This window comes from Moorena sp. SIO3A2 (assembly GCF_010672265.1).
GTDB lineage: Bacteria > Cyanobacteriota > Cyanobacteriia > Cyanobacteriales > Coleofasciculaceae > Moorena > Moorena producens.
The window spans coordinates 1-57,428 of sequence record NZ_JAAHHC010000025.1; the positions used below are offsets into that span (position 1 = coordinate 1).

Consider the following 57,428-nt stretch of genomic DNA (forward strand, 5'->3'; position numbering starts at 1 on the left):
TTTAAGTTTGCACTATCAGGTAACGGTCTGTGTCTTCTCAGCTTAATCAAACCAATTTTAGGAACTTGAACAAACAACCATTTTCCGTTAACAGTACAGAACTTTAACCAAGAATTATCAGCATTTGTAAAGTTTAACGTCCGATATCTGGCAACATTCTTAAATCGAGGCTTGCCACTGCGTTTACCATTTTTGTCATCTGCTATAAACCTGTTAAAAGCGTTTTTTACTCTTGTACAGACATCTTGCAAAACAGTTGAATAAACCTCAGTAAAGTCTATCAACTCTCCAGACCATCCAATCTTAACCAAGTCTTTCTTGATAACTGGAAGTTGCTTTTTCTGGCTGTAGAAATTGGGCTGATCTTTAAGCTCCGGAAGGTAACAGATTAATGGACAGGCATTGACCGGACATCTATTTTTCTGCCACCAATCAAAACGCTCACCCAACATCCGGTTATACCAATATCGACCAACTCGCAGCCACTGGTTCAGTGTGAGTGTTTGTTGAGTCTCTGGATATAGTCGATATTGATACGTGTATTTCATTGGTGTTAACTTTTAAGCTACACTGATTATAGCAGACAACAGCAGGATTGTTATGAAGAATGACTTTTTATCCAAGGGTCGGTCTGTCTGTGACCTTAAAGCTCATCTCGTCTTGACGACCAAGTATCGTCGCAAAGTCTTTACTGGTGAGATGATTAGCCGTTTACATGAAATTTTTGAAAACTTACTTCAACAACAAGAATGTCAGCTTGTTAGCCTTGATGGGGAAAAAGACCATGTTAACCTGCTGTTCCAGTATCACCCTGACATTCACCTGAGTAAACTGGTTAACTCATTAGACATCTCCAGACACTCGGTTTTGACCCAGGCAGTGCAAGGGTTTGAGGTTAATTTTTGGAGATGTCTATTGAAGAGTGTCTCAAGCCGAAAAATAAGAGTAGAATTTGGTGAACAACTAGCCATAATTTACTACAAAAAACCTGCACAAGTGGAATAGTTCTTACTTTATTGCTAGTTGTGGTGGCGTTACTATTTCTACTCTTAAAAAGTACATTGAAAACCAAGACACTCCTGAGATGAGCAACAAAAACCCTGCACAAAATTCATCCCGGAGATGAAACCTTAGAATAGTGGAGCCTTACTACAAAAAGATTTAACCCTTAACTCACAGACTGCCAACTATAAAGGCTCCACTATTCTTGCGGTAACTTCTGACCACGCTCACGCTACGCTTTGAGACGTGGGATGAATTTTGTCAGAAGCTAAATCCCAGGTAGTGTTCTGCTCAAGTTCAGCATGGGGGATACTTTTACCACAACCCCGTTGGTCAAACATGACAATTCGCCATTTCCGTGGGTCAAAGTATTGGCGATAAACCGGTTGGCTACCACCTCCTGGTCCTCCGTGTAACACCACTACTGGCTGACCTTGTGGGTTACCGGACTCTTCAAAATAAATGGTGTGGAGGTTAGAAACTGTTAGGGTTTGCTGGTTGTAAGCTTCGATGGGGGGATAGAGTTCTCGCATAGTTTTGGCTTGGGGTTACAGTTACGATTACATAAAGTACATACAAAAATAATTATCTCCAAACCTCTATGGTGAACGTAATATCCTAGTAATCCGGCTTAGCTGAGTGTCACCTGCTCACACTCAACCGTCAACCGTCAACTGTAAACTATCAAATGATCAAAGAGTTTCTCAAGCGGAACAAATCCCTTCATCGCAGGGTTAAGCTCTATAAGCGCAGACAGCGCATTATTCGAGATCAGCCCAGGTGGGATTTGGTCTTGAAAGGGTCTCTAAACCAATGGCAAAATGCCCTAAAGGCTGCCCAAACTGGCTCTAAGATTCTGGTAGCTACTAGTGTGGGTGGGGAAATCCATTCCATCACTTTAGAAAGTCTACTAGCAGTGGGCTTAACCCTCAGGGGTGCTCAAGTTCACATTTTGCTCTGTGATGGTATTTTACCGGCTTGTTTTTGGTGTGATGTTAGTTTTTATCCCAAACAGGACTTGTTTGTAAATCATGGTCCTAAACGTGACTTATGTAACGACTGCTTTCCCCTAGCCGATCGGATCTATAAGCCTCTAGGATTGACTATCCATCGCTACAGTGAATTTCTCACAGATACAGATTACCAACAGGCCAAGGAGATAGCTAGCAGTCTCACTATTGCTGAAATTGAAAAGTACACCCTAAATGGGGTAGCTGTAGGAGAACACGCTTTAGCGGGAGCTCTGCGATTTTATGCTCGTGCTTCCCTGGAAGGGGAACCCAATGCTGAGCCGATTCTCAAGCGTTACTTCCAAGCCGCAATCCTGACCACTTGGGCAACCCGTCGGCTGCTGCAAACGGTTAAGGTTGAGTGTGCTGTATTTAACCACGGCATTTATGTTCCTCAGGGGTTGACTGGTGAAGTAGCCCGTCAGCAAGGGGTGCGAGTGGTGAACTGGAATCCTGCTTATCGCAAACAATGCTTTATCTTTAGTCACCATCAAACCTATCATCACCAGCTGATGTGGGAGCCAGTAAGTAATTGGGAAACTATACCGTGGACTTCCCAGATGGAACAGCAGTTGATGGACTATTTGAAAAGTCGCTGGCAAGGAACTCAGGATTGGATTTGGTTCCATGAAAGTCCTCAGTTTGACCTGACCAAGATTACTGATGCGGTAGGAGTAGACTTTTCTCGTCCTTGTATTGGGTTACTGACTAATGTGATGTGGGATGCTCAACTCCATTACCCAGTTAATGCTTTTCCTAATATGCTGGAATGGGTATTGACAACTATTCGGTATTTTGCTAAAAGACCAGAGTTACAGTTGTTAATTCGGATTCACCCAGCCGAGATTCGAGGGACTTTGCGATCGCGTCAACCCTTGTTTGAAGAAATTCGTCAGGTTTTCCCCACTCTGCCTCCAAATGTGTTTGTGATTCCTCCAGAAAGTACCGTTAGCACCTATGCTGCTATCCTCCAATGTAATGCGGCTCTGATCTACGGCACTAAAATGGGCGTAGAATTAACTAGCATGGGTATACCTGTAATCGTTGCAGGAGAAGCGTGGATTCGTAATAAAGGCATAACTATGGATGCCAGTTCTGTAGAGGAGTATGTTCAGTATTTAGATCAGTTACCCCTAGGGGATGGCTTACCTGAGGCAATCATAAAACGAGCAAGAAAGTATGCCTATCACTTTTTCTTCCGCCGCATGATTCCCCTAGAGATGACCACCGAAGCTAGTAATCCATCGGAATTTAAACTTCAGGTATGTGATCTCAATGAATTCATTCCTGGTAAAAGTAAAGGATTAGATGTTATTTGTGATGGCATCTTGACCGGAACAGAGTTTATCTATAGTAATTAGTTAATTATCAAGTAGCAATTATAATTTTACTTGGTAATTAAGTAAGGAAAATATGATAAAAATTGCTGTTGATGCTACACCAATTCGCCATAAGTTAAGTGGCATTGGAATGTATGCCTTAAATTTAATTCAGGCACTCCATAAGCTACAAAGTCAGGAAGACTTTCAGTTAAGTGTCGCCTATCAACCAAGTGTAAGAAAATGGTTATCTCGTGATTGGTCATTTCTTGAAGTGCTAACTAGGCATTTAGAGATTAAAAATCTAGAGATTAAAACTATACCGTTACCGGTTACTATCTCTAGTTTACTAGCCACTGTACCTAATCCCATTTTACCTTATTGTGAGCAATACTTAGGCAATCATGATATCGTCCATGGTACTGATCATGTGGTTTATCCCTGTCGAAAAAGCTTGCGGGTTATGACGATTCATGACCTAACTTTTATTAAATATCCTCAGTATGTTAACTCAATTGTTAAAAGCTATACTGCTCGGGTAAAACAATGTTTACGGTGGACTGATTTAGTGATTACTGTTTCCCAGTCTACTAAACAGGATATCGTCAATTACCTAGGAGTAAATCCTGACAACATCCAAGTTATTCCTCAAGCTAGCCGTTACTCTACTTTAGATTTACCCAATACACTAGATTTACCGAATAACACGGTTCAGTCTTTGGTGACATCAGTTAATTACGACTTCGCCCAACCCTATATTTTATTTGTGAGTACTCTTGAGCCTAGGAAAAATATTAATACTCTGATTGCAGCATTTAATTATTTAAAACAACGGCATCAAATTGAGCATCAGTTAGTACTGATTGGACAAAAAGGATGGTCCTATGAATCTATTTTTTCTGCTATTGCTAGTTCCCCGTGGAAACACCATATTCATCATTTGGGCTACTTATCCGATCAACTAGTAGCCTGGTTTTACTCAAATGCGGATGTTTTTGTCTATCCTTCCTACTATGAAGGGTTTGGTCTGCCCGTCTTGGAAGCGATGACTTTGGGTGCTCCTGTGATTACCTCTAATACTTCATCCCTGCCTGAAGTAGCGGGAGATGCGGCAATTTTAATTGACCCTAATCAGCCAATTGAATTAGCAGATGCTATGGTCAAGGTGATCAGTAATTCTCCATTGCGGGAGGAATTGATTAGAAAGGGTAAGGAAAGAGCGATGCTATTCTCTTGGGAGAGAACGGCAAGGGAAACTCTAGCAGCCTATAGATTTTTAGTAGGAAAGGTTTAGTAGGAAAGGGAAGAGGGGGAAAAGTACTTTAGGGATCGAGCTTTGTAGATCATTAGTTAGATCATTAATTAGAACATTAATCAGAATGCGATTGACCAAAGGTCACGCTTCGCGAACGCATTTCTGTTGAACCTGATTATTCCAGAAGCTCCGGGTCAATTCCCATCACCCTTAACCGCTCTGCTAGCCGCTGTGACCGTTGCCGTTCTTGCTCTAATAGCAACCTTGCCTGTTGTGCTTGTTGAGCCTCTGTTTCGGTCCAGGTCGGAATCCAATAGAATGTGAAGTCTCAACTCTGAACTGTGAAGGTTTGGTTGTTTATTTGTTCACCTTTGGCCTCCCTAATCTTTCACAAACATGAAACAGCCCTACAGGCTTCAGCCGGGAGAGGATGTCAAATACCCATGCTCTAGCAGAAATTCCGGCGAAATTTCATCAATCCCTTCAGGCGTTGGCACTCGGTTACCCAGCAACTTATCGACATATTTCCCTAAAATGTCACTTTCGATATTCACCCAATTGCCAGTCCGTAAGTGGCTAAGATTCGTATAGCTGTAACTATGGGGAATCACCGCTACTTTGAACCAACTGCCGTTGGGGTCACACTCAGCAATCGTTAGGCTGACCCCATTGACGGCAATGCTACCCTTGGGAACAAGATAACGAGCTATCTTATGCTGCCACACATCCATCAAGGAAGCTGGTGCTGTAAAGCACATTTCCCAGGAGTTTGGTGTTTGTAAAGATTCCGTTAAGCAGCCAATACCGTCAATGTGACCTGTTACAAAGTGACCCCCTAGTTTGCTACCCACACGCAAAGACGTTTCCAAATTAACGTAAGAAGTTGTCTGTAGCCTTTGTCCAAGGGTGGTGCGCCCCTGAGTTTCATCAGAAGCAGTGGTCGAGAAGCCTGTGGGCAAAACTTTCTCTACCGTTAGGCAAATTCCATCCACTGCTACACTATCACCAGGTTCTAAATCCTGTAAGATAACATCCATAGCATCAGAGGTACCGGAAACAATAAAGCGATCGCTTCCGATTGGTCCGATTGTGCCGAGAGCTTGAATTAATCCTGTAAACACTGTTGTTTATACTGTTCTTCTGTAAGCGGATGAACTGGTGCAACTAGACTGTTAGTAGGAAAAGAGCTGGCATAAGTTTGTGTTTTTTTAGTGAAGTGGCCAAACAAATTTCCTGAGACTAAGGCATACTTGGAGAATACAATCTTGTTGATCTCACCGAATTGGATTCTCAAGGGCTAATCTTACCGTTGACCGGTAACGTGAAAAGAACAGATCTGGCAAGGGCAAGTTTCGGTGCCCGTCTGTACAGTACTAGTTTACCGCTTCGCTTTGATGCCCCTGATGCTGACCGTATTCTAGAGGCTAAGCTGATGATTGAAATGAGAGTTGCTGGCATTGCAGTAGATACTGTAACACGTAGCCCCATCGTGTTACTCAAAGATGTCTTAGATCGGCGTGCTCTGCCAATCTATATTGGGCAAGATCAAGCAAAGGCAATTATCAGTGCTTTGGAAAGACAAACGCCACCGCGTCCCCTGACCCATGACCTAATGGTCAATTTCCTGGAGGAGTGGAACATAACACTGGATCGTGTTATAATACACTCTCTCCAGGATAACACGTTCTATGCCAGCCTCTGTGTTAGTCAGGGTGAGACAAAGAAAGAAATTGATGCTCGACCAAGTGATGCCATCTCCATCGCCCTGCGTACTGGCAGTCCGATTTGGGTGATGGAAGAAGTTATTGCTGATGCTTCGATACCTGTAGACCAAGATAAGGATGAAGAGGAGCGTCGAGCTTTTCGGGAATTTGTATCTAATATCCGCCCAGAAGATTTTCTTCACCGTGGAGGATATAGTCGTGGTAGCTAAAGCCAAAATATTGGGATTAAACGGGATTTAACAGCAACAATATATTAATTGCTCTGTCAAAAAATTATAGAGATGTTTCTGAAAGCCTTACCATTTAGCCATTGGTGAGAGTTTTCCAGATGCTCTAACCCTGATGCCATACCGCAAGTGACCCTTGGGCTCAAGAGATATATCCCAAACTATGCTCGAAGCTATGACCCAAGCTATACCCCAAGACAATCGATGGCCATCAACTGAATTTTTGGCGCAACTGTTTTTTGGGCAACGTTTTAACCAAAGATAAGATTATTCCAGCAGTTGGGCAACATGCGTTATCGGCGGTTTGGAAAAACTAATCTCCAGCTTTCAGTGTTTTCTTGTGGCACCATGCGTTGCTTAGGGTCTGAGTCAAATGCTCAGAAGACAGTGCAACAGGTAATCGCTCAAGGAATTAACCACTTGGAAACTGCCAGGGGTTACGGCAAGAGTGAAGAATACCTTGGTAACATCCTGAAAGCTGGATTGTCAGTACCACGAGACCAGCTATATATAACCACCAAGATTCCACCAACCCCTGATGCTGATTTGATGAGTCAGTGGATTAATGATTCCTTAGAACGTCTACAGCTCGATTATGTCGATTGTTTAGCAATTCATGGGATTAACACTGAAGAGCATCTGTCCTGGGTAAAGTCTGACAGTGGCTGTATGGCAGCTGTCCAAAAAGCCGTAGCCCAGGGACGTATAAGGCACGTTGGTTTCTCAACCCATGGTTCAATACAAGTGATTCTAGGGGCAATTCAAACAGATTTTTTTGAATTCATCAACCTGCATTACTATTACTTCTTTCAACGCAATGCTGCGGCGATTGAATTGGCTGATCAGAAGGATATGGGCATCTTCATCATATCTCCTGCTGATAAAGCAGGCAAACTCTACACCCCACCACCAACGTTAGAGAAACTGTGCCATCCCTTCTCGCCACTAGAACTGAACTATCGATTTTTATTAAGCGATCGTCGCATTACCACCCTTAGTATTGGACCGGCTAACCCAGATGAGGTGACCCTGCCTTTAAGTGTCGCTAACCGAGACGAGTCTTTGAGCCCAATGGAAGTGGCAGCATTCTCTCGTTTGGAAACCCACTTGAACAATGCTCTAGGAACTGACCGCTGTAGTCAATGCTACGCTTGTCTACCTTGCCCAGAAACCATTAACATTCCAGAAGTCTTGCGGCTGCGCAATCTTGCTTTGGCTTACGACATGAGCGAGTTTGGTCAATATCGCTATCAAATGTTTGAAAATGCTGGTCATTGGTTTAGGGGGGTCAAGGGAAACCGTTGTACCCAGTGTGGTGAGTGTCTTCCCCGTTGCCCCGAACAACTGGATATTCCTTCCTTACTCTCTGATACCCACCAGCGTCTTAATGGTTCTCCTAGGCGTCGTCTGTGGGGATAAGGTAGTTGGTTGAAGGTTGGTTGGTTGAAGGTTGAAGGTTGGTTGGTTGAAGGTTGGTTGGTTGGTTGAAGGTTGAAGGTTAGTTGGTTGAAGGTTGAAGGTTAGTTGGTTGAAGGTTGAAGGTTAGTTGGTTGAAGGGTTGAAGGTTGAAGGTTAATGGGTATCACTATTGATTTGACTGATGCTTTAGTGCATTCCTATGGATAAAAGAAACACCGTTAGTAAAATACATCCCTTGTCTGTTGTGCCTTGTGTATTCTGCCTTGTGTTTCTAGAGAGCTGTTTTCTGGTTGGCTGGAAGCCTGAACCAGTTTTAGCTCAAAAGACTGTAGGAGTGCAGCCGGACACAGAAGCTGTGAATTTAAATTTCCTGCAGCCAGATAATCTTCCTAATGATGGGTCTGTGATTACTGCTGATACTATCTCTCAAACTAAGCTCACTACTCCAAGTTTCTGGTGGGCTGATGAACAGTTTGGCGGTAAGCTACTGGATAATTGGTTAGCTTATCCGAGTAAACGTCGGGTAGATTTGGTAGTGAATCGCCAACTCTGGAGTCTGCTTAACTATCTGGGTAGGTATGCTTTTATTAACAAAATGGGCAACGTTGCCAGAGATTATAACTATAATACCAGAGTATTTAACCAGCGAGGAAAGCCTTTAGGAGCTTATACCTGTGATGGTAATTCCATGTGCCAGGTGGAGGTATGTATTCCTGGTCAAGTCCCTTTAGCTGGCAAAGTCTCGGCCTTTTGCCAGTTATCACAAAACTAGAACAGGCAATTTTCACGTATTTCGCATTTCTTTCCACAAGGATTCATACTGCTTTTGTGTAGACTCTGGTAAGGGATGGAGGAATTCGCACTTGTTGAGAATTTCTGCTTCTGGCAGCAGTAGAGGTAAGGTTTGGATATCTTGTGGTAGCTTATTTCTTGGGATCTTAAGCAGAATCGGGGAAGCAGCATTAGTCAGTAGAGAAATTTGCTTGGCTGATTTGCTATCCCAGCAAAATTCAATCCACTTTTTGCTTAAATCCGACTCAGAGTTACTTTCTGAGGAGTCAGAAGCAGAGCTAACTGATACCGGTTTTACCCATACATCTGACCACAGGGCTGTTCCTGACTGAGGCACCACTGCCTCAATTTGGCGATCGCGTGTTCTTAGTGCCAGGATATCCGTAGACCAACCGACTGCTACCCAGGTATCCCCCAAAACTAGAGGTTTTAGGTAGTGATCCGAACTGTAAAATTTAACCTGTTTAGCCAGTTGTCGAAGTGCTGGTTTCAAGTCTTTGACTTGATTTAAATCCTGTTGATTATAGGATAAGCCTAGGTTTTTCAAGGTTAAACCAATCACTTCTCGGGGGTGGTTCAACACAGAAATGCGATCGCGTAAAGACTCACGCCACAAGTCACTCCAATCAGTGGGAGTCCAGCCTAAGGCTTTGAACTTGTCACGGCGATAGGCAATGACAGTAGCACCCCAGCGATAAGGAGCACCCCAAACTTTTCCTGAGTTGTCTAGCTGACCAGTTTGGTCACGTTTAACAAGTTTCTGGTACTCTGGCGGCAGTTGTTTCCATCCTGGCAACGTTTCTATGTTCAAAGGTTGGATCAATTCCTGCTCAATGGCTGACTTGAGCCAATAATCTCCTAAGGTAACTAAATCAGGACTTATCGGTGTCCTAGACCTAATCCGGATCAAATCTAAAAAGGAGCGATCTTGATTATTATTGGGTTTGCCTTGCTCTTTCAAGGTTGTCAGGAGTTTGAATAAAGCAGATAGTTGTTTCTCCGGGTCAAAATTTAGCTTAGCCCGTAGTGTTAAGGTCTTACGAAATTCACCCAACAGCTGAACTGGTATTGAATTTTGCAACAGCCTTACCTTTAAAGAGGCTTGTTGTCCGATATTACAACCAGATGCTAACTGACTAAGGGCTATGGTACTAGCACCTAGTATCAAGGAGCGTCGCTTCATAAGTATTTCTGAATTTCCTTTGGTTACCAACTCTTTGACCTTAATTTACATTGGCTCAATAGCAATTACTATAGCTATGAGCAATGAACTGACTTTTGTGACCTCTTAGACCAACAGCCATCTGCTAGATGTGGTAAGTCTAATAAATTAAAAACTACTTATAGTCTGGTTAACAAAACTAATCTAAGTCAAGGGCTAAGGCATCTGAATCTACTTTGACATCACTTTGACATCATTTGACCTCAATAATAGTTTGACTATTATTAATTGAATTTTATTAAGAGTAAGCACGATCAAAAGAACGAAAACACCAGCTATGTCTCCCTTTTCCTCCCCCTCCTCGCCCTCAACACACAGTCTTGTTTTAGACCTAACTATAAGAAATCTAAATCTGTAAGATAAAGTGATGGGGGGATAGAAATATCTCGATCAAGAAGTTAATTCACTTATTGGTTATCTTGTCAACTGCTATTAGTTGACCATCTCTCTAGGAGTTTTAGAAGGTAATGACATGGGGAAAATCATCCGTACGTTATGTATTAAAAATCACTAATGCCAAGGAATTAATTCCGAAAAAACCGATTGTGCTAATTGTGGTGCGAAACTTGGGAGAAAAGACAAGTATTAATTAATGCTGAATTAATCAGGGTAAATATCAAGATATACAGCGGCTATCTGGCATTTTTGAAAAAAATTACTCTGGGAAACAGACTCTAAGGAGTTTAGAGCTGATTTTTGACAGATTTTTGACAATAGTTAAATAAATCAGCAATTCATCGGATTTTCTTCCTTAAGTGACTAGGATAAAAATAGAACTAAGTTATGGCAGTTTTAAATCCTATGGATGAATATCAAAATCAAATCATGGCTCTAAGTCATAGAGTAGATACTCTGTGCGAATCCATCGAAAAACTCAGTTTGAAGGTTTCAGAAGGCCTTTCTGAACTCAAAAATAGTTCAAGGCAGGAAACTGAGGAATCTCAACCAACTGGCCAACCGATACCCCGGACCCACGAAAGTCAAAGTGCCATTAACCTACTGACCCAACATAAAGATGTGCTGATTGATAGTAACTCTGGGCTAGGTAGTTTCTCTAAAAATAGCAATAATAATATCTCTGCTGATATTCAAGTTCAACGCTTAACTGCCCAACTCACAGCAGCCTACAATCGGATTGCTGCCTTAGAAGAACAACTCCTAGCACAGCGAATTCATTCCTAATTGGCAGTTTTATCCAGATTAGTCTAAGGGTTGAAGGTTAATAGGGAAAACAAATCAGCACCTCTGTGATTTTCGTGCCTAACTTGGTCAGACTGTAAAGTGTTTTTTCACTGGCTCCAACAACAATCACCTCAGAGAAAGACGATATTGCTCGACCAAGTTTTCAATGGCTTGAAGTAATTCAGCCGAGTTCCAGCCCTTATAAAGGTGGGCTGCGATCGCACATCCTCCAGCACCCACACCTTCCTTGACATATCCTTGCTCATATGCCTGTAGCTGAGGATAACGAGACTGGGTAAAACTTAATTGTGTTGCCAAAAGGGGTACACTCCCAATATCTTGTGCTAATCCAACCGTGTCACCAGTCGAGTCTTCTGCCACCCAGCGAGTTGTTCCCACAACTACTTGTGCTGGTTGCCATGCTAGGGAATTACCCTCAGTAATACTGGGGTAGGGTAAAACCGACTCTGCCAATGCCTGTGCTAAGGTATAAACCGCTAGCATTTGGGTACCACCAGCGAGTAAAACGCCACAGCGACGACTAGCTGCCATTGCCATACCTGCTGCGGCAATTTGCATCGGATCTCCCACCGCTGCCACTAGCTTTAAGTGATCAAGTGGTGAGGGGGTGAGGGGGTGAGAGGATGAGGAGGTGACGGAGTATAAAGGTGCGGGGTGGTAGGGGTGAGACGGTGAATTTTTCTTCCTAGGTTCGCTTTTGGGAAGCTCCCCGGCTCCCCTACCCGCTAACCCAGCTCGTTGTAACCCCAGCTCCACCACCTCCCACTTTTGAGCATGATTGCACTGGGGATGGCTACTGTTAACCTTGCCAGCTGCATCAATCCCCAAGCCAGTGAGCAGGCTAAGTGCGGTGGTAGTTCCCCCAACCACACACTCACTAATAATCAGATAGCTATCACCAACCACACTTGCTAGCTTTTCTCCCCACTGTAAACCTTGCTCAAATAGCCGTTTCACTGTTTCGAGGGGCAAGGCATTGCCAGAAGTTAGGCACTTAGCAGGAATACCACCTAAGTCAATGGCTGGTACTGTCGGAGGGTGAGGTAAACCAGCATTGAACAGATAGATGGGTAGGTTAAATGCCTCCACTAAAGCACGGGAAATCAAGACAGGGGATACTCCCACAGTTAGAGGAGGAAGGGGATATTGAGGTTGGGGAGTAACTCCATTGACCAAAAACTCAGCATCAGCGATCGCAGTATACTGACGATCATCTGGGGTAGCGCCAGCAGCAGAAATACCTGGAATCAGGCCAGTAGCAGTGAATCCTAAAATACAAGCAAATACCGGTGAGCATCCCTGATACTGCTGTAACCACCGTTTTCCCTTTACCTGCTCGGTATAAACTCGGATCATTAGTCCTTAATTCTTAGTCCTTAGTTCTGATCTGAAATATAAAAATAAATAGAAACAAACACTACACTATAGATTAATTGTGGTGAAAGGGAACAGTAAACTTTGGATAAGGTAACAGAATCGTTTTGTAAAAGTAGCAAATCAAGTATTAACTAGTTAACTAGTTAATATTACTATTTTTTTACACACATTTTCACACACAATAGTTAGCCATATAATTCCATAAATTTCCATAAAATAAAAGAACGATTGCCATACTTACCACGGGCATAAACTGAGCTAAAGGTAATCAATCAAGCTTAAGCTCTAAGCTCCAAGGGCTCAGAGCTGATAACTGTTTGCGGAAAGCGTAGCCCTCAAGTAGCGTGTAAGCTGACCTTTGAAAGTATAACAAACAGTCTCTTCGCCATCACAAGTGACCAATGACTAATAGCTCAATCGTAATCCAGCAAAACTTTTACCCAGTTTGGTGGTCTAGGAATCGGGTTTCCTAATCGGTCGAGCATGAGTAAGGCTACAATATGCACCACGAATAAATAAATGGCATTATTGATAATAATCATTACTACAGCCAGGGTTTGAACTAGAAATAGACTGGGCTGAAATAGCAACCCCAGCTTGAGAAACCACCAATCCAATAATCCTGTCACCTGGGTCATCACGTAAACCCAGAGGTCTTCCCCCAATAGAATTGAGAACAACCAAAACCGAAAAAAGAAGCCTATTGTACCAATTAGCGTACCCATGCTAATAGAAAGCAGCCAGCTAGCTCGACGTTTCCACAAAGCTCCCAGTTGCACCCCCATCAGACCATAAGGGACCAAAAAGATAATACTGCGAGTTACTCCCATCAGCACTGATAGTAACAACCCCGAAACCAGTGCTGCCATCCAGGATGCCCTACTGCCCCTCCTTAGGTAGACTAAAGCAATCGGCACTGGGAAAAACATTTTGAGTATTGGTCCTAGAGGAAAGTAATAATTAATCAGCCAAATCAAGCTGGCGGTACTGGCCAGAAACGCTGTTTCTACCATGGTTATAGGTGTCTGAGGTCTAGGGTTTAGACCATTATTCAGGCTAGGGGAGTTAGCAGAAGTGGATTGTTTGTAGACTGCCCTAGGTTCCCTCTTTTCTAGTGGGTGATTTTGCTCCCCAGTTAATTGATGCCCGATCTCAGTTACATCAGCATTGCTCTTAGGGAATTCCGTTGTTGATTTTGTGGGTTTGTTTTTAGATTGGGCAAAGAGATCTTGTGAAGCCGCTTGACCATCATCAAAAGAATCACTCATGCAAATTTAGTAACCTCTTGAGGAAAGGGACAGATGATAACAGAAGAGATACTGTTAAAGTACCCTTGCATCTTAGCCCATCTCAAATTTCTCCTCATTTGCAGATACCTTATATATCAAGACTAGATAATCATCTTTTCGAGAGCAGGCAGATCACAGATAAAAAGGGTATCGTGATCCCGCATGATCAAGCCTTTCTTCTCCAGCTTTGTCAGGACTCGTGTGACCGTCTCCCGCGCCAATCCACTGAGGCTACTTATCTCTCGATGAGGTAAGTTAGGAATCTCAGTTCCTCTTTGTTTCAATTTGCCTTGTCCTTCAGCTAGAAACAACAAGGTGTCTGCCACTCGTGAGGTACTATCTGACTCCCGCAAGCGTAGGCGTCGGTTAACCTGACGCAGACGCTTTGCCATCAACTGAGCTAAGTGGACACCAGCCAAAGGTTCCGTATGAATTAACTGGGTAAAATCCTGAGCGGGTATACTACCAATGGTTGTAGGGGTTAAGGTAATCACATCTGTTGAACGAGGTACTTCTTCTAAGGCTGCCATTTCACCAAAGATTTCTCCTTTCCCAAGAATATTGAGGGTCACCTCCTTCCCATCCAGGTTATAGGTGCGAATCTTTGCCCAACCATCTAAGATGAAATAGACAGACCCCCCCCAGTCATTCTCAAGTAAAATCACTCGATTTGCAGGATGGCTACGGCTAACCATATTAATAATGGCTTTTTTGACACTAGAATCTGGTAAGCCAGCAAAAAAAGGAGTGCTAGCCATCGAATCATGAACATTAGAGTTAACTTCAGATGAATTGTATCGGTCTTCCATGGGATCATGAGCGCTTCGTAAACACCTTGAATAGATAGATGATCCGCTGTCAAATCAAGTGAGTCAGGGAGTTTGCCTGTGTCAACTAAAAGAAGCCAATGAAACAGATCTGCTTAACCTCACCACCTTTGGTAGACCAACGAAAATGACTGATGTGAGTGAAATTGCCTTGACAAACAAAGATTCTACTGGAGCTAAACTACTTGCAGTGAGCTGAGGTAGGCTCATTCTGGTAGAGGGCTTGGCAATAATCACATCGGGTAAGTACAGTTATTATGCTCCATGATGAACAATTTGTAATAGTTTGGTGACTCTGGCAATTTAACATTAGACACAGGGGGTTGACTCTCACTCCTGTATGACTCAATTTGTTCTCGTCAAGGGTTTCAAAGTGACTGCTCAAACCGACATTCAATCTCTGATTGCTGATATTGACCACATCCTCCATAAGCCTGACTTTCCTCTACCATGGTTCAAGTCTGGTGACCTAGCGGCTGCACACCAGGTTTTGCGGAAAGTTCGTAGCTACCTAGTTTCCCAACAGCAAAAACTAGGGGTAGAATCGGACAATACAAGTACTACAGTAACCCCATCTCAGACGGGAGTACCCACATCTGTTCAGGAGGAAGTGCAGCAAATCCTGCAAGCGGTTAATCAAGAAATGAACCATCTACGTACCGATTTGACGAAACCATGGCAGGTAGAGTTGGAGGCTCTACAGCAACAGCGGGAGTCTCTGGTACGAGAAATTCAGCGTTTGGAGAGTACCAAGCAGCAGCTGGATTACTATACCAAACAACAAACTGCAAATGTGCAGATTGCTTCAGAGTTCTCACAAGGGCTAATCAACCGCCTTGTCGAAAGCTTGACGCAAAAGCTATCTCAAATTTTAGCGAATTGGGAAGCTCACTTAAAACAGAATCCCACTAGTGATGACTCAATCAACCGATTGCCTTCAAATCAGGACGAGATTGTTGCTGTAGTCCAAAGACAAAAGGTGATTGAGCAACTACAGCAGCTTCAAAAACAATCTGATCAACTCATACAGAATATAGATGTTAACCAGCGGTTGATTTTTGAGACCCTACACAGAGATCTTCAAGGTTACCAGGAGTCTTTATCTCAGGAACTTGAAAAAATGCACAGCTTAGGCATGCAGGGAGAAATGTTTTTTGCTGCCTTTGTGAATCGTCTAGCTCAGCAGTTAGGACGAGAATCTTCAAGCCTATGGTCTTCCTCACAACAACCACCGGATGTACAGGTTCAACTTGAGGATAAGGATAGCTTTCAATTACATCCGGAAACCTTATTGCACAAAAACTCTCTGACTATGACTGAGGTGGTGTCTGACCGTTCGCGTAGCGTGGCCAAAGGCCAATCAGATTTGACTCAGGAACCAGCAATGGATTGGTCAACAGGAGAGTTGCCTCAATCCTGGGGCATAGGATTGTCTGAAGAAAAGACACCATTGCGATCGCGTAGCGTGGCCTACGGCCAATCGCACTTAGCCGATGCTACGCCAGAGTCCCAGAAGACATCTCGGACCAATGACTCCGTTGACCATTCAGAAGTCATTGCTACTATTAATGCCTTGACAGATTTGTGTGAACAGATGGGTGTGAATTACCTCAAGGGGTGACAAGTAGCTTTAACGTTTGAGAGGGTGTGGGGTTTTTGGGGTATGGAGTGGGGCGGGGGCACGGGATGGATCGGAATATTCAAAAGCTTTGAGCAAAATAGTGGCTTTTGACGATGCAAGTTTCTTTCATTACAGAACAGATGTGTTCGCGCAGCGGGGCGTCAGCCCTTCGCAATCCGTGGGACGCTCTTAAGAGACTCGGATGAAGCGCTTCTGTTCTGTTTTCGGTAAATTCTTGAAAATTACTGCCAAGCTGGCAACATGGCTAAGCTATAGCCGTGTTTACTTATCTGTGATCTTAAATCCGCTTTTATAGCCCCCTTTTAGCCCAGTCGAGAGGGAAGTTGCGGCTAGATAAGCTTGCGTTTACCTGCCTTTGACCCAAGGCTTCGCCCCGTGACTTAATTATAAAGGAGGTTTTTAACTTGGATTTGGGATCAGAAGTAGTCTTGAGGGATGTATACCTAGCATTTTAACATCATTTTAACATCAATTGCATTATTTTAACTTCTAATCATTTCGAGTCATTTTTTGATTAGTAATAGTTAACTATTATTACCAAAATTCAGACTGGAAGTCAATTAATTCAACCCCAATTCACAATCCCTTCACGAATTCGCCGATACAATGTGAAAGTTCAGTGAAATGATACAAAATATACTACTCCTTTTTTGACAAACCAAAATACTATGAGCAGAGGCTTCGATTAAAAATTATTAATAAGGCGGTCAATAAAAATGACTAGGTCATCTACCTATATATCAGTTACTTTTATAAAAAAATATCTACTTTAGCGGGAACTTTTAAAGTTTTCAGCGGTCTGGTTAATAGACTATTTAGTTGACAACAAAGACTTTAGGGTTAGTGGGTGCCTACCAAATATTTTAAAAAATGGCAGGAGACTATTCCGTAAAGTTTGGGCAAAAACTACCTAAGCAAGTTAGCTCCCTTGAGCATAACTGTTCTATCAGCCTTGGTATTTCAAGCAATTATTTCGTCGTTTAATCAACTTTAGATAACTAATAAAAAGCCGTGATTATCTCCAAGTCTTCTGCTTATACCTCGGTTGATTCACCAATTTGGGATAACAGAATACCCAGTTGTTTATTTCAGCAAGAGGTTCATCATTCAGCTAACAATAATATCAAGCGATTAATTGATATTATTGGAGCTTTGGTTGGATTATTAATTACCGTGAGCATCGCAATTCCCATTGCGTTCGCTATGTCGATAGTCGATCCCGGTCCATTATTTTATAGTCAGATCCGTTGTGGTCTGAATGGCAAACCCTTCCAAATCAGGAAATTCCGCTCAATGATCGTGGGTGCAGACAAACTCAAGCACTTAGTAGAAAACCAAGCTAAAGGTCATATATTCAAAAATGAAAATGATCCCCGTATCAGTCGGATCGGAGGCTTTCTACGTCGTACCAGTCTTGATGAATTTCCCCAATTCTGGAATGTCTTGATCGGAGATATGAGCCTAGTCGGAACTCGTCCTCCTACCTTTGATGAAGTAATGGGCTACAAGCGCCATCACTATAAGCGTTTAAGAGTTAAACCTGGAATCACCGGTGAATGGCAAGCCAATGGTCGTTCAAAGGTGACTGACTTTGAAGATGTGGTTCTTATGGACTTGGATTACCAACGTAAGTGGTCTATCGGCTACGACCTGAAGCTGATTCTGAAAACTATCATGGTAATCTTTAATAGGCATGGTGCTTATTAAGATCACGTTATAAGCTCTTAACCCGATAGTACTAAATCCAGGTTGAACAGAATGCTTAAGCTAACCCTATCTACAATGTTTGATTGAGAATGTTTGATTGAGGTGGGGTTAGCTTAAGCTAATAAACACGCATCGATAACAGATTGATTAATTAGTGACAGGATAGTCACTCCTATTATTTTTATCAGTAAAATTAATCCTATTTTTCCAAGACTTACCGAACCTTTTTGAGAACTGCTATCAACAGATTAATCAATAGAGAAGTGGAAGTATTGATTGGTGATTACAGTTAACTATAATCACGGAATAACAACTTCCATGGTTCCTAAGACAATAAAAATTAACACTGATAAAATTAACGATGATTTTCTGGATTTATTCAGGGTATCAATTCAGGAAATCAATCTGAATTGGTGATATTTATGGTCATATTTATTTTTTAATGGAGCCTACGGGAATTGAACCCGTGTCCGCCCTGGTTATTTACTTATCGCTCATTCACAGGCTTAGCCCCTTTAACCCTCGGAGCGGGGATCATCCCTTATCCCGGATGACAGGATGCTTTGGTGAAGTCTTAGCTAGCAAACCGACCAAAGACAGCTTACTAGAGCATCCGTTGGGGTTAAGTCTATAGTCCTTAACGGAGTCAAACTACAGACGCTCGAACCTGTTTATAGGTGTTTAGGCAACAGCAGGTGCAGCCTTACGAGCAAAAGGAACGATGTTGTTCGCAGTTACAATTTTTTTGAGTCCGGTATTTGCGAGAGAAGACTCACTCTCGACCTGAATCACGGGTCAGCTTTCACCAACACGTCGAAACCATTAAGGCCCCTTGCAGTTATTTCCTTTTTCCATTATAGTCAATATTTCAAAGTAGCAACTACCAAATACGCGTGATCCTCTTGTGTGATCTTGAATTGGAAAATTTCTTTAACGCTGTTTAGCTGGGTAAATCCCCGCCTTCTATCAGGACGGGGATTTACGTGAACCTTTTAACTCTTGCTGCTCAGGATTTCCTCGATCGCTTGTCGTTCTGCTGGTTCAGTCACAGGCAAACTCTGGCGGGTATCAGTAATCAGCCAATCTAGAGCTGCCGCCTGAACATCAATAGCCGCACCAGTCTTATCAACACAATAGCGTCCAAACACTAACTTATCCACTAGACGTACTCCGGCTCCAAGGCGAGAATATTCAAAAATTACGCTATTCTCAACGGTTGCTCCGCTACAAATCCAGCAATTGGGACCAATCATAGTTGGTCCGATAATCTTTGCCCCATCTTCGATGTGGGTCATAGCACCAATGTAAACCGGACCTTTGATATCCACTTTGTCCCAATTTACGGCCACATTTAAACCAGTATAGATTCCGGGAGCGACTTCTTTGCCAGGAATCGGTACATTCTTGATTTCTCCGAGCAGGACACCTCGAACAGCTCGCCAGTAATCTGGCACTTTACCAATATCAACCCACTGGAAATCCATTGGCACCGCATAGAAAGGAGCCCCCATTTCCACAAGTTTGGGAAACAGTTCGCCCCCAATATCATATTCCTGACCAGAGGGGATATATTTAAATATTTCTGGCTCAAAAATGTAAATTCCTGTGTTGATATTGGTACTGCGGGCTTCCTCAACTGAGGGTTTTTCTTGGAAAGCTTTGATTCGACCAGTTTCATCTGTAACTACGACACCGTAGCTAGAAACCTGTTCTCGTGGTACAGGTTTTGCCACTAGGGTAGCAATTGCTCCCTTTTCTTTATGGAATTTAACTGCTGCTGTCAAGTCCAGGTCAATTAGGGCATCACCACAGAGCACCACAAATGTATCATCAAAGAAGGGATAAAAGTCCTGGATCTTGCGCATGCCACCAGCTGAGCCGAGGGCTTCCCCAACCAGTTGACCATCGACAATGCGACCTTCAAAGGAATAAGCAATTTCAACGCCAAAGCGTTGCCCATCTCGAAAATAGCTTTCAATTTCGTTAGCCAAGTGAGAGACGTTGACCACAACTTGGTCGAAGCCATGTTGTCGTAATAGTTCTAGTAAAAACTCCATTACTGGTTTTTGCAGGATGGGAATCAATGGCTTGGGAATAGTGTAAGTGATAGGGCGAACGCGAGTTCCCTTGCCAGCTGCCAGAATCATGGCTTTCATGTATCTTTTCTCCTTAAACTAAATCCATAGAGGTTGATGTGGGCAATTGAGTACGATTCTAACTAGTCCTTGAGCTCTCACCCACGATTAGCACAAGGGACTAAAGTCCCTAACTCGTTTTCATCCCCGCTACTATTACACAGGGGCAAACAAGCTGGAATTTTCTGTAACCTATGCTTTGAGTGATGCTTTGAGTGACTCCAGCTGAGAATTCCTGGTTTCCTGACAAGGCTAGTTGATGTTACAAGCCCCTGCTTTTAAGCGTGGGGTTCATGACTCCAATTTACGGATTTTTAGATCTTGGTAGAATTCCTCTTGGCATAACTCAACCTTAGACTGAGCAGATAACAATAGCAGTCCCCAGAAAACACTAACTCTGTCCCCTATTGGTGATTCAATAGGAGTGATTGCTGTTTCTGTGTCAGCTTTTGCCGACATCTTGGCTGTTCCCAGTTTGTCCTCCTGGTAAGAAGAACCAACGGAAGTTGATGCAACTGATGATGGGGATAACGTCCACCACTCTAACAACTGATTTAAATTCAGCCAATCTTTGTCTGCCGCTAGGTCATACCAGTAGCGGCATAGAAATTCCTCCAGCCGTGTGGCAATCTCGGTCAGGTTTTCATCGTGAGCTAGATGGGCAATACGAGCTGCCTGACTACGGGCACTAGAGCGAGTCCCTTTTTTAGGGGAAGGTAAGGGCTTTTCACCCAGTTGGACTGCCATCTCTTGCAACTGTTGAATTAGCTCTGGCAGGGTTACTGGGCGTCTTTTAGGGGGTCGGGCAGCAGAGCGACGGCGTATATGACGTTCTAGATGGCGAGGCAAACCTCTATCTCCCCTGCCATCAATTTCCTCGGACCCATCCAGTTCTTCGGATTCCTCCAACTCCTCGGGTTCTTCTAAACGTTCCAAGGTATCGGCTTTCAGTAGAACTAGCATGGATGCCCATAGAAAAGCTTGCCCAGACTGAGACAAGTCCGTGTCACGGTATCCAAGTTCTGGATCACTGTCTAATGCCAGTGTACTTAGATAGCGGTCAATGACATCAATTACCTGAACATCCCATGGGTCAATTTCTCCCCGCTGTGCCACATCAATGAGAATAGCGATCGCTTCGGTAGCAGGTGTTGTAGTCATCTATAGGATCAAGTCTATTGACTAATATATAGCCATGTCTTGTTCGATACTGTTGGTCAATTAACTGACGGCAGGACTTACACAAAACTAGGCACCAAACCCTATAAGCTATAACTAGTAGGGTGACCCTACAGGTAGAGTTACTGCGGAAGTTCTTTTTGGGGTCACATCAAGTCTGGTAGCATCGGTATTGTATAATTTGGAGGGAGGACAAATAGGACAACAAAAATAAATAAGCGTAAATTTTACCTCTTAAATTTTCACTCTTGTAGAGACATTGAATACCACCTCTGAAACAAACAGGATTGATCTGAATAGAAACCATAAATTGGCGATTTTTCCTGGTGCAATGGTAGCCTTTATATTCCTCTATCGGCAGTAAATTTCACTCCTCAAATAGAACAACTTACTGGCGCTTTTAGTCTTGTATGTACTTCTTAATAACTTCGATAGACCCACCGCCAGCGGGACAAACGCCCATAGCTTTTAGTCCAAAGCGTAGGCAGTCTAGAGCGAAGTTGCGGCAATTATTTTCTGAGATATTATAGAAGACATCCCTTTAATGTTTGACTGCTTTATAAACTCCAAACTTAGAGTTAAGTTCGATCCCAAGATGTAAATGGTCTGGCATTACTTCCATCGCTATAATTTCTTAGTCCATGTTTGGGCAAGCTTCTCTAGTTAACTCTTTGAGCGTGCTCTCAAGGTTGCCTGTCAGAACTTTTTGTCTGTACTTAGGGCAAACTACAACAGGGTACTTACAAGAGTAAACAACATTGTTGTTAGACTTATATTGCTCAGGCATTGAATCCTATAGCGTATAGGGGAGATTCAGTTCCTTCACATTTTACCAATCCCCAATGGTAATCCTAGAATTATGGTAATCCTAGAATTAGTCTAATAGTGGATTATCTCCCATTGGGTCAGATGCCGATAAGAGAAACTGTTTCTGTTCAATCTCAATTTTGTATTGTTGAATGTCGTCTTCTAATTGTCTAATCTGTTCATCCTTCGAGCGTATCTGCCCAACCATCTTACGAGTTCCTATAAAATTGATAAATCGCGTCCACAAGTTGAATAACCAGGCTATTACTGCTCCAAGCCACATGGCTAGAATCAGTGCAATCGCCAAGGGAGCCTTAACCTGGATACCATCAATAATCCTAATGGAAACAGATTGGGTATTTTCCAAGCCAAATAAGACTAGTGCCAGACATAGAGAGAAAATCAGCAAAAAATTAATCTGTCGCATCAGCTTAATCCAAAACCGTTGCAGTTGCTTACTACTTCTACAACAGATAACACGAAAAATCGGCTTTTTTAACTTGCCGATTACTGGAACGTGCACAGGTGTCCCAACGCCCACAGGTCAAGGACATCTACTTGGCACGGTCATCAACTGAACTTTTTATCTCTTCTCCCCCCGCTATTTTGGGGGGCTGGGGGGAGCTTGGATTAGCTCAGGTTATGACTGTGTGCAGTATAGCAGCAGTTGGATTTTCCTTCAAGCCTACACCTGCTTGGTAGGGAGGTATAAAAAATGCCACCAAAACTGGTCAATTATAAGGCAAGACACATGAATACTAGAATAGCTGATTTACGTAAGGAATACACATTGAAGGGTTTGAGTGAAATCGATGTCCACCCCAATCCTTTTGAGCAATTCAAAATTTGGTTTGACCAGGCAGTGGCTGCCCAATTGCCAGAACCGAATGCCATGACTATAGCGACAGCAACACCCGATGGTAAACCTTCTGCCCGGATGGTACTGCTGAAAGGCTACGATCAGCGGGGATTTGTCTTTTACACTAATTATGACAGTAACAAGGGGCAGCAGTTAATCGAGAATCCTTGGGCTGCCATCACGTTTTGGTGGGCTGAGTTAGAACGACAGGTACGGATTGAGGGGCGAGTGGAGAAGCTAACAGCCGCTGAGTCTGATGATTATTTTAACAGCCGCCCCAAGGGTTCTCAGCTGGGGGCTTGGGTGTCAGATCAAAGCCAAGTCATCCCTAGTCGTGAGGTGTTAGAGCAACGGCTACAGCAACTGAAGCAGGACTATGAAAATAAAGAGGTACTTCGTCCACTCCACTGGGGAGGGTTCCGGGTGATTCCATCAGAAATTGAGTTTTGGCAGGGACGTCCCAGTCGGCTCCACGATCGGTTGCTCTACAATCGTGGTGAAGATCGGGATTGGGTGATTAAACGATTGTCCCCTTAGTAAGCTGGTCTTCATTTGAATTTGATGGTTCTGACAGCAAGAGAGCAGAGAGCTCCGGAGCAGGGGAATAGGGTTTGACGTTTTTTTTCTAACTGAATAATCTCTAATTTAGAGGTATAACGGCTGATCAAGGATGAAAGATTAAGGTTCAAGTATTGGTAGTGCTAAAGATATGGTGATTTGCTTACGGTCTGGTCAAGGTAACAGGAGCTAAAATCACTACTTTTGTAGCACTCCCAAACTTTCGCTATCTCGAATCCCCTAACGTTTACGCCGAGCTTTTGAGTGCTTTGACTTTGGAGTTTGGATAATAGGAACAGTAAAGTAAAACTGAGAACCTTGGTCTTTGCCAGCTGAATTTGCCCAAATTTTTCCACCCCAGCCTTTGACAATTTGGCGACAAATTGCTAAACCTAGCCCTGTTCCCCCAGTAGTTCGCCGCAGAGCACCTTCTTCTTGATAGAAGCGGTCAAACACAGCTTCCAGCCGATTGGGTTCAATACCACGTCCAGAATCTTCGATAATAACTACTATCATGGAATTGTCCAGTGTTTGGATACTTATTTTTACTTCTCCTTGTGGGCTGGTAAATTTGCAGGCATTATCGAGAAGTCTAGCTAGAGTTTCAACTAGCCACTCTCCGTCGGCTTTGACTAATGGAAGGTTATCTGGAACTTGAGCCGATAAACTAGGTCGTTCATCTTCAGAACGGCGAGCGCAAACATTACTCAGGGCAAGGTCGATGCACTCTCTTAGGGACAGGGATTCTGGGTGCCATTCAACACGACCACTTTCTAAGCGGGAAAGAGTCAGGAAGTCCTGAATCAGTTTCCGCATTCGTTCAGCGTCAGCGAGGGCAGTATTGAGCATCACCTGACGCAATTCTAGGGACATATCTGGCTCACTAGCTAGACTCTCAAGACATACTTGAATTGTGGATAGGGGAGTCCGCAGTTCATGACCTGTAATCGCGACTAAATTGCTACGGGTGCGGTCAAGAGCTTCTAGCTGCTGATTCAAATCTTCTAGGTTGGCGTAGGCTTCGGCTTGAATTAGAGCTACACCGACTTGAGTTGCGATCGCATCCACTAAGGCTAACTCATCTTTTTCCCATTGATAAGGTTCGGAGCCACAATGATGTAGATCTAACATGCCCAATAACTGACCCTGATACAGCACCGGTACCTTCAGCCAAGAGCGAATGGCAAACTCTTGGACTAGATTGTGCAAGGTTTTTGATCCTGGATTACCAGTTTTATTTTTGGAATTAGTACCGTTAATCCGAGGATCTGTCTGGGTGTCTTCTACATAAATCGGTTCTCCACTCTGGACAACCTCTTGGAATAGACAATTGTCTTGCAATGGCCATATTTTTCCTAGTGTGGGCACTAATGGTTGATCCCCCTTACTAAGGGGCTTTAAAAACTCATGATTGATGATAGTAGTGGTATCTGTTCCTTTACAGCGATAAATCAGACACCGTGATGCTTCAAGGGCTTTACCCAACTCTTGCACAGCGACTTCAAGAATGGCATTGGGGTCAAGGGATCGCCTAATGGCATTGGAAATAGAGTTGATCAGAGATTCTTTCTTTCCCTGAGCAGCAATGGAGCGATAGGCTTTGAGCAATTTATACTGACCTGCCTGTAGGTAAGTCACCAAGCGCTGGACAAAAGGGTCAGAATTTTCGGAACTTTGAGCTTGGTCGAGAGGGGATAGATTACTGGTAGAGTTTCGGGTTAATTGAGCACTAACTACTAATGAATTCTCTAAATACTGATCTAAATACTGAGATTTAGCCTGTTCAATCTTAGCTGCCAGTTCAGGTCGGTAAATTTGAATGCGATTGAGTAATATCTCAGCTGCTTTTTGACTCACCCTCCGGTCAAATGTCCAGATGCCTTCAAAACGTCGGGATGAGTCCATTTCCCCATTGGTCACCTCTAGTATTGGTGTGGGTCGTTCTTGACAAATCAAACAGTTTGTGTAACTTTGCCCAATAACTACCAAATGCCATTCTTGAGAGAGGGTATCGTTGGGTTCAAATGCCACCGTTTCGTGATACTCTGAACTACTCTTAAATTCTGTTTCCGGTGCTGCTAGTACATAGACTTGGGGGGTCTGTTGAGCAATGCGTCGATATCGATGAGCTTCCTGACGGTAGAAACGCTCTCGCTGGAAGCTAGCAATGACCAACGGCTGCTCTGAGCCAGCTAATACCTGATCTTCCATGGCATGGGAAAGTGCGGTCAAAGAAGACTTGAAGTACACCTGTGACCGCAGTATAGGTATAGCTTGCAGTAAGCTTTGCAGCACGGAAGTGGTAATAATCATGTGACAGCTCCTACACTGAATCGAAAGATTCAGTGTAGGCTTCGCAACCAATCCGGCTATTGCTTAGGAGGCGTTGCGCTTTAAGAACGGACTGCCCTACCGCTCTGTTTTTTTGACTTTTTTTTAATAATGTTCCACCGACAAACCAGCATTTATGGCCTTTGGCCACGCTACGCGAACGGCTTTGAAAGTCAGTATATAAAAAATAACACATCGCTTGGTCTTTCGTGAAATACTCTGTGCAAAATTCATCCCACACTCAAGCGCGTTCCCTTAGCGTGGCCAAAGGCCAAGCGTCGCAGATGTGGGGCTTCTTTTGCCGGAAGCTAAAACTTCACGGGAGCGTGGAAACCACACCTATGGGCGACGGGGGAGGAAAAACCAGCTGGGGTCTTTACTCCCAGTCAGGGTATGGGGTGTTGACAGCCTATAGACTTTTTATATGTACCTTTCTCAATTTATCTTATACAAAGGGGATTGAACACATTGAACACAGCGAATGTTGAAGCCCCAGCCTGTTTCAGATGTATCGCGTTAATTCAACTCGATATCGTTGTTTTTTAGTAATAGAGACATCCCCAACCTCCAAGCGTCCTTTACCACGAATGGCAATCAAATCTCCAGATTTGACTGTATAGCTAGATTGTTTGACCTCTTTCCAGTTAACCCGCACATCCCCAGTGGTAATGAAATCCACCATCTTGCTGCGGGACATACCAAACCCAGCCGATGCGATCGCATCTAGACGCATGGAAGCTTCTGTTGTTGTTCTGAGTTTCTTTTTCGGTTCCTTAACTTTGAGTTCACTCAAATCAATCCGTTGAGTTTTGACAGGTACCGAACGAACCTGATTTAAATTCAGCTCCAGAAACTCTACCAATTCTGGTACGACAATCACCTGAGCACCTCGCTCTCCCAAGACAATAATGTCCCCAATCTTCTCTCGCACCAATCCAGTTCCCAGAATTGCGCCCAAGAAATCCCGGTGAGTTGCCGTATCAAACAAAAAATTCCCAGCAATATCCAAACCGACCACCTCTACCTGAGATTGATCCAGAGGCAATTCCTCACGGGCAATCCCTAACCGTTGTCGTTCCGCTTGAGGATATCCCCCCCAAGCCAGTAATTGCACCTCTGTCAACCGTTGAAACTGCTGAGCAACCTCTACCAAAACTGGCGGTGATAGAAAATCAGTCAATACCACCTCCCAAGTCTTAATTGCTTGATCAGCTTGGTCAATCACACGAGCCACATCCTCTCGATTCTCTACACTTTTTAAAAGTTCTTCTCTAGGTAGCATTTCTAACAACTTGTTAAAGACGTTTGATTCCAAATTCTAAATAATTATTTCCTCAAATTGTAATTAGGATTTAGCGTAAGCTATCAGCTATCAGCGTGTCGCGTATCAGCTATCAGCTTATGTGCTACGCACACGCTACTTGAGGTGCTATCAGCTAATGCGCTAAGTCACAGGCTAGAAGCCTGTTCCACCCACGCTACACTGAACAGCTTTTGAATAAAATAAGCTGACGGCTGACCGCTGACAGCTGAATGCTTACGATTTAGCAATAGGTAATTAGTTTCCTATACCATCTATTACCCATTACTAAATATAAAAGTTATCTTTCTTAAATTTTATTGATTTTTATTTACATTTATGGTTAGTTACTTACCACTCTTTGCGCCTTTGGGATTTTTACCACAAAAATAATTGCGCAACCCTTAATTACTCTCCAGGAACTCATACCTTTGAATAGTCTCCGGCTGAAACTGACCCAGAATTTTAGTCCCTAGCTCCGTCAAACTCTCGGATCCCTGAACCACAATTAAGTATTTCCCCTGATTCAGACGGTTCCGATAAGGCAGTGCATCACCACTACCAACACTCAACCCAACCCCACCTCCAACGAAAACGCTACCCATTGCTGCTGCGATCGCACCAAATACCCCTCCCAGGAGATGGTTACCAATTTCACTAGAGAAGCCAAACAGTTTTATTTCAGTTAGCACATTGAACAGATAACCCGCCGCAAATCCAAAGGGAATCAACCAATATGCCATGCGTCGGGCTCCCTTGATTCCCTGTTGTTTGGGGTCAATGAATCCAAACTCATCAGCACTCTTATATCCTCTACCCAAGATACTTACTCGATCCATAGGTAACTCTTCTTTTTCCAAAGCAGTATAAGCTTCTTCTGCCTTAATGCGGTTGGGGAATACAGCAATCACATATTTCATCGCCAGTTGTGCTGATTATCTAGATATGAACTTGACTTGAACTCTTCCTTGAGCTCGTTTTGATCCCCCGCCTCAAGCACAGGGGTTTTCAACAGTGAGAGTTTTGAGAAATTTTCCATCAAAGATGGGGGAAACTTAAAATCTTTTAGATCACTAGCTATCCAGGGATACCTTTGCAGTTAAGATAGCATACTGCGGTCAGAGCTACTGAATGTGAACAAATCGACCTGTTCAACTACATTTCCTTGTAGTTAAGTGCTATTGGATGATGATTCATCTCTAGTACTCTTGGGGTTGATCTTAGTTTCTCATCGAATAGCTCCAGCACCGTGTGTATAGCCCATTAACCTATCTCCTGGTCATGTCTAAGGTTCTTGTTTCTGACTCAATTGATCAAGCTGGGATTGATATCCTTTCCCAAGTTGCTGAGGTTAATTTCAATCCGAATGTATCACCGGAAGAACTATTGACAATTATCCCAGACTATGATGCTCTGATGATTCGCTCTGGCACCCGCGTTACCCAAGAGGTAATTGAGGCGGGCAAGCAACTCAAGATCATTGGTCGTGCTGGTGTTGGGGTTGACAATGTCGATATTCCAGCAGCAACTCGTCATGGGATTGTAGTGGTTAACTCTCCGGAAGGAAATACTATAGCCGCAGCCGAACATGCCCTGGCCATGATGCTAGCTCTATCTCGCCATATCTCCGATGCTAATCAGTCAGTTAAAAGCAATAAGTGGCAGCGTAAGCTTTTTATTGGCACAGAAGTTTACAAAAAAAACCTTGGTGTAGTTGGCTTGGGTAAAATTGGCTCCCATGTGGCAACCGTAGCCCGAGCAATGGGAATGAAGTTGCTGGCCTATGATCCCTTCATTTCCGTGGAACGGGCGGAACAGCTAGGCTGTCGTTTAGTCGAGATGGATTTGCTGTTGCGGGAGTCTGATTACATCACACTGCATATCCCCAAAACTCCAGACACCACTCATCTAATTAATGACGAAGCCATTGCTAAGATGAAGCCGACTGCCCGAATTATCAACTGTTCCAGAGGAGGCATTATTGATGAAGAAGCCCTGGCTAAGGCACTAAAAGAGGGTCAGATTGCTGGTGCAGCATTGGATGTTTATGAATCAGAACCACTAGGAGAATCTCCCTTGCGTGAATTGGGGAAAGAAATAGTTTTGACCCCCCACCTAGGGGCATCTACCGCAGAAGCCCAAGTTAATGTTGCTGTTGATGTAGCCGAACAAATTCGGGATGTCCTCTTAGGCTTACCGGCCCGTTCAGCAGTTAATATTCCTGGATTGTCACCCAATGTGATTGAAAAACTCAGACCATACATGGAGTTGGCAGAAACTCTGGGTAACCTAGTTGCTCAACTGGCGGGGGGACGCATTGAATTACTTGATGTCCGATTACAGGGAGAGTTAGCTACCAACGAAAGCCAGCCCTTAGTGGTTGCTGCCCTGAAAGGCTTACTTTCCCAGGCACTGCGAGAGCGGGTAAACTATGTCAATGCATCCATTGAGGCAAAAGAGCGGGGTATTCGGGTAATTGAAACCAGGGATGCTTCGATGCGAGACTATTCTGGATCCCTACATCTATCAGCTACCGGGTCCATGGGAAAACATTCTGTAACGGGTGCTCTGTTGAATGATGGGGAAATCCACATTACCAGTATCGACGAATTCCCGATTAATGTTCCTCCCACTCACTATATGCTGTTTACCGTACACCGGGATATGCCGGGAATTATTGGTAAAATTGGCTCTCTGCTGGGTAGTTTTAATGTCAATATTGCCAGTATGCAGGTGGGTCGCAAAATTGTGCGGGGTGACGCAGTTATGGTTCTTAGTCTAGATGACCCCTTACCGGAGGGAGTTTTAACAGAGATTATGAAGGTGCCAGGGATTAGGGATGCTCACACGGTAACTTTATAAGTTAAGTACTGAATACGTTCAGTACTGAATACGTTCACTATTGAGTGCTGAGTGCTGGGTGCTGAATATGGGGAAAAGGTTATAGGTACAAACAATCTTGATCCTTAAGTTTAGACCAGGTAACTCCCTCTGCTGACTCCCCACTCTTAAACTCAGCACTCTCGACCTCGGAACTAAGATATGGCAAATAGCTGGTGGGAAATTCAAATTTTGTGCGACTCTGCCTTAGAGGATTTAATCTTCTGGCGACTAGAAAAGTTTGGTTGTCGAGGAATGTCCAGCCAGCTTAAGGGACATTCTCAACTAGTGCTTGCTCACTTACCCCAAATACAAGCACAGCTGTTGGATTTGGCCGCCCTTGCCCTTTGGGTAAATCAGGACGCCCTTACTGTAGGGCTGCCAGTACCCATAACTCGGTGGCACCTGATTGATGAGGAAGATTGGGCAAGTAGTTGGAAACAATACTGGGAACCCCAAGAAGTTGGCGATCGCTTTTTGATATATCCCGCTTGGCTACCTTTACCAGACCCTTCCGAACGGATCTTGTTACGCCTTGATCCCGGAGCAGCATTTGGCACAGGTACCCATCCCACCACCCAGTTATGCCTGGAAGCACTAGAGATGCGTCTAGGCTTCAGCAGTGATCAGGACAATGTGGTAGTGGATATTGGCTGTGGTTCGGGCATTCTCTCCATTGCCTCGGTGTTGTTAGGGGCTACAAAGGTCTATGGCGTCGATACTGACCCCTTAGCAGTGGGTGCTGCCCGCAACAACCGCTCTCTTAACAACATGTCTGACCAGGATCTGGTGATAGAACAGGGTAGTCTAGAAACCTTGTCTAAGCTTACTAATGGTGAACCAGTAGATGGAATCCTCTGCAACATTCTGGCAGAGGTAATTATTGATTTAATTCCACTAATGAGTGCTATAGCGAAACCCACTAGCTGGGGAGTTATCAGTGGTGTGTTATTAGATCAGGTCAAACCAATTGCTGATACCCTAGAACAAAATAACTGGATTGTCGCCACCCTCTGGAAGCATCAGGATTGGTGTTGTTTTAATATTCGGCGTTCTTAATTAGTTATTCTTCATGCAAGTTGTTGGATAGCCTGTTGGATACGGGTGCGCACTGTTAAATCGGTTTCAGTCTTAAACATTTGCGCTAAATGAGTTTTGATACTCTCAGCCAGATCCGGATAGGTAACCGCTACCGCAGTAGCTAGACCTTGCAATCCTACTACGGAAGAATAACGAACTACCCATTCTGAGTCTTGGCAGGTTAGCAGTAGTGTTTTGAAAGCTTGCTCTTGGGCAACAGGAATTTTATCTTTAGGCATATCCTCCCAGTCCAGGCTGCCCAGACCTTTTGTAGCAGCTCGACGGACGCTCATAGCAAAGTCAGTTTCAGCAGCTTCGATTAAGGTATCGAAGGCTCTAGGATCGCCAATTCCTGATAGTGCGCGGATTGCCCAGGCTCTACCTCCGTAGTTATAGTCATCAATTAGGTTTAGCAATTGCGCTACTGCTGTTTTCCCGAATCGCACTATCCCACCGGCAGCTAATTCTGCTGCACCTGGGTTATTGTAGCTAAAAACTGCAATTAAAGTGGGGATCGCAGCTTCTAAATGGGCATTAGCCAGGATTCTCACTGCTTTTACTAAGCTATAGGCAGAATCTGCCTCTCTCACAGCTCGAATTAATTCTTGGTCTCGGGTTGTGTTGGTCATGCAGGGGTCTAATATCAAGTCTGGTTGAATACCAATAATCTTAGGGGAGTGTGGGGAGATGGGGAGATGGGGAGATGGGGAGATTTTTATTAAGGGTAATTATCCTGATATGATATAAGTTGAAAAGTTATTTGCCCTAAGGGTATAGTGGTAGGTTTAAAGCAAAAAGTGAAATTATTAAAACCTACCAGTTTTGACGCAATGCTTCGATAAATGGTTTATATAAAATTACTATATTAGTATAAATGGTTAGAGAAAATCGTTAGATAAAATTTTAGATAAAATTATTCCATACTTGTTTCTTCATCTTTGATACTTTATCCTTCACACTTCAAAGAAGACCATCGATCAAGTTCATAATTCTAATTGTCGTCTCCGATAGGTGACAACCATCAGTGGGATGTTTTTCTAAGTAATGCTCTAGAATTCCTTTGAGCGCGATTACCCTGAGACTATTTTCTGCCCAGGTCTTAGCGATCGCATCTGCTGCTGGTAAATAACCAATTGCCCCGAGATCGGAAAGAGCTGCCCGCCTCAGTTGCACTTGATTAGCACTCAAAGCTTTGATTAAAGGTTCAACATAAGTAGGGTTTTGAGTTAGCTGGTACATCGCCCGCGCAGCGGCATACTGTTCCAACTCGTTAGGATGCTCTAAGAATATTTCAATCAGGTCAATAGCTTCAGTTACACCAAGATCCCCCAAGGCTTCGATGACAGCATTGTAGGGTTGGGCGAGGTGGGGACTTCCGGATATAGGCTGGGCTGCTTCTAAACCTCCGTCTAGCAATTTGATCAGCTTGGGAATACAGGTACGATCTTCTAACATCCCTAAAGATTGTACCGCTGCTTCCCTAACATAAAAATCCGGGCAGTCTAAACAATCAATCAGCGCAGGCACAGCTCGATGGTCTCCTAGTTTGCCTAGTGCCCTAGCGGCATTCCGGCGCAGAGGATATCCTCCTAATTCTGTCTGGTTCTGCTGATCTTGTAGCGCAGCAATTAGGGCATCAATTGCCAGTGGTTCCCGGACTCGGAACTTTCCTAGCCACCATGCTGCATAATAGCGAAGCCCCTGGTCGTTTCCTTTTAGATTTGCGATCGCTTGCTCTACAGTTAAAGACTCAGAGTTATCAGTCTCAACATCATTCTTAAGACTAGGCTGCAACATTGAAACTTGTTAATTTAAACTTGTTAATTTTAATTTTACGCACGCTCCTGTCTCCTGTCTCCTCAAAAAACCTACCAATTTCTTACTTTATCCTTTTACTTGGTAGATATAGGGTACCTAAATCAATTGTGAGCATTTTTGATGCCATATTCCCTACTCCCTGCTCCCTGCTCCTTGTTCCCTTTGCAGACAAACTACATAGACAAAACAATGCCCGGAAAGGTCAGCAGATGCTAGTTCTTGCTAACACCTGCTGACCTTTCCAGGCCAAAAGAGCAATTAGCTCAGGGCGTTAATAGCGTAGTCAATGTAGTTATTTGCCTCAGTAGCAGGCTGACCAGTTAAACCATGGTTAGCTTTGATGTACTTGAGGGCTTCGATGTACCAGCTCGGAGACAGCTCGAAGGTACGGTTGATTTCATCTAAACCAGCAATCAAGTACTCATCCATCGGTCCAGTACCACCAGCAACTAGGCAGTAAGTAACCATACGCAGATAGTAACCGATATCACGGGAGCATTTTGCCTTACCTGTAGCATCAGATGCGTAGGTTGGTCCAGGCATGCTAGTGGTGTAAGGGAATTTGTTATACACCGCTTGGGCTGCACCGTCAGTCAAGGTTGAGGCTTTAGCAGTTAAGGCTTTTGCTGCATCTAAGCAAGCTGTAGCCCGCTGGAATCGACCGAAGGCAGTCTGGATTTCTGTATTAGTTAAAAAACGACCTTGAGCGTCAGCAGCAGCGACGGCTTCTGTAAGCGGGGTTTTCATTGTCTAGGTATCTCCCTAATATTTTGTCAAGTTTTCAAAAACGTTTGAAGTTGTGATATTTAGACAGCAAGTGATATGCCTTCGGCTTTTTAGGCAACCGCACCAGCTGCTTTGTCGAAGTAGCTGCCAATTTCAGCCATCAGAGAGCTGCAATCACCAGGGGTGATGCCATTGGTGTCGTTAGCGATCGCAATCGCAGCATCCTTCATCTTTCCTACACCCACTGCTACGGAAGCACCAGGAGTTCCCAGAGCTAGGTAGGTTTCCCGCAGGCCATTGAGGCAGCGGTCTTCCAGCACACTAGCATCACCAGCAAAAATGGCGTAAGTCACATAGCGCAGGATGATTTCCATATCGCGTAAGCAAGCAGCCATCCGACGGCTGGTGTAGGCATTTCCACCAGGATTGATTAACTGGGGTTGCTCAGCAAATAGAGAGCGAGCTGCGTTAGCCACAATGGTGGAAGAGTTGCTGGTAATGCGGTTTACTGCATCCATCCGCTTGTTGCTGTCAGCCACCATAGCGGTAAGAGCATTTAGTTGGTCAGCACTAATGTATTGACCCTGGGCATCAGCCTGAGAAACAAGCTTAGTAAACGCATCAAACATTGACGGAATCTCCTACGTTAGTTGGTTTTGTTTCAAAACGGGCTTCAGTTAAACAGACTCAGACTGAATCAAACTAAATCAAGCAGCCTGAAAGGGGATATAACATGCTCCAGCCACAGCCAATACTCCTAATCTCTCTGTCTTGGTCTTTGTCCTAGTCTTTGTCCCATTAGTTTGGTAACAAAACGGATCGTTAAGAAAAATTACAAAACTTCACGTTTTGGTGAGAGACCTAGGAATGCTGTGTGTCAACCAGTTGGTTGGCTTTCGCCTGTCACTATTTACCCTTCAGGTAACTTTTATACAATGATGTCGAGCCTTTATTCGTTACATCTTGTTAAGAGTTTAAGATTTTTTTATGTCTGATTGCAACGGCAGATCAGAACTGGCTTGCCATGGCTACCCTGTGGATTGGATCCACGTTGGTGCTGGAAGCCCCTTGGTTGCTGACCTCCTGCTCAAGACACAGCTGAGCTGTTCACTCCAGCTAATTGCTCTAACTGTTGGCAGGTAAGTAACATTTCTTATCAAAACTACAGTTAGAGCTACAGACTGATAATACCCCAGGCCGCTAAGGCTGTCGCAATTGTTCCCCCAAGTAAGACTACAGCCCCTGCCTTAGTGAGTACTCCTGCTACAAAGCGCACTGAGGCAGGAGGATAATAACTTTTGATTGGTTCATGTTTGAAGTAACCCAGCTGTTGCAGTTGGGTGCGGTAGTCTTCCCCATAACGAGGCATCCGGGCAAAGGGTAGATCGCCTTGAGTACGCTGCGCTATGATCCGCCGCCGCTGGTAAGGCACGGTGTCATCACCAAAGTTTTCCAGGTACTCGTCGCTATCAAGCAGAGCATCAATAAAGTTTTGTAACCCATTAGTAGCTAGAAATATTGACCAGGCTAACTTCTCCCGCTCGCTGTAGACATCACGGCCCAAGATGCGTTGTACACACATCTGGACAAAACGGTAGTTGTTGTTGGTCTGATAATTGCGCTGCCAAAAAGTTTCAGATGTTGCTAGACCACGAATGAACTCGCGCACGGTGATTTGACCAAATCTCAGCTGTGATTCTAAAAAGGTTTGGCGGTTGCTTTTGAGAATCTGTTGTTCATTAAAAATCTGACTATAGGCTGCCCTAATCAAGTCATCCATTTCCGATGGAGAGAGCAGATTAGCTGTACTGTATAGTTTAGGCTGCTCATCTCCGGGCACCTCATATCCAGCGACGCGCTGATTTTGGGTTGAGGGAGGATACTCTAGCAAAGGAATGGTCATTAATCACCTCTATGATCGTAAACCTCAGTCATAATCACAGATTAGGGGATAAGCTTCATACAAGCCTAACTTTTTTAAAGGTTCTTAATTAAAATAAATGATTCGTTATTTTAGCGACCTATGAAGTATTAAGTATTAAGCATGAAGTATTAAGTAAGCTGTCGCCCATTTAAACAATATTGTCTTGATGCAAAGCGCCAGTGGCGAGGGGCTACATCAAGACAATGATTTGAGATGAGATTTATCAAAAAAATCTGTTTCTGGTTACTGTTGCGCTTTTGCGATCGCTGCTAGGGGCGAGGCTAAGATCTTGCACGTTTGATTAAAGGCTCTACAATTTAGGAGTTACGAGTCAGGAGCTTAGAGTCATTATAAATGGATTCAAAATCAATTATTTCTCAGTTAATTGGCAATTAATCAGAGTTTTATCATAAGCCGTCAGCTATCAGCTATCAGTCACAAGCCTTTAGCTGATAGCTGTTCGCGTAGCGTGCGCGTAGCGCTTAAGCTGATAGCTAATAGCTGACGCTTTATCAACAATAAAATTCTGTATTATTCCGATCAATTATGTAGTCATGAATTCTGTAGTTTTGTCCTGACTTATGACTCGAATATCCTGACTCCTGACTCCTGAAAAAACTAACCCATTTCTTACATCGAACTGAGGTTAAGTTTTAATATCCTAAGAATTTCAGTAGTGCTTAACTTGCCTGTGCGAGCTTTCGCTCTAGGTCAAACAAGAAACCGTGGATGTACTCCTCAGTCCATTCACTGCCATAAAATCTCTGGAACATACCACGAGCTGGGTCTTTTTCAGCACGATAACCCAGATAACGCAGTTGAGCTTCCTTGATGGCTTCCAGATGCTGGGAATCAGTAATTAGTTCTGCCTGATCCACAAAATCCAAGTAAGCTGTCAGATAGTCCTTGAAGGCAGCAAACACCCGATTTTCCACTACTTCGGTTTCCTTAGGGCGTGTCCACAGGAAAGCTGGGGAAAAGAAGGGTGTTGCTTCCTCAGGGAATTCTCCTCCCCAAGGCAAATGCTGTTGATGGGCCTTGAAAATCGGTAGTATCGGTTCCGTGTAACTAGCTTGATAAGCTGGATCATCCCGGAACAGGGGCTGCATATCCAAGGCAATCAGATGTCCACCAGGTAAGGTGACTAAGTCAGCCCCGAAGAAGGGTAGGTCATAGTTTAGGTGGGGGAAGATCACAAAATTGAGTACCTGTAATGCGGTTCCCCCCTGGACATGAGCAGCTCGAATTTGTCTAATTTTGGGTGCAGCAAAGGCATAACTGGTGGTCAGGACATCTTGCTGCTTTTTCCCTTTCCCCACTGTGGCGAATTTGCTTTCAAACCCAGAGGGAATGGGATAAGGCTGTAGATCAAGGCGCTCTTTTAGATATGCGATCGCGTAGTCTAGAAACGGCTGATAGAGAGTCATGTTTGGCTTTGACTAACGGCTAAAGGCATGGCATCTTCAAATAAGAACTCATATAAGAACCGCTCTGCCCACTCGGGACCAAAGTAGCTGCTGAACAGACCATGGGCTGGGTCTCTGTCGGCACTATACTGGTCGTAGTCTTTCTGTGCCTTAACAATTCGCTGAATATCTTCTGGCTCAGTTAGAGGCTCAGCTTGCTCCACCATTTGCCAATATAACGCCAAGTAGTCTTTGTAAGCTTCAAAGACTTCCGTTTGCACTTTCTCTAAGGAATCGATTTTGGCAAACAGTAGATACTTAGAGAAGTACTGGTTAGCATCATAAAACTTCATTTCTAAGTTTTGTGCCAAGTCCTGATAGCGATCGCGAATGGCTCGCATTGGTTCAATGTATTTTTCCTGATAGGCTTCATCCCTGAACAATGGCTGAAAGTCTAGAACCACCAGGATCTTCTTTTTCCCAAAGGCTAAGAAGTCAATCCCTAGCAAAGGGAGATCGTAACAGTGACTGGGATACATCACACTGTTAAACACTTGGGAGACTGGTCCAACATCCATGTAGGTATAGCGAATCTTCCGCAATTCTGGGCATTGGTAACACCAGCTTTGAATAATTGACCGATGTTTAGCGCGATCGCTTACCTGGCGTTCTAAGCCTGGGGGAATTGGTTGACTGCTTAAATCAAACCGCTTGAATAGCTCTTTTTCCAGATAGTCCAGGAAAGGCTGATACATTTATATTGCTCGTATACATAGTAAAACCCTTACTGAGCATAGAGGATCGCCATACTTCCTGTCTCATTTCTCCCAGACAAAGAAATAATCGTTAACATTTGTCTGATCTAACCTTTGCCTGAGCTAACCTTTGCCTGACTAAGCCACCCAAATCCCCATACCCAAATCCCCATACCCATATCTACCTAAGGGGAAGCTTTCCTTGCCACCCTGTCAAAGCATTAGCAAGGAAAGCGCTGCCAGTCAATAGGGATTACTTAAAAACTAATCCTTAATTGTGTTATATGGCAAGGTACTTCATCAAAACTTTGCAAACTCACCAGTCAAATGTACTGAAAATCCCAGTTTTTTCTGTAAGTAGTAAGTAAATAGTAATCAATTACTGAATAGATTACTGAATAGATTATTTTAATTAATTACCTTTGAGGCGTAATTCGCTAATTTTCCCATTTTGAAGGGAAAATTCAAGTTTTAGGTGCCATTATATCCGCCACATCCATAATGGCGGTTTCCACAGCGCGAGTTTTTAGATCAACCTTTGATGATGACTTTAACCCCATTAACTACTATAGCATCAGTATCGATAACTAACCGAGAACTCCAAACTAAACCAGAACTCCAGTTACTCCTCTACTGTGTCCGAACCAGCATCGACGAAGGGACTGCTGAGTCTATCAAACGTTTACTGCTTGAGCAAGACATCGACTGGACTTATCTGCTCAAAACAGCTCGCCGTCAGAAAATCTTACCGCTGCTGTACCATAGTCTCAAAAATACCTGCCCAGACTTGGTGCCCCAAAACATACTCAAACAACTCCGAAATTATTTCCAGCACTTAGTAGTACACAACACATTTCTGATTCAGAAACTACTCAAGCTCCTGACTCTTCTGGAGAAACACGGAATTTCTGCTATCCCCTTCAAAGGCCCTACCCTTGCTGTTTCAGTTTACGGCAATCTGGGGCTGCGGCAGTTTGGTGACTTAGACATCCTGGTTGATAAGCACGACATCCCCACAGTTAAAGAATTACTCCTGTCTCAAGGGTATCAATTGCAAAAAGACCTAGGCTGGGAGTATCACTTTGTGGATAAAAAGAGTCGAGTCTGTATTGACCTTCACGAGGGGATTGTACCCGATTTATTCTGTTTGCCATTAGATTTTGAGTATTTGCGATCGCATCTTGAGCCTCTATCCCTTGCTGGTAAGACAGTCTCTACTATCTCGCCAGAACAGATGCTGTTAATTCTCTGTGTGCAATTGGGCAAAGACTGTTGTCACTGGAGTGTACGTCTGGCTCAGTTATGCGATGTTGCTGAACTACTGCGTACTCATCCCCAGTTAGATTGGCGCAGAGTACTGGCAGAGGCTCAAAAGCTCGGTTGTGAACGTATGCTCTTGCTTGACCTTTGCCTAGTCAGGGATTTGCTGGGAGTCACGTTGCCACAGATAATCCTAAATAAATTGCAAGCCCAACCAGTCTCCCAATCCCTCGCTATCCAAGTACGATCACAGCTTTTCCGTGACCTTGAAGTCGGCCCTAAGCTCTCAGAAGCAAAAGGGTTTTGGGCTTTTTTCTTGTCCTACAATCATCGCTTTTACTTCACCATGAGAGAGCGTCTGCATGACAGAGTGATGTACTGTCTCCATTGGCTAAAAAACAGTTTGTTTGTTACCGTCATGCCCAACGAAGCAGATTGGGCGTTACTGTCCCTGCCTAGAGTGCTAGCTTTCCTGTATTATCCAATCCATATAATACGGCTGTTAATTAAGCATGGGATACAACCAATTTTCAGAACTGATCACGAGCCCCACTCCTTGTAAAATTTTTGGCCTTGCTTAATAATGGCATGATTTTAAGCGCACCTCTAGAATGGGCATGTTTGCGTGGAATGGGCATCAGGTGTAGAACTGGCATCTTGCCAGTTTCCTGCTTATTTTCGCGCGGGCAGGATGCCCAGTCTACTCCTATTAATTCCAAGACTGACGCAACGCCTCATATTTATATATAATTTTTCAAAATTATTCGGTAAATTCAATTTACCAAAAGATTTGGGTTTAAAGCCCCGTCCTTCTAGGACGGCTTTTTCTTAAGACTTTGTATTGACAGTTTGTACTAGGTGTGCTACTATAAAATTATAAACAATAAACTAAAAGATTAGATAGATATTATCTAACAATAAGTAGACAACGTAAAAAATCGGCAAAAGAGTGCAGATTGCGTGATTCCGTCTAACGACTTGAACGTCTATGAAAAATTTAGATAAAAAAAGTACCTATCTATCTATATAAAAAAAAAGAAGGTACGGTGGGGCACACCGAAACCTAGATCTATGATCAGAACGCTTAGGTCGAATCGGCCTCTACTCTTTCTGGTTCCGACCTGGCTGAGCAAGTCGGCTCGTTGAAGTAAGAATCCCCGTTCTTACAGGACGGGGAGTGTCAATTACCCCCTCTTGATGCAGTCGGTCATGAGGGTAACCCCCACAGGTCGGCGCTGTTTTGCGACTCCCGACTCCCTAAATCTGATCACCAAACCGATGCTCTAGAGGGAACTATCTAAAGCAGCAGCTACCACCCGATGCTCTTCATCCTTCATCAGTTCTGCCAATGCTGCTTTAGCATCGGGGGAATCAAATCGTTTGAGGGCACGGGCAACATGCATCCGAATACGCCACCATTGTGAATCTTTCAGAGCCAAAATTTGCTGCAATGCCTCAGTTTCCTTAACAGTACCAGCCAGTAACCCTAGGGCATCAATTCCTGCTTCTCGGACAGTTGGGTCTTCCCCTGCTAAGCCGCAAATACAAATACTATAGAGTTCTTCTGGACAAGACATTTCCACCAAAGCAGCAAGAATGCTACGGCGCACCAGCCAGTGATCATCCTGTTGAAAGCTAGTGACTAGATGAGATATTGACACCTCTCCATACTTGGACAAGGAATTGGAAGCTTCTGCCCTGACATTGGGGTCGGTATCAAATTGCATCAAATTTAATAACGCAGCATAGGACTCGTCAGTCCGTTTATTCCCCAGTCCCATTGCCACAAAGGAGCGCACTAAAAACTCTGGGTCCTTGAGTTTACTTGTGAGTAGGGGAACAGCTACATCTGAACCATACTCTCTCAAAGCAGTAAGTGCCCTGAGGCGATCCTGAGCATTTGGACTTTTGAGAGAGATTTCGATTTGGCGGATGTCCATAGCACTACAGAGCCAGCTTTTTTTACATTTCTTAACAGATTTAATCAAAGATTATCATAATTTAGTATAATTCTCATCAAGTGAACTAACCCTAGCTTCCCCTAGTAGCTAAGGCTAGTTCACTTTATAGTTTTTGTGAACCGTTGCGTTGATGAGATGGTAAGGTCAACCTTAAACCTTAAACCTTAAACCTTAAACCTTAAACCTTGGCCAATAGGCCACGCTACGTGAACAACCTTCAACAAAGATCAACCATGACGACTCAACTAAGCGACTATATCAAAGAGCTAATTACCAAAGCCAGAATTGTCAGCTTTACCAACTGGCAACACTCCTATCCCCCAGGGATTATCGAGCATTTCCAGGCAGCTGATGATCACGGTCGCTATCTTACCGATGATGACTTGCAGCAGATTAAAGCCTGTTCACCAGATACGGAACCCTTAATCAATACAGCCAAATTTTTGCGGGATAACGCTTCTGATATCGTTTCCGAAGCGCGGGAAACCGTATTGGCTCAATATCCTGATATTACTAAACCAGGGGGTGGTCTTTATCCCCCCCCACGAGCAGAAGCCTGTTGGCGAGATTTTTGGCATTTCCTCCGTTGTATTACCTATGGAATTGCTGGCAGTAGCACCAACTTTACTAGTGCTGAAGGACTGCACTATATGAATTTGTTGTACAAAGAATTGCAAGTTCCAATCGCCGCAATGGTATCAGGATTAGAAGAGATAAAGGCAGCTAGTTTAAAGCGATTATATGAACCCGAAACAATAGCTCCCTATTTTGATCATTTAATTAATAAATTGAAAAAATTTAGCTAAACCAATAAATCAGCAAAATAACTATAAACTATAAAATTTAAACGAGATAGTAATGATTTTTAATTAAATTAAAATTTAAAATTTAAATTAACAAAGCAATGTCTATATCCAAATTTAAATACTTCTTTGATTGCTGTGTAGGAACCTGGGTGGCACAACGTACCTATCATAATCTGACTCACCAGGAGGTAGAGCGCTCCCTTACAGAATTCACCATTGAACCCCTGTCTTCTCCCCTTAAAACTAAGGTATTGATAGATAATCAGCAACCTGACTTACCTAATATCAATGACCTGTGTGGTTATCATCTTGGTTTCGAGACAGTTTCTGAAAAAGGTGAACGGGTGTCCCAACAACTGAATATGCTTTTTGTGCCTCAGGTCGAAGAATCAATGATTATAGAGGGAGATTATTTACGCGATCGCGCCTACGAAGAAGCTAAACCTAAAGTCGCTCATTTTAGCTTCGATACCAATAAACTAGAACTTTTGATGACCACCTACTATACCCGTGTGGTATCTGTTGATTCCATTACCCTGATCAATCCCAACTTAAGAATCCGCAAAATTATCAATTACCAGCGTCCTCCAGAAAGTCAACCCCTAGACAAGGTGGTTCTAGTAGGATTTGGGGTGGAGCAAAAAGCTTGATAATTAGCCTAGCATTTTTCAATTAGGTGAGGTACTTTCGTTCTGGGTTAATGGGAGTCGGGAATCGGGAATCGGGAATCGGGAATCGGGAATCGGGAATCGGGAATCGGGAATCGGGAATCGGGAATCGGAAACAAATCCTGTGTACCTCATTACTATGATAAATAATATAAATACTGTTTATAGTTAACTGTAAACAGTTAACATTTATGTTTCCGTTGATACTAATTCTGGTCTCCACACATAACTGTCACAAAAGTTTACAATTACTAATGTTGAAGGATTGGAGCCACGGTGTATAACTGAAGATGTAAATCCGGGTAAAGGCTCTAATTTACTAGGTTTGCGTAATCTACAACACCATTGAGCCTAGCATTCAGCTGCTATAGGCCAACAAAATTGTTAACTTTTTTAAATTAAACTACACATAGCAGATGGAGCTTACTGAATTTATAGAACGTTCTATTGGACGTTGGCGATCGCAACGCAGCGGTCATCACTTAGCGTTTAGTCACTTTGAGGAAATACGGTCAACTATTGATATCGTTGCCCTTGAGGCTGATGACTCAGCTGTGATTGACATTTGCAAACTATACAACATTGATCCCACAACTGCCTTGCATCCCTTTCGCATGAGTTGGGAAGGTGAATCAGATTGGGATGAAGACGACATCCAGTCTGGAAGTTGCGTTCTAGTCCCTATCCCCGATCCTGAAAACCCCGATCGGGGAAAACTCCTCAGAGAGCAAGGCTATGCTGAGACAATTGCAGCAGTGGGCAACTATCACCTAAGTAAAGATGGTACCTTCACTTTGTTAACGGAGTATGACCGAGCAGCTGCTGAAGAACGGATTTGGTTTGCCACACCAAATCTACGTTTTCGGGTGTCCTTGATTAAAACTAGTTCTGGTCAAGGGGTGACTACAGCCTCGTTTTCTTCAGAAATCCGTGACCTATCCCAATCGGACTGAAAGTGACCCGGTTGAACAGTTAAGGTCATAATTTAGATTTTTTTTATCTTTTTTAACCCTAAGTTTTCAATAGATTAATACACCAATGTTGTCTAGTACTACCGATAAAACTACTAGTAATTTACTCACTCTAGCTAGTTGGATGGCTGGAGATTTTAGTAACCAAAAACAAGCGATTGATAATCCTCAGCTTTACGCTCACATTCATGTTTTCTTTAGGCCCTTACCCTTTGATTTCTTTTCGGGTATTGGTTTCTACTCTGAGCAAGCCTATGACTACGATCTTTGGAGTCCCTACCGTCAGGGAGTGCATCGCCTGATTGATAAAGGTGATCATAGTTATATAGAAAATTACAGCCTTAACGATCCAATTCTTTATGCCGGGGCGGCGCGAGAGCCAGATATTCTCAAAACCATCACCCCTGATGTTATAGAACGTCGCTACAACTGTTCAATGATTTTCTGGCGAGAGGGTGACATGTTTCGCGGCAGTGTAGAACCTGGTTGCCAGTGTTTCATCCAACGTAATGGGCGTAAAACCTATCTGGTCAGTGATGTGGAATTGACTGAAACCACTTGGAGCAGCCTAGATCAGGGTATGGATGTCAATACTCATGAGCACGTATGGGGCTCAGCAGCTGGTCATTTACGATTTGAAAAACGGCAAAGTTTTGCTGACGAATTACCTGATTTGTAGCGCCGATTTCTAGTGCCTAGTTATCAGCAATAAGGGATTTGGGTGTAACCCAAATACCAACAAATACCAAGTGAATCAGGGTGGGCAAAGTCATCTAATCTAGACTACTAAAAATAAAATAACCAATTTTTTTTGTCAACCTAAAAGCTAAAATCTGATATTTTATTTTTTTGCTATTCCCTAACTGATGATTTGGTATTAGCCTAAAGCCCAAAATCTAAAACCTAAAACAACTATCATAAAATATTAATTATCATTAGAGTTGAGGATGATTTGTGTACAGCTAATGCTACCGCCGAAAGCTCAAAAAAAGATGCAGTGCTGGATTAGGAGCAGACATTTAATCTGCTCCGGTCACTTTTTTATCTTTGAGACGGTAGAATATACAACAGTTGAACGATTCTCGGAATGTGTCGAGAGTCTCGGAGGAAGTGTAATATCCGTTAAACCCATTAAAAAAATTTGGATTGGCTCCCATCGCCAAGTTATTTTGTATCAAGCTAAAGCGAGCTTACATACACCTCATCATGACCTGAAACAATACTGGATAAAATACGGGAGCTTCCGTACCAGATTTGATGAACGTTCGTGAAAAATCCCCCCACTAAACCAGTTTATAGGTAAGCTATCAGCCGTCAGCCGTCAGTGGTCAGTGGTTAGTGGTCAGTGGTTAGTGGTTAGTGGTCAGCCGTTAGGTCTAGTGACAGTTGTGATATCAAATCCAGATAATTGGGCATTGCTGAATCTTCGCGCTGAATAGGAGTAGAGTGGGCATCCTGCCCTCCCGAAAATATCCCTGTTCTGTCGGCGTTGCTGAACCAAGTAATGAATAGGAGTAGAGTGGGCATCTTGCCCGCTCGACCAGATCTCGAACGGGTGCATCTCAATGCATGCTGTTTGACATGGTGGTGCGTTACGGGCAGCAACATAACCCTGACTACGAGGCGAAAAATGAAGCCCCCCCTAACGCACCCTACGCAAAATTTTCAAAAATGAGATGCACCCTCTCGAACGGGCAAGATGCCCATTCTACAGGTGCGACCCAAGGCCGCGAGCAATCCCTCACGGCCTTGGAGGCGCGCACCTACTTTTAAAATCATTCCATTATTAATATCAAGTCCGGTTGAATACTCATAATAAAAGTGTGTCGAAGGCAGAGGGCATTTGGCAGCTATGCTGAAGCAAAGGAGTAAGGTTTCAAGGGTAATGGTTTTTGATCACTAATTATCCCGACATGATATAAGCAACGCCGATAATTGCGCACACTTACGATATCCAGACCAAACCTTTGTCCCCCTGGTCCCCTGGTCCCCTGCTCCCTTGCTCCCCTCCTGTCATAACCATGCAATTTATTAATGGATGGTACCTGATCACAGCTAAGTACATGTAAGTACATCTAATTATTAAGTTTTGTATATAGCTGCCGAGTCGGTTAAGCGACTCCTGTGTGATCGACTGGTGACCTTGTAACGAATATTACAAATTATTACTTTGTTGTTAATAAATGAGACGGCGGTTCCGATTATCCTCTAATGTTCATATTGAGCTGGTCAAATTTAATAAATAACCAGCAAGATAGCAAACTAGTTAAGTACCTTTAATTTAAGGAGATTTCAATGCTTGACGCTTTTTCCAGAGCTGTAGTTACAGCAGATAGCAAAACCGCATGTCTCGGTACTGGAGACCTGGCTGCTCTAAAAGGCTTTATTGCTGATGGTAATAAGCGCCTTGATATTGTAAACATTCTCGCCAGCGAAGCTAGCTGCATCGTTTCCGACGCTATTTCTGGCATGATCTGCGAAAACACTGGTTTGATTCAAGCTGGTGGTAACTGCTACCCCAACCGCCGCATGGCTGCTTGCTTGCGTGATGGTGAAATCATCCTCCGCTACGTGACCTATGCCATCTTGGCTGGTGATGCTTCTGTACTAAGCGACCGCTGCCTGAATGGTCTGAAGGAAACCTACAGCGCTCTGGGTGTACCCACTACCTCCACAGCTCGTGCTGTTGGAATCATGAAAGCTGCTGCAGTTGCTTTCGTTAACAACACCGCTAGCCAGCGCAAGTTTGAAGTGACTTCCGGAGATTGTTCCTCCTTAGCTGCTGAAACTGGTGGCTACTTTGATGCAGTAGTTGCTGCTATCAGCTAGTCTTTCCCTTCTGGCTAAGATAACCAAGCTCCTGCTAAAGTGAGCTGGGGAAGCGAAAAGCTAAGTCTAATCTTTGTCAAAACCCATTCAGGAGATATATAAAAATGAAATCAGTTATAAGCACAGTTGTTACTGCTGCCGATGCTGCAGGTCGTTTTCCTAGCAGCTCTGACCTTGAGTCCGTTCAAGGTAGCCTACAACGGGCTGCTGCTCGTATGGAAGCTGCTGAAAAACTAGCAGAGGGCATTGATAAAGTAACCAAAGAAGCTGGTGATGCTTGCTTTAAGAAGTATCCTTACCTGAAAGAATCTGGTGAAGCTGGGGATTCTCAAACCAAGATTGACAAGTGCTACCGGGATCTCGGTCACTACCTACGCTTGATCAACTACTGCTTAGTTGTTGGCGGTACTGGTCCTCTAGATGAGTGGGGTATTGCTGGTCAGCGTGAAGTTTACCGTTCTTTGAACCTACCTACTGCTCCTTATGTAGCAGCTCTTGAGTTCACTCGCGATCGCGGTTGTGCTCCTCGTGACATGTCTGCTCAAGCTTTGGTTGAGTACAAAGGTTACCTCGACTATGTAATCAACTCCCTGTCCTAAGGAGATCACGGTGAAAATCCGTCGCTGATTGACTAACATTTCGATCAGCACCTGGGGACTCTTAGTACGTTGCTTTGCCTGGATTGGTTGAGTACCGTCAAAGAGTCCCCTAATTGTTTTGGGGAGTTAGGGGGGCAAAACCAACTGTAAGGATATGCGCTAGGCGCACGCTACGCTCTCAGCTCTCAGCTCTCAGCCGTCAGCTTATGTTAAGCATATGCGCTAGGCGCACGCTACGGTCTCAGCTCTCAGCCGTCAGGTTATTTTATTCAAAAGTACCTCAAGTAGCGTGGCCACAAGCCCAAAGGTGATAGCTGATGACTGATAGCTGATGGCTGATAGCTGATGGCTGATAGCTGATGGCTGATAGCTGATGACTGATAGCTAATGGCTGATAGCTCAATGCTTACAACCAACTAAACTTCGTAATTCCTATTGTTAAGTCCTAAATCACTATTAAATCACTGATGGATAAACGTTTTGCCAATATATTTAATTTGACCGAAGATCAAGCGATCGCACTTTTAAAAACCCCCTTAGACCAGCTGGAAGACCAATCTGATCGCTATCTGGCTGCATCCCATTTAATTAACTTTGACACCGAGCGGTCAATCAATGCCTTGATGGAAACGGTGCAAGAACAAAATTCAGAAATGTACCATCGTATCGCTCGACGCAAGGCAGTGGAAAGCTTAGGTCGTCTGAAAGCCTCTGTAGCCCTACCCATCATTCGCTCATGTCTAGGGGATGAGGATTGTTACACGGTGGAAAATGCTGTCTGGGCAATTGGGGAAATTGGCACTCAAGATCCCGAAATTCTCGAAGAAATAGCCCAGCTACTGGAGAAGCCAGGTCAGACTTATCGGGTGATTATCCAAACTCTAGCTGCACTGGACTATAAACCAGCCCTTGAGAGGATTAAGACATTTACTAAATCCGATAATGAACCGATAGCCAGTGCTGCGATCGCAACGGTTTGTCGCTTCACAGGGGATACCACCGAAATGCACAAAGTGATGGCATTACTGCAACACTCTAGTGTTAATGCCCGACGAGCTTGTATTCAAGACCTGATTGATGCCCGATACTACCAAGGAATTCCTCAAATTGCCACCTGTCCTATTTCCATGGTCTTCCGAATACGAGGAATTCGCCTGTTGGCCGAGGCTGGGTTGCCAGCCGGTGATATCACCTTTGAGGAGATCGAACCATCACTGGATCAAGTGATTCGTGATCATCCTGATCACCTAGAGCTGGTTCATGAATATGACCAAATGCCCACTTTAGAATTCTTGATTAACGAGCTATACCACACAGATTTTGGGCGATGTTATCTAGGCAGTAAAACTCTGCTCAAGTTGTCCCCAGACGCTGTTGCTGAAGCGCTACTTGCTACCTATGCTGACAAAGCCCATAACGATTATGGTGCTCACTACCATGTTGTCAAACTTTTAGGCTGGCTGAAATACGCCGATGCGTACGATTTGATAGTGGAAGCCCTACACAATAAAGCACCCCAGTTTCAGAAATCCCGTGCTGGTGCTGCTATTGCTTTGGGGAATTTAGGGGATGAACGGGCAATTCCCTTACTCCAAAACAGCCTCAATACCAAGATTTTTGACTTGAAATATGCCAGTTTAATGGCATTAGAGCAGTTAGGGGATACCAGTAGTGGTCAAGATCTGGCAGCTAATGATTCAGATTGGTTGATTCGGGAGAAAGCAGTTACTAAAGCAATTGCTAGTCATTAGCCATTAGGATTAGTCATTAGGTAAGCTATCAGCTATCAGCTATCAGCTATCAGCTTATGGGCAAGCTACACCGAACAGCTTTTGAATAAGCGATGCAGTCGGCCAAAGGGGGTTTCCCCCACTCGCGCTTGGGATCAAGACAACAGGTAAGCATTCGAATAATGCTGAGTTAAGTTGGCATGATAGCTTACCGCTAACGTCACATCAAGTAGCGTGCGCGTAGCGCATATGCTTAGATGGGCAAATCCCCAGACTTTCAATTCGAGAAAATCTCGAACTATTAAATTCTACCGTTTGCGCATTGCGCATAGGGGCACGCTACTTGAGGTGCGCACCCTACGCGAACGAGGTTTATTTTAAGCATGATAGCTGACGGCTGACAGCTGACGGCTGACAGCTGACGTCATTAGTAACCTTGGAAGAGCATCTTTAGTGTACTAAGCACTATTACCATGCTCTAATAATTGGTAATTGCGATCGGCTATCAAACTAGAGCAGCCAGAATAATATATAGAATCATCACCGCAATAGTCTAGGCCAGATCATGACTGAGATAGTACCTCGAGTCAAATTACCTCCTCCCTTCCCTGACCACACCCAGCTACCGGAGTCAGATGGAACATTTGTGAAAAACTTTCAAGAGCATCCCCAAAGCATAATTCTAACGGATTCGATGGGAGAGATCTTACAACAGCGACATCCTGATGGACAATATGCCATTGGGCAAGACTGTGGTATCTACTGGCGAGAAACTGACCCACCTGAAAAAGGAGCCGAAGCGCCTGATTGGTTCTATGTGCCCAATGTCCCTCCTCAGCTAGATGGTAAAATTCGTCGCTCCTATGTGGTGTGGCGGGAACATATAGCACCATTAATTGCATTAGAATTCGCCAGTGGCAATGGCGAGGAAGAACGGGACAAAACCCCATTATCCCTCTCGACTCAAGGAGAAGTAACTAAGCCAGGGAAGTTTTGGGTGTATGAGCAAATTATCCGAATTCCCTACTATGGTATTTATCAAATAAACAACGGCTCTCTTGAAGTCTATACCTTGATCAGTGGGTTTTATCAGAAATTAACCCCTAATGAACGAGGGCATTATTCTATTTCACCGTTGGGTGTAGAACTAGGCTTATGGCAAGGAAGTTATCAGAATCAAACTCAACTATGGCTAAGGTGGTGGGATGAACAAGGAAATCTGTTGTTGATTGGTGATGAACGAGCTTTACTAGAAAGGGAAAGAGCTGAACAAGAGCGACAACGTGCTGAAGAAGCAGAGTCTATAGTGGAGCAGGAGCGCCAACGAACTCAAGCTGCTTTAGCAAGAGCGGCTCGGTTGGCTGAGCAGCTACGAGCAGCAGGTATTGACCCTGATCTTGACGATACTGTTTAGCACTTAACCAAACACTTAAAAGATTATTGATACAAAAGTATACAATTAGACCGCTAGACGGAAATTTTTGTAATGTTTTGTTGCTTTGTTTCTCATAAATGGGACTAGAGTGTCAAACAGCTTTTATCGTCTAAATTGGTTAGTCAATTCATGAACGACAAGACCAATAATTTTAATTAAGTCCTTGTTATTGATAAGGAGATTTTAATGCTAGACGCTTTTTCAAAAGCCGTAGTTGCTGCCGATGCCAAAGGTGGATTTGTTGGCGGTGGTGATTTAGATGCTCTAAAGGGATTTATTGCTGATGGCAACAAGCGCCTTGATGCTGTGAATTTTATCTCCAGCAATGCTAGCTGTATCGTTACTGATGCGGTTGCTGGTATCGTTTGCGAAAACCCTGGTTTAGTTGCTCCCGGTGGCGGTGTTTACACCAACCGCAAGATGGCTGCTTGTCTACGGGATGGCGAAATCGTTTTGCGTTATGTGTGCTACGCCGTTCTCAGCGGAGATAGTTCTGTACTGACTGACCGTTGCTTGAATGGTCTTAAGGAAACCTACGCTGCTTTGGGCGTCCCCACTGGTAATACAACCCGGGCTGTGGGCATCATGAAGGCTGCTGCTGTGGCTTTTGTTAACAACACTGCATCTCAACGCAAAGAGTCTGTTACTAGCGGTGATTGTGCTTCTTTGGCTGCAGAAGTTGGTAGCTACTTCGATGCAGTTGGCAGTGCTATTAGCTAGTCTCCCGGCTCAGGAGAATTTAAATTACACTGACCTTTTGCCGAAATCAATTTAAGACAGGAGATATCTTAATTATGAAATCAGTGTTAACCACTGTTGTTGCTTCCGCTGACCTAGCAGGTCGGTTTCCTAGCGCTTCTGACCTAGAATCAGTTCAAGGTAGCTTGCAACGTTCTGCGGCTCGTATGGAAGCTGCTGATAAGTTAGCAGGTAACTACGACAAAGTAGCTCAAGAAGCTGTTGATGCTATCTACAAAAAGTTCCCTAACGGTAGTGGTCGGGACATCGATGCAGGTACTCAGAAAGAAAAGTGCAAGCGTGACATCGTTCACTACCTGCGTTTGATCAACTATTGCCTAGTTGTTGGTGGTACTGGTCCTCTGGATGAGTGGGGTATTGCTGGCGCTCGTGAAGTGTACAAAGCCTTAGGTATCGATGCAGCTACCTATGTTACTGGTTTGACCTTCCTCCGGGATCGTGGTTGCGCTCCTCGTGATATGTCTGCCCAAGCCTTGGTTGAATACCGGGGTTATCTTGACTATGTAATCAACTCCATGTCATAGGATTATTGCTATCCACTGTTTGTAGTGATTAGCTGCCTCTAGTACTTTGGACTAAAGGGGGATCTTAGGAAAGTGCTGTGCCTGAATCAGGTTCAGCACTTTCCTAAGAACCCCTTAGTTGTTGTTATCGAAACTCCTGAATCAAGTTAGTTTTCTCTAACTCAGGTTATAGACTGATGACTACTCATATTTTTGTAAGCAGTCAGCAGTCAGCAGTCAGCAGTCAGCAGTCAGCAGTCAGCTTTATGAATCCCTGACAGCAGAGATAACAGAGATTAAACGAATGCTTACCTATTTTATTCAAAAGCACCTCAATTAGCGTGGGCTATGGGCATAAGCTGATAGCTGATAACTGATAGCTGATAACTGTTCGCGTAGCGTGTGCGTAGCACATAAGCTGATGGCTGAATGCTTACCTATTTGTATACTGATATTTACTACTATCTACTAATGTCTACAGAAGAGTTATATCAACAATTAAAACATAAAAATCCTAGACTCAGAGAAAGAGCCATGCGGCAGATTGCAGCAGAGCGCACCGAGAATACTATTCCTGAGTTGATGGCAATTTTGGGTGATGAGGATGTGGTTTATCGGCGAGCAGCAGTGCAAACTCTAGGTGTGATTGGTCTTGATGCTGTACCGGTATTGGCAGAAACTTTAACAACCAGTGAAAATAACACTGTACGAGCTAGCTGTGCTAAAGCGCTGGCTGCGATCGCTCTTAACTACTCAGAAGAAACCTTCCCAACTGTGGGGTTGCAGAGTCTACAAACCGCCCTTAAAGACCCAGATCCCGTTGTCAAAATATCGACAGTTGGCGCACTGGGAACCATTGGTCCACCAGCTTTTGAAGCCCTAGTGGCTGCTTTGGACATCGATGATATTGCCCTTCAAGTTGCTGTGCTACATGCCCTAGGTTCTTTGGGAGATGAGAGAGCTATGGAAGTGCTATCTGCTACCGCTGAAAATCAGGAAGCCGACCCCTATATCCGAGAATCAGCGGCTAGTTCGATATCACGCTTGGAACAGGTGATCAACTTTGGTTCAAGCAGAAAACGATCTCCATAATAAGACCAGAATAATCCAATTATTTGTTGTCCTTGAATGCCAAAACTATCCCCAAAACTATCAACTAAGAAAGCCAGGGGACTTGACATTATTATTGATGCTTTCGGGCACTAACTAAAACAATCTCCGGCTACGCCTCTTATTCAACTCTGCTTTGCCAAGGGTTGCCCAACGCTTTAACTCAACAATTTGTTTTTGTAAAGTGGCGATACGATCCTCTTGCTCTTGATTATGCTGTGTCAAAGACTCATAACTCTCGGTAGGTTGATTAGCGGGAGATTGTTGCTCAGACAACTGATGCTCTAACTCAGCAATACGCTTCTCTTGGTCTTGAGTTTGCTGCTGTAGAAACTGATTACTTTTACTTTCTACTTGTTGGGCCGCCTGAGATTCTTGCTCAGCTAGCTGCTTCTGTAACTTGTTAACCAGATTAGCTTGCTGTTGAGCCTGCTGTTGCAGAGCCTGGTTACTCTCTACCTGTTGTGTTGCTAGAGATTTTTGTTCAGACAGCTGTTGCTGTAAGTCTTCAATCAAATTAGCTTGCTCTTTAGCCTGCTGTTGTAAAGACTGATAGCTTTCGGTTTGTTCAGCAGTTTCAGATTCTTGCTCTGCGAGCTGCTTCTGTAACTTGTTAACCAGATTAGCTTGCTCTTTAGCCTGCTGTTGTAAAGACTGATAGCTTTCGGTCTGTTCAGCAGTTTCAGATTTTTGGTCTGCGAGCTGCTTCTGTAATTTCTTAACCAGATTAGATTGCTCTTTAGCCTGCTGTTGTAAAGACTGATAACTTTCTGTCTGTTCAGCAGTTTCGGATTTTTGCTCGGCTAGCTGCTTCTGTAATTTCTTAACCAGATTAGATTGCTCTTTAGCCTGCTTTTGTAAAGACTGATAGCTTTCGGTTTGTTCAGCAGTTTCAGATTTTTGCTCGGCTAACTCCTTCTGTAATTTCTTAACCAGATTAGATTGCTCTTTAGCCTGCTTTTGCAAAGACTGATAACTTTCGGTCTGTTCAGCAGTTTCAGATTTTTGGTCAGCTAGCTGCTTCTGTAATTTCTTAACCAGATTAGCTTGCTCTTTAGCCTGCTGTTGCAGAGACTGATAACTTTCGGTCTGTTCAGCAGTTTCAGATTTTTGGTCAGCTAGCTGCTTCTGTAAGTCTTCAATCACATTAGCTTGCTCTTGAGCCTGCTGTTGTAAAGACTGGTAATCTTCTTGGGATACACCAGAAGTACCAGACTCAGACACATCAGGTTGTAGCGGTTGTTGACCCTCTATTACTTGAATCTTGGTTGGAGATTTTGTGGCTCCATTGTTGGGGGATGTTTCCTTTGCCTCCGGTGGATTTTCAACGGTGATGGTCATCCTTGCCTGCTGGCATGCGATCGCAATATTACCTCTGGCGATACGCTCAATTAGTTCCGAGCGGGACAATCCAGTATTCTGAGCCATCTGAGTTAACAAGCCAATGCCTGTAGGGGTCAGGGATATTCCCACCTTGGACTTACCTTCTGAATACTGGCTAGCAGTTTTACGGCTTTTCTTGGCCATTGGCTTTTCCTCCGGATCGGCTATTTAAAGTCTATATATTTTACTGTTAAAAGTACCTCGTTAAAAGCTTTAGTTGAAAGGTAAGCATATGCGCTACGCGCACGCTACTTGAGGTGCGGTCAGCGGTCAGCGGTCAGCTTAGAATAAAATTGAAAGTCTGGGGAAAAGCCTATCAGCTTTGTGGCACAGGCTTTGGCCTTGGCCGTTGGCCACGCTACGCGAATGGCCACGCTGTGCGAACGACGCTGGGACTTCACTCAGCATTATTCGAATGCTGACCTCTTTTATGCAAAAGCTCTTCGCAAAGCGTGCGCGTAGCGCATAGGCTGATAGCTGAATGCTGATAGCTGAATGCTGACGTTGAAAGCTTTAGTTAAAAGCTTATATTTTCCAGGTAGTTGTTGAAGGTTGACCGCTGTCAGTAAACTCTCAACAGTCAACCTTCAACAACCTACACATTTCTATGGCAACTGGCCATAGAGCTAATAGCAGCTCTAATAAGTACTAAGTTTTTCCTCTAATAACTACGAGGACGCCATTTATTCAACTGGGTTTCTGCAATCATAGCTAAACGGCGCTGATCAGCAATCTTTTCTTGTAAGGTGGCAATTTCGTTCGTTTGTTTTTCAGACTTTTGTTGCAGAGCTTCATAACTGTCTGGCTCTACAGTTGCTGCTGCCATGGGGATTTGGTCCGCAATGCTGGTGAAACCACTACCACCATTGGTCGAAGAACTGTAAGACTGCCATTTGCTATACTGTGATTCTCCAAAGCTAGCCAATGGTCGTAACTCTGCCAGCTGTTGCTGCAAGGTTTCCAGCAGTTCTTCTTGCTCTTGGCATTTCCGTTCGATGGCTTGATACGCTTCTGAGCGTTGTTTCTCAGCTTCTGTGGGAGCTTCCTGCGGTTGGATTTTGGGCTTGAGTACTTCATCCAATAAAGCTTGGATATCAGTAACTGGGGCTTGTCCAAGGGGATTATTGTAAATAATTGATTTATTCAGCCTTGGTGGATTCCCTGACACATTGTCTTTATCAGAGCTAGAAACGCTCGGCATCAGCACCAACATGTTAGTAAACCCAAGGAGCTTTTTGCCTGTTTGGGTTTTATAGCCCCGGTAAAAGGGTACAACATTCTCCCCAAAGACCTCTTGGTACTCGTCACTATCGATATAGGAATCAATATCCGCCTCGAAACCTTCTTGATCAAGTACTTGGCTGTGATAGAAAGTCTCAGAGTAGTCATCAGGAGCACGACCGAGCAAATGCTTAAAATTCAGCTCAATTGACCGGTAGCGGGGACAGATATCGAAAAACCTTGACCGATACAACTCGGACTTGGCAACCTGACGCACAAACTCACGGACAGTGATTTCCCCCCGCTTGATCTGGGATTCCGGGACAGTCAGCCGTTCACTTTCCATAACATGGGCATTTCCCAAAACCTGACGATAAACTGCTCGAATCACCGTCTCGATTTCTGCTTCCGAACGACCTGGCCACAGCTCAATCGGATCAACTTCTTCCCAGGCTTGATACTGGCGTTGCCAGGTTTGAGTCGTGTTTTGCAGCAGTTTTTCAGCTTCTGTGAGAATCTTAGGTGCTGTTTGAGTTTCTACCGGACCTGCTGGTTGGCCTTTATTGAGACCTAGAACATTAGCCAGGAGTTTATTGACATCTGTGGGTTTTACTACATCACCAGCTCCAGAAAGCGCCTCCATCTTACTGGGGCTATTGGTCATCAGGAACTGATTCAACCGAGACCAATTCCCCCGCCAAACAGTTGCTTGATCGCTACCAGCTGCACCACGCAACAGTTTTAAGAGATGGGTAAATCCTACTGTACTCTTGCCTATTTGGGTTTTGTAACCCCGATAATAGGGAACCTGGTTTTCCCCAAAAGCCAGCTGGTATTCTTCGCTATCGATATAAGAATCGATTTCAGTCTCATAACCCCCTTGATCAAGCACCCTTGTATGCTCAATAATTTCCTCATAACTTTCGGGAGCTCGACCAAGGAGATGCTTGAAATTCAACTCAATGGCTCGGTTACGAGAGCAAGTCTCGAAAAATCGGGAGTAGTAAAGCTCAGATTTAGCAACTTGCCGCACAAATTCCCGGACAGAAATTTCTCCCTTTCTGAGTTGGGATTCGGGCACAGTGAGCCGCTCACTCTCCATGACATAGGTATTCCCCAAGACTTGCCGATAGACAGCCCGAATCACAATTTCTATTTCTTGTTGAGAATGACTAGGCCACAGTTCAACTGGGTCTGTGTCTTGAAATGATGCCACCCCTAATTGCGGGGCTCGTGTCAGTACAGGGTTTATAAAACCAATTACCATCTAAAAGACCTCCCAATCCATCGTTGTTAAATGTTGTTAATTAAAGTTAATAAACAACTAATTTAAAAAAAAATGACAAAAACTACTTTCTTAACTTTCTATTGAATTCACTTTAATTAAAGAGTCTTTATCAGTGAATATAAAAAAAAATAATTGAACAATATAAGTATTAAATTATTTTTGGTTAACGTTAACCTTGTTATATGGTCTTGGCTAATTGACCCTAGGCTGATTGACTGAAAAAAATCCTAAAATCCTTAATTTTTCTAGGAAGCTTAACCGTATAGTCATTTGTGCTTATTATATCTTGGTGACAGAGATTTTTCCCTCTAGTTTTTCCCTCTAGTACAACTGTGCGATCGCTCTAATCCCTCAGAGTGCTAGTGCCATCTGCAATTATTCCTAACATCGGGAAAGTACTTTGAATTTACTAAGTTATGAATTCATAAAATTCAATACCGCTGCCATTAATTAATGAACAATTATCTAATCAATAGTGTTAGTTTTTGGAAAATAGCTGTTGATTGTTCACAACCTATTTCCAAAAACTAACATCTAGATACTTAGCTCAGATCAACTACTGAATCCGTAAGCATTCAGCCGTCAGCATTCAGCCGTCAGCCGTCAGTCTTCCGCTTATGCCCATAGCGCACGCTACTTGAGGTGATGCGCGAATAAGCGATGCAGTGGCCTCACGGGGTTTTCCCCCACTCGCGCTTTGCATCAAGAAAAGAGCTAAGCATTCGAATAATGCTGAGTTACGTAAAGCTGATAGCTGATAGCTGATAGCTGATAGCTTACCTGAATCCTGACAGTCAACCTAACCGATTTCAGTAATACTGACAATTTTGCTGCCCATTTTGTGGATATTTTGAATCCTCGCCGACAGCTGGTCGTAACCCACTTCATAGGTAGCATTACTCCGCTTAAAGCGAGAACCAACACCAGCTTTAGCTACAGTAACCTTAAAGCGTTTGCCTGTATTGGCGTAATTACCTGAACCCCCAGCAGGAGCAGTAATCTTGGTAGACAGATTAGCCGCTAAATCACTAATCAGGGTAGCTTGGTTACTGCTATCACTGGTAGCATATCCCCGCATCAAACAAAACGTCCGATTAAAGGCTACGTTCTTAATCCCAACTTCGGTAGTATT

The 57,428-nt window shown here is 43.8% G+C and carries 54 protein-coding genes, 1 other RNA gene and 3 pseudogenes (1 of these 58 running past the window's edge); 29 read left to right on the plus strand and 29 right to left on the minus strand.

The annotated features are described in order from the left end of the window. Positions 1–548, minus strand: a 548-nt coding sequence (locus tag F6K64_RS24015) for an RNA-guided endonuclease InsQ/TnpB family protein (RefSeq protein WP_287266505.1), incomplete at its 3' end; no start/stop codon positions are given. 52 nt (positions 549–600) lie between these two features. Between F6K64_RS24015 and tnpA (F6K64_RS24020) the strand changes: the two are divergent. After that, a pseudogene (tnpA, locus tag F6K64_RS24020) lies at positions 601–1,126 on the plus strand (IS200/IS605 family transposase). 136 nt (positions 1,127–1,262) lie between these two features. On the opposite strand, the pseudogene F6K64_RS24025 reads toward tnpA (F6K64_RS24020), so the two are convergent. Continuing rightward, a pseudogene (locus F6K64_RS24025) lies at positions 1,263–1,535 on the minus strand (alpha/beta fold hydrolase); the annotation flags it as partial. Between the two features lie 155 nt (positions 1,536–1,690). Here F6K64_RS24025 and F6K64_RS24030 point away from each other — a divergent pair. Continuing rightward, on the plus strand, positions 1,691–3,373 hold the full coding sequence (locus tag F6K64_RS24030; protein ID WP_008180218.1) for a hypothetical protein: 1,683 nt from the start codon (positions 1,691–1,693) through the stop codon (positions 3,371–3,373). A 52-nt stretch (positions 3,374–3,425) separates the two neighbouring features. Beyond that, positions 3,426–4,625, plus strand: a complete 1,200-nt coding sequence (locus F6K64_RS24035; RefSeq protein ID WP_287248723.1) for a glycosyltransferase family 4 protein — start codon at positions 3,426–3,428, stop codon at positions 4,623–4,625. 377 nt (positions 4,626–5,002) lie between these two features. On the opposite strand, the gene F6K64_RS24040 is transcribed toward F6K64_RS24035, so the two are convergent. Next, entirely contained in the window at positions 5,003–5,707 is a 705-nt protein-coding gene (locus F6K64_RS24040) for a riboflavin synthase (protein ID WP_287266507.1), read from the minus strand. 311 nt (positions 5,708–6,018) lie between these two features. On the opposite strand from F6K64_RS24040, the gene F6K64_RS24045 reads away from it, so the two are divergent. The 3 genes from F6K64_RS24045 to F6K64_RS24055 all read left to right on the plus strand — a co-directional run bounded on the left by F6K64_RS24045 (position 6,019) and on the right by F6K64_RS24055 (position 8,728). After that, positions 6,019–6,519, plus strand: a complete 501-nt coding sequence (locus F6K64_RS24045) for a bifunctional nuclease family protein (protein ID WP_044492346.1) — start codon at positions 6,019–6,021, stop codon at positions 6,517–6,519. Positions 6,520–6,825: 306 nt separating this feature from the next. Then, positions 6,826–7,956, plus strand: a complete 1,131-nt coding sequence (locus tag F6K64_RS24050; protein ID WP_287266510.1) for an aldo/keto reductase — start codon at positions 6,826–6,828, stop codon at positions 7,954–7,956. Positions 7,957–8,155: 199 nt separating this feature from the next. Further along, positions 8,156–8,728, plus strand: a complete 573-nt coding sequence (locus F6K64_RS24055; protein WP_063747921.1) for a hypothetical protein — start codon at positions 8,156–8,158, stop codon at positions 8,726–8,728. Between the two features lie 12 nt (positions 8,729–8,740). Here the strand turns inward: F6K64_RS24055 and F6K64_RS24060 are convergent, their stop codons facing one another. Beyond that, a complete protein-coding gene (locus F6K64_RS24060) occupies positions 8,741–9,931 on the minus strand; it encodes an extracellular solute-binding protein (protein ID WP_008180229.1) in 1,191 nt (396 codons plus the stop codon). 506 nt (positions 9,932–10,437) lie between these two features. Between F6K64_RS24060 and F6K64_RS24065 the strand changes: the two genes are divergently transcribed. Both F6K64_RS24065 and F6K64_RS24070 read left to right on the plus strand, forming a co-directional pair. Further along, the gene (locus F6K64_RS24065) at positions 10,438–10,563 is read left to right on the plus strand and encodes a hypothetical protein (protein WP_267871991.1); all 126 of its coding nucleotides are present in this window, start codon (positions 10,438–10,440) and stop codon (positions 10,561–10,563) included. Positions 10,564–10,753: 190 nt separating this feature from the next. Further along, positions 10,754–11,152, plus strand: coding sequence for a hypothetical protein (locus tag F6K64_RS24070; RefSeq protein ID WP_008180230.1), 399 nt, complete (start codon positions 10,754–10,756; stop codon positions 11,150–11,152). 126 nt (positions 11,153–11,278) lie between these two features. Here the strand turns inward: F6K64_RS24070 and F6K64_RS24075 are convergent, their stop codons facing one another. The 3 genes from F6K64_RS24075 to F6K64_RS24085 form a co-directional block, all read right to left on the minus strand. Continuing rightward, positions 11,279–12,529 (minus strand): nicotinate-nucleotide--dimethylbenzimidazole phosphoribosyltransferase, encoded by a 1,251-nt coding sequence (locus F6K64_RS24075; protein ID WP_008180236.1) that lies wholly within the window; start codon positions 12,527–12,529, stop codon positions 11,279–11,281. 434 nt (positions 12,530–12,963) lie between these two features. Beyond that, the gene (locus tag F6K64_RS24080) at positions 12,964–13,818 is read right to left on the minus strand and encodes a DUF2232 domain-containing protein (protein ID WP_008180238.1); all 855 of its coding nucleotides are present in this window, start codon (positions 13,816–13,818) and stop codon (positions 12,964–12,966) included. A gap of 122 nt (positions 13,819–13,940) precedes the next feature. Further along, positions 13,941–14,648: a Crp/Fnr family transcriptional regulator gene (locus F6K64_RS24085; RefSeq protein WP_287266513.1), complete on the minus strand. Its 708-nt coding sequence runs from the start codon at positions 14,646–14,648 to the stop codon at positions 13,941–13,943. Between the two features lie 391 nt (positions 14,649–15,039). On the opposite strand from F6K64_RS24085, the gene F6K64_RS24090 reads away from it, so the two are divergent. Together F6K64_RS24090 and F6K64_RS24095 are read left to right on the plus strand one after the other, a co-directional pair. Further along, positions 15,040–16,287, plus strand: coding sequence for a DUF445 domain-containing protein (locus tag F6K64_RS24090; protein ID WP_131827231.1), 1,248 nt, complete (start codon positions 15,040–15,042; stop codon positions 16,285–16,287). Between the two features lie 1,077 nt (positions 16,288–17,364). Next, positions 17,365–18,015, plus strand: coding sequence for a sugar transferase (locus F6K64_RS24095; RefSeq protein WP_044492349.1), 651 nt, complete (start codon positions 17,365–17,367; stop codon positions 18,013–18,015). Positions 18,016–18,455: 440 nt separating this feature from the next. Here the strand turns inward: F6K64_RS24095 and ssrA are convergent. The 5 genes and pseudogenes from ssrA to F6K64_RS24120 form a co-directional block, all read right to left on the minus strand. Further along, positions 18,456–18,847, minus strand: a transfer-messenger RNA (tmRNA) gene (gene ssrA / locus F6K64_RS24100). Positions 18,848–19,007: 160 nt separating this feature from the next. Continuing rightward, entirely contained in the window at positions 19,008–20,171 is a 1,164-nt protein-coding gene (locus F6K64_RS24105; protein WP_008180246.1) for a nucleotidyltransferase family protein, read from the minus strand. 270 nt (positions 20,172–20,441) lie between these two features. Beyond that, positions 20,442–21,311 carry a segregation/condensation protein A gene (locus F6K64_RS24110; protein ID WP_008180248.1) on the minus strand — a complete coding sequence of 290 codons (870 nt, stop codon included), beginning with the start codon at positions 21,309–21,311 and terminating at the stop codon, positions 20,442–20,444. A 418-nt stretch (positions 21,312–21,729) separates the two neighbouring features. Beyond that, a pseudogene (gene tnpA / locus F6K64_RS24115) lies at positions 21,730–22,116 on the minus strand (IS200/IS605 family transposase). 87 nt (positions 22,117–22,203) lie between these two features. After that, a complete protein-coding gene (locus F6K64_RS24120; RefSeq protein ID WP_044492350.1) occupies positions 22,204–22,563 on the minus strand; it encodes a LapA family protein in 360 nt (119 codons plus the stop codon). Between the two features lie 324 nt (positions 22,564–22,887). On the opposite strand from F6K64_RS24120, the gene pdxH reads away from it, so the two are divergent. Further along, entirely contained in the window at positions 22,888–23,532 is a 645-nt protein-coding gene (gene pdxH, locus F6K64_RS24125) for a pyridoxamine 5'-phosphate oxidase (protein WP_044493265.1), read from the plus strand. Between the two features lie 261 nt (positions 23,533–23,793). On the opposite strand, the gene F6K64_RS24130 is transcribed toward pdxH, so the two are convergent. The 3 genes from F6K64_RS24130 to F6K64_RS24140 all read right to left on the minus strand — a co-directional run bounded on the left by F6K64_RS24130 (position 23,794) and on the right by F6K64_RS24140 (position 28,104). Next, complete coding sequence (locus F6K64_RS24130; protein ID WP_008184531.1) at positions 23,794–25,866, minus strand: DICT sensory domain-containing protein; 2,073 nt, start codon at positions 25,864–25,866, stop codon at positions 23,794–23,796. A gap of 520 nt (positions 25,867–26,386) precedes the next feature. Next, positions 26,387–27,166: a photosystem II electron transport protein, Sll1252 family gene (locus F6K64_RS24135; RefSeq protein ID WP_287251568.1), complete on the minus strand. Its 780-nt coding sequence runs from the start codon at positions 27,164–27,166 to the stop codon at positions 26,387–26,389. A gap of 422 nt (positions 27,167–27,588) precedes the next feature. Then, positions 27,589–28,104: a hypothetical protein gene (locus F6K64_RS24140; protein ID WP_008184537.1), complete on the minus strand. Its 516-nt coding sequence runs from the start codon at positions 28,102–28,104 to the stop codon at positions 27,589–27,591. A 361-nt stretch (positions 28,105–28,465) separates the two neighbouring features. Here F6K64_RS24140 and serA point away from each other — a divergent pair, with 361 nt between their 5' ends. Continuing rightward, positions 28,466–30,046, plus strand: coding sequence for a phosphoglycerate dehydrogenase (gene serA, locus F6K64_RS24145; protein ID WP_008184540.1), 1,581 nt, complete (start codon positions 28,466–28,468; stop codon positions 30,044–30,046). A gap of 180 nt (positions 30,047–30,226) precedes the next feature. After that, entirely contained in the window at positions 30,227–31,123 is an 897-nt protein-coding gene (prmA, locus tag F6K64_RS24150) for a 50S ribosomal protein L11 methyltransferase (RefSeq protein ID WP_287266515.1), read from the plus strand. Between the two features lie 11 nt (positions 31,124–31,134). Here prmA and cpcF read toward each other — a convergent pair whose 3' ends face one another. Both cpcF and cpcE read right to left on the minus strand, forming a co-directional pair. Beyond that, positions 31,135–31,773, minus strand: coding sequence for a C-phycocyanin alpha-cysteine-84 phycocyanobilin lyase subunit CpcF (cpcF, locus tag F6K64_RS24155; protein WP_287266517.1), 639 nt, complete (start codon positions 31,771–31,773; stop codon positions 31,135–31,137). Positions 31,774–32,104: 331 nt separating this feature from the next. Then, on the minus strand, positions 32,105–32,941 hold the full coding sequence (gene cpcE, locus F6K64_RS24160) for a C-phycocyanin alpha-cysteine-84 phycocyanobilin lyase subunit CpcE (RefSeq protein WP_287266519.1): 837 nt from the start codon (positions 32,939–32,941) through the stop codon (positions 32,105–32,107). A 128-nt stretch (positions 32,942–33,069) separates the two neighbouring features. On the opposite strand from cpcE, the gene F6K64_RS24165 reads away from it, so the two are divergent. Continuing rightward, positions 33,070–33,198, plus strand: coding sequence for a hypothetical protein (locus F6K64_RS24165; RefSeq protein ID WP_287266521.1), 129 nt, complete (start codon positions 33,070–33,072; stop codon positions 33,196–33,198). Between the two features lie 22 nt (positions 33,199–33,220). Here the strand turns inward: F6K64_RS24165 and cpcA are convergent, their stop codons facing one another. Together cpcA and cpcB are read right to left on the minus strand one after the other, a co-directional pair. After that, entirely contained in the window at positions 33,221–33,709 is a 489-nt protein-coding gene (cpcA, locus tag F6K64_RS24170; protein ID WP_287266523.1) for a C-phycocyanin subunit alpha, read from the minus strand. A gap of 89 nt (positions 33,710–33,798) precedes the next feature. Then, positions 33,799–34,317, minus strand: coding sequence for a C-phycocyanin subunit beta (gene cpcB / locus F6K64_RS24175; protein ID WP_287266526.1), 519 nt, complete (start codon positions 34,315–34,317; stop codon positions 33,799–33,801). A 358-nt stretch (positions 34,318–34,675) separates the two neighbouring features. Between cpcB and F6K64_RS24180 the strand changes: the two genes are divergently transcribed. Further along, a complete protein-coding gene (locus tag F6K64_RS24180; protein WP_287266529.1) occupies positions 34,676–34,831 on the plus strand; it encodes a hypothetical protein in 156 nt (51 codons plus the stop codon). A 31-nt stretch (positions 34,832–34,862) separates the two neighbouring features. On the opposite strand, the gene F6K64_RS24185 is transcribed toward F6K64_RS24180, so the two are convergent. From F6K64_RS24185 to F6K64_RS24195, 3 genes are all read right to left on the minus strand, one after another. Next, positions 34,863–35,591, minus strand: coding sequence for a phycobilisome rod-core linker polypeptide (locus F6K64_RS24185; RefSeq protein WP_287266531.1), 729 nt, complete (start codon positions 35,589–35,591; stop codon positions 34,863–34,865). A 701-nt stretch (positions 35,592–36,292) separates the two neighbouring features. After that, positions 36,293–37,039 carry a phycoerythrobilin:ferredoxin oxidoreductase gene (locus F6K64_RS24190; protein WP_287266533.1) on the minus strand — a complete coding sequence of 249 codons (747 nt, stop codon included), beginning with the start codon at positions 37,037–37,039 and terminating at the stop codon, positions 36,293–36,295. Then, entirely contained in the window at positions 37,036–37,773 is a 738-nt protein-coding gene (locus F6K64_RS24195; protein ID WP_287266535.1) for a 15,16-dihydrobiliverdin:ferredoxin oxidoreductase, read from the minus strand. Before F6K64_RS24195 ends, F6K64_RS24190 begins: the two co-directional genes overlap by 4 nt. 544 nt (positions 37,774–38,317) lie before the next feature. Here F6K64_RS24195 and F6K64_RS24200 point away from each other — a divergent pair. Further along, positions 38,318–39,595: a nucleotidyltransferase domain-containing protein gene (locus F6K64_RS24200; RefSeq protein ID WP_287266537.1), complete on the plus strand. Its 1,278-nt coding sequence runs from the start codon at positions 38,318–38,320 to the stop codon at positions 39,593–39,595. 721 nt (positions 39,596–40,316) lie between these two features. Here the strand turns inward: F6K64_RS24200 and F6K64_RS24205 are convergent. Further along, positions 40,317–40,973, minus strand: a complete 657-nt coding sequence (locus F6K64_RS24205; RefSeq protein ID WP_008184562.1) for a HEAT repeat domain-containing protein — start codon at positions 40,971–40,973, stop codon at positions 40,317–40,319. 254 nt (positions 40,974–41,227) lie between these two features. Between F6K64_RS24205 and F6K64_RS24210 the strand changes: the two genes are divergently transcribed. Together F6K64_RS24210 and F6K64_RS24215 are read left to right on the plus strand one after the other, a co-directional pair. Then, on the plus strand, positions 41,228–41,800 hold the full coding sequence (locus F6K64_RS24210) for a bilin-binding protein (protein WP_008184563.1): 573 nt from the start codon (positions 41,228–41,230) through the stop codon (positions 41,798–41,800). A 98-nt stretch (positions 41,801–41,898) separates the two neighbouring features. Then, positions 41,899–42,450 carry a phycobiliprotein lyase gene (locus tag F6K64_RS24215; RefSeq protein WP_008184565.1) on the plus strand — a complete coding sequence of 184 codons (552 nt, stop codon included), beginning with the start codon at positions 41,899–41,901 and terminating at the stop codon, positions 42,448–42,450. Between the two features lie 18 nt (positions 42,451–42,468). On the opposite strand, the gene F6K64_RS24220 is transcribed toward F6K64_RS24215, so the two are convergent. Then, the gene (locus F6K64_RS24220) at positions 42,469–42,603 is read right to left on the minus strand and encodes a hypothetical protein (RefSeq protein ID WP_287266538.1); all 135 of its coding nucleotides are present in this window, start codon (positions 42,601–42,603) and stop codon (positions 42,469–42,471) included. 281 nt (positions 42,604–42,884) lie between these two features. Between F6K64_RS24220 and F6K64_RS24225 the strand changes: the two genes are divergently transcribed. From F6K64_RS24225 to F6K64_RS24235, 3 genes are all read left to right on the plus strand, one after another. Beyond that, positions 42,885–43,421, plus strand: coding sequence for a phycobiliprotein lyase (locus F6K64_RS24225; RefSeq protein ID WP_008184568.1), 537 nt, complete (start codon positions 42,885–42,887; stop codon positions 43,419–43,421). A gap of 85 nt (positions 43,422–43,506) precedes the next feature. Beyond that, positions 43,507–44,118 (plus strand): chromophore lyase CpcT/CpeT, encoded by a 612-nt coding sequence (locus tag F6K64_RS24230; protein WP_008184570.1) that lies wholly within the window; start codon positions 43,507–43,509, stop codon positions 44,116–44,118. A gap of 268 nt (positions 44,119–44,386) precedes the next feature. Further along, the gene (locus tag F6K64_RS24235; RefSeq protein WP_008184573.1) at positions 44,387–44,710 is read left to right on the plus strand and encodes a hypothetical protein; all 324 of its coding nucleotides are present in this window, start codon (positions 44,387–44,389) and stop codon (positions 44,708–44,710) included. An 85-nt stretch (positions 44,711–44,795) separates the two neighbouring features. Here the strand turns inward: F6K64_RS24235 and F6K64_RS24240 are convergent, their stop codons facing one another. Further along, entirely contained in the window at positions 44,796–45,047 is a 252-nt protein-coding gene (locus F6K64_RS24240; protein ID WP_131827233.1) for a hypothetical protein, read from the minus strand. 687 nt (positions 45,048–45,734) lie between these two features. On the opposite strand from F6K64_RS24240, the gene cpeB (F6K64_RS24245) reads away from it, so the two are divergent. Then, positions 45,735–46,268: a phycoerythrin subunit beta gene (gene cpeB / locus F6K64_RS24245; RefSeq protein WP_287266539.1), complete on the plus strand. Its 534-nt coding sequence runs from the start codon at positions 45,735–45,737 to the stop codon at positions 46,266–46,268. Between the two features lie 104 nt (positions 46,269–46,372). Then, positions 46,373–46,867, plus strand: a complete 495-nt coding sequence (gene cpeA, locus F6K64_RS24250) for a C-phycoerythrin subunit alpha (protein ID WP_287266541.1) — start codon at positions 46,373–46,375, stop codon at positions 46,865–46,867. A gap of 269 nt (positions 46,868–47,136) precedes the next feature. Here the strand turns inward: cpeA (F6K64_RS24250) and F6K64_RS24255 are convergent, their stop codons facing one another. Continuing rightward, positions 47,137–47,283, minus strand: coding sequence for a hypothetical protein (locus F6K64_RS24255; RefSeq protein WP_287266544.1), 147 nt, complete (start codon positions 47,281–47,283; stop codon positions 47,137–47,139). Positions 47,284–47,334: 51 nt separating this feature from the next. Between F6K64_RS24255 and cpeY the strand changes: the two genes are divergently transcribed. The 5 genes from cpeY (at position 47,335) to F6K64_RS24280 (ending at position 52,386) form a co-directional block, all read left to right on the plus strand. Further along, a complete protein-coding gene (gene cpeY, locus F6K64_RS24260) occupies positions 47,335–48,618 on the plus strand; it encodes a C-phycoerythrin alpha-cysteine-82 phycoerythrobilin lyase CpeY (protein WP_287266545.1) in 1,284 nt (427 codons plus the stop codon). Between the two features lie 544 nt (positions 48,619–49,162). Beyond that, positions 49,163–50,011 (plus strand): Uma2 family endonuclease, encoded by an 849-nt coding sequence (locus F6K64_RS24265; protein ID WP_008183157.1) that lies wholly within the window; start codon positions 49,163–49,165, stop codon positions 50,009–50,011. Between the two features lie 207 nt (positions 50,012–50,218). Further along, positions 50,219–50,752 carry a phycoerythrin subunit beta gene (gene cpeB, locus F6K64_RS24270; protein WP_287262765.1) on the plus strand — a complete coding sequence of 178 codons (534 nt, stop codon included), beginning with the start codon at positions 50,219–50,221 and terminating at the stop codon, positions 50,750–50,752. A gap of 74 nt (positions 50,753–50,826) precedes the next feature. Then, positions 50,827–51,315 (plus strand): C-phycoerythrin subunit alpha, encoded by a 489-nt coding sequence (cpeA, locus tag F6K64_RS24275; RefSeq protein WP_008183162.1) that lies wholly within the window; start codon positions 50,827–50,829, stop codon positions 51,313–51,315. Between the two features lie 450 nt (positions 51,316–51,765). Beyond that, complete coding sequence (locus tag F6K64_RS24280; protein WP_044492899.1) at positions 51,766–52,386, plus strand: HEAT repeat domain-containing protein; 621 nt, start codon at positions 51,766–51,768, stop codon at positions 52,384–52,386. Positions 52,387–52,500: 114 nt separating this feature from the next. On the opposite strand, the gene F6K64_RS24285 is transcribed toward F6K64_RS24280, so the two are convergent. Then, the gene (locus tag F6K64_RS24285; protein ID WP_008183168.1) at positions 52,501–53,931 is read right to left on the minus strand and encodes a coiled-coil domain-containing protein; all 1,431 of its coding nucleotides are present in this window, start codon (positions 53,929–53,931) and stop codon (positions 52,501–52,503) included. 149 nt (positions 53,932–54,080) lie between these two features. Here F6K64_RS24285 and F6K64_RS24290 point away from each other — a divergent pair, with 149 nt between their 5' ends. Continuing rightward, the gene (locus tag F6K64_RS24290; protein WP_287248227.1) at positions 54,081–54,209 is read left to right on the plus strand and encodes a hypothetical protein; all 129 of its coding nucleotides are present in this window, start codon (positions 54,081–54,083) and stop codon (positions 54,207–54,209) included. A gap of 239 nt (positions 54,210–54,448) precedes the next feature. Here the strand turns inward: F6K64_RS24290 and F6K64_RS39065 are convergent, their stop codons facing one another. Both F6K64_RS39065 and F6K64_RS24300 read right to left on the minus strand, forming a co-directional pair. Further along, complete coding sequence (locus F6K64_RS39065; RefSeq protein WP_008183169.1) at positions 54,449–56,275, minus strand: phycobilisome rod-core linker polypeptide; 1,827 nt, start codon at positions 56,273–56,275, stop codon at positions 54,449–54,451. A gap of 820 nt (positions 56,276–57,095) precedes the next feature. Then, positions 57,096–57,428, minus strand: the final stretch of a protein-coding gene (locus tag F6K64_RS24300) for a phycobilisome rod-core linker polypeptide (RefSeq protein ID WP_008183171.1). The gene runs 429 nt beyond the window's last position; only the last 333 of its 762 coding nucleotides appear in the window; its start codon lies beyond the right edge, outside the window — the gene reads right to left on this strand; it ends in the stop codon at positions 57,096–57,098.

What these genes read in the sequence shown, in the direction of transcription:
- F6K64_RS24030 (WP_008180218.1), top strand. Translation starts at nt 1,691, where the DNA reads ATGATCAAAGAGTTTCTCAAGCGGAACAAATCCCTTCATCGCAGGGTT.
- F6K64_RS24035 (WP_287248723.1), top strand. Translation starts at nt 3,426, where the DNA reads ATGATAAAAATTGCTGTTGATGCTACACCAATTCGCCATAAGTTAAGT.
- F6K64_RS24045 (WP_044492346.1), top strand. Translation starts at nt 6,019, where the DNA reads ATGATTGAAATGAGAGTTGCTGGCATTGCAGTAGATACTGTAACACGT.
- F6K64_RS24050 (WP_287266510.1), top strand. Translation starts at nt 6,826, where the DNA reads ATGCGTTATCGGCGGTTTGGAAAAACTAATCTCCAGCTTTCAGTGTTT.
- F6K64_RS24055 (WP_063747921.1), top strand. Translation starts at nt 8,156, where the DNA reads ATGGATAAAAGAAACACCGTTAGTAAAATACATCCCTTGTCTGTTGTG.
- F6K64_RS24060 (WP_008180229.1), bottom strand. Translation starts at nt 9,931, where the DNA reads ATGAAGCGACGCTCCTTGATACTAGGTGCTAGTACCATAGCCCTTAGT.
- F6K64_RS24065 (WP_267871991.1), top strand. Translation starts at nt 10,438, where the DNA reads ATGACATGGGGAAAATCATCCGTACGTTATGTATTAAAAATCACTAAT.
- F6K64_RS24070 (WP_008180230.1), top strand. Translation starts at nt 10,754, where the DNA reads ATGGCAGTTTTAAATCCTATGGATGAATATCAAAATCAAATCATGGCT.
- F6K64_RS24075 (WP_008180236.1), bottom strand. Translation starts at nt 12,529, where the DNA reads ATGATCCGAGTTTATACCGAGCAGGTAAAGGGAAAACGGTGGTTACAG.
- F6K64_RS24080 (WP_008180238.1), bottom strand. Translation starts at nt 13,818, where the DNA reads ATGAGTGATTCTTTTGATGATGGTCAAGCGGCTTCACAAGATCTCTTT.
- F6K64_RS24085 (WP_287266513.1), bottom strand. Translation starts at nt 14,648, where the DNA reads ATGGAAGACCGATACAATTCATCTGAAGTTAACTCTAATGTTCATGAT.
- F6K64_RS24105 (WP_008180246.1), bottom strand. Translation starts at nt 20,171, where the DNA reads ATGAAAGCCATGATTCTGGCAGCTGGCAAGGGAACTCGCGTTCGCCCT.
- F6K64_RS24110 (WP_008180248.1), bottom strand. Translation starts at nt 21,311, where the DNA reads ATGACTACAACACCTGCTACCGAAGCGATCGCTATTCTCATTGATGTG.
- F6K64_RS24120 (WP_044492350.1), bottom strand. Translation starts at nt 22,563, where the DNA reads ATGCGACAGATTAATTTTTTGCTGATTTTCTCTCTATGTCTGGCACTA.
- pdxH (WP_044493265.1), top strand. Translation starts at nt 22,888, where the DNA reads ATGAATACTAGAATAGCTGATTTACGTAAGGAATACACATTGAAGGGT.
- F6K64_RS24130 (WP_008184531.1), bottom strand. Translation starts at nt 25,866, where the DNA reads ATGATTATTACCACTTCCGTGCTGCAAAGCTTACTGCAAGCTATACCT.
- F6K64_RS24135 (WP_287251568.1), bottom strand. Translation starts at nt 27,166, where the DNA reads ATGCTACCTAGAGAAGAACTTTTAAAAAGTGTAGAGAATCGAGAGGAT.
- F6K64_RS24140 (WP_008184537.1), bottom strand. Translation starts at nt 28,104, where the DNA reads ATGAAATATGTGATTGCTGTATTCCCCAACCGCATTAAGGCAGAAGAA.
- serA (WP_008184540.1), top strand. Translation starts at nt 28,466, where the DNA reads ATGTCTAAGGTTCTTGTTTCTGACTCAATTGATCAAGCTGGGATTGAT.
- prmA (WP_287266515.1), top strand. Translation starts at nt 30,227, where the DNA reads ATGGCAAATAGCTGGTGGGAAATTCAAATTTTGTGCGACTCTGCCTTA.
- cpcF (WP_287266517.1), bottom strand. Translation starts at nt 31,773, where the DNA reads ATGACCAACACAACCCGAGACCAAGAATTAATTCGAGCTGTGAGAGAG.
- cpcE (WP_287266519.1), bottom strand. Translation starts at nt 32,941, where the DNA reads ATGTTGCAGCCTAGTCTTAAGAATGATGTTGAGACTGATAACTCTGAG.
- cpcA (WP_287266523.1), bottom strand. Translation starts at nt 33,709, where the DNA reads ATGAAAACCCCGCTTACAGAAGCCGTCGCTGCTGCTGACGCTCAAGGT.
- cpcB (WP_287266526.1), bottom strand. Translation starts at nt 34,317, where the DNA reads ATGTTTGATGCGTTTACTAAGCTTGTTTCTCAGGCTGATGCCCAGGGT.
- F6K64_RS24180 (WP_287266529.1), top strand. Translation starts at nt 34,676, where the DNA reads ATGTCTGATTGCAACGGCAGATCAGAACTGGCTTGCCATGGCTACCCT.
- F6K64_RS24185 (WP_287266531.1), bottom strand. Translation starts at nt 35,591, where the DNA reads ATGACCATTCCTTTGCTAGAGTATCCTCCCTCAACCCAAAATCAGCGC.
- F6K64_RS24190 (WP_287266533.1), bottom strand. Translation starts at nt 37,039, where the DNA reads ATGACTCTCTATCAGCCGTTTCTAGACTACGCGATCGCATATCTAAAA.
- F6K64_RS24195 (WP_287266535.1), bottom strand. Translation starts at nt 37,773, where the DNA reads ATGTATCAGCCTTTCCTGGACTATCTGGAAAAAGAGCTATTCAAGCGG.
- F6K64_RS24200 (WP_287266537.1), top strand. Translation starts at nt 38,318, where the DNA reads ATGACTTTAACCCCATTAACTACTATAGCATCAGTATCGATAACTAAC.
- F6K64_RS24205 (WP_008184562.1), bottom strand. Translation starts at nt 40,973, where the DNA reads ATGGACATCCGCCAAATCGAAATCTCTCTCAAAAGTCCAAATGCTCAG.
- F6K64_RS24210 (WP_008184563.1), top strand. Translation starts at nt 41,228, where the DNA reads ATGACGACTCAACTAAGCGACTATATCAAAGAGCTAATTACCAAAGCC.
- F6K64_RS24215 (WP_008184565.1), top strand. Translation starts at nt 41,899, where the DNA reads ATGTCTATATCCAAATTTAAATACTTCTTTGATTGCTGTGTAGGAACC.
- F6K64_RS24220 (WP_287266538.1), bottom strand. Translation starts at nt 42,603, where the DNA reads ATGAGGTACACAGGATTTGTTTCCGATTCCCGATTCCCGATTCCCGAT.
- F6K64_RS24225 (WP_008184568.1), top strand. Translation starts at nt 42,885, where the DNA reads ATGGAGCTTACTGAATTTATAGAACGTTCTATTGGACGTTGGCGATCG.
- F6K64_RS24230 (WP_008184570.1), top strand. Translation starts at nt 43,507, where the DNA reads ATGTTGTCTAGTACTACCGATAAAACTACTAGTAATTTACTCACTCTA.
- F6K64_RS24235 (WP_008184573.1), top strand. Translation starts at nt 44,387, where the DNA reads ATGATTTGTGTACAGCTAATGCTACCGCCGAAAGCTCAAAAAAAGATG.
- F6K64_RS24240 (WP_131827233.1), bottom strand. Translation starts at nt 45,047, where the DNA reads ATGTTGCTGCCCGTAACGCACCACCATGTCAAACAGCATGCATTGAGA.
- cpeB (WP_287266539.1), top strand. Translation starts at nt 45,735, where the DNA reads ATGCTTGACGCTTTTTCCAGAGCTGTAGTTACAGCAGATAGCAAAACC.
- cpeA (WP_287266541.1), top strand. Translation starts at nt 46,373, where the DNA reads ATGAAATCAGTTATAAGCACAGTTGTTACTGCTGCCGATGCTGCAGGT.
- cpeY (WP_287266545.1), top strand. Translation starts at nt 47,335, where the DNA reads ATGGATAAACGTTTTGCCAATATATTTAATTTGACCGAAGATCAAGCG.
- F6K64_RS24265 (WP_008183157.1), top strand. Translation starts at nt 49,163, where the DNA reads ATGACTGAGATAGTACCTCGAGTCAAATTACCTCCTCCCTTCCCTGAC.
- cpeB (WP_287262765.1), top strand. Translation starts at nt 50,219, where the DNA reads ATGCTAGACGCTTTTTCAAAAGCCGTAGTTGCTGCCGATGCCAAAGGT.
- cpeA (WP_008183162.1), top strand. Translation starts at nt 50,827, where the DNA reads ATGAAATCAGTGTTAACCACTGTTGTTGCTTCCGCTGACCTAGCAGGT.
- F6K64_RS24280 (WP_044492899.1), top strand. Translation starts at nt 51,766, where the DNA reads ATGTCTACAGAAGAGTTATATCAACAATTAAAACATAAAAATCCTAGA.
- F6K64_RS24285 (WP_008183168.1), bottom strand. Translation starts at nt 53,931, where the DNA reads ATGGCCAAGAAAAGCCGTAAAACTGCTAGCCAGTATTCAGAAGGTAAG.
- F6K64_RS39065 (WP_008183169.1), bottom strand. Translation starts at nt 56,275, where the DNA reads ATGGTAATTGGTTTTATAAACCCTGTACTGACACGAGCCCCGCAATTA.